The following is a 55,979-nucleotide window of genomic DNA, read 5'->3' as shown; positions in this document are numbered from 1 at the left end:
CAGAGGCTGCGTGGAGAGATCGCTTGCGAGAAGACCCGGGAGAACGAGGACGGGGTGTCCATCGCCGCGCGGCGCAGCGGAAAGCCACGGCCGCAGCAGCATGAAGGCGCCCAGTTCCTGGACGGCACGACCTTCGAGGAATAGCAACGTACGCGAAGGGGGACGCAGCGTCTCAGCGGCAGCCGTCAATTTGGGCCTCCTTGTCGTTCCCGCAGACTCTCACATATCGGTAGGCCGCGGAAGTGTTTCAACCTCCGACGACCGCCGTCCTGAGCTCGGCCGCCGCCTCGACCAGATAGTCGCCTAGGCGTGCAACATCCGGTACGGCGCGGCGATCGGCGGTGAGGCCGAAATTGAGCGCGTCCATGTAGCTCTGCACCGTGATGTTGAGCGCGGCGCCGTGAGCAGGAATGGAAACCGGATGCAGCGCCGTCACCTTCGCGCCAGCGCAGTAGAGCGGCATCGGCGGTCCCGGCACGTTCGAGATGGTGACGTTCATCGGCATCGGCAGCTTGTCGGCGAGGCCGCTGCGGCCATAGACCAGCATCATGAGCTGCAGGAGGATCGGTGCGCCGACGAAGGCGAAGTCCTGCGGAACGGCATCGCGGAACGTGCCGGCGATCTGTTTGGAGTCGGTCGACGACTTCACGATTGCTTTCAGTCGCTCCACGGGATCGGCGATATCGGTCGCGATCTGGCAAAGCATACCGGACACTTGATTGTTTTGCCGCGTGTCGCCGGGTTCGCGCAGGCTGATCGGCACGCCGGCAATCAACGGCTTGTCGGGAAGCTGACCTTTCTCCTGCAGGTAGCGCCGGAGCGCGCCGCTGCAGACCGCCATCACCACGTCGTTGAGCTTGGCGCCGCTCGCCTTTGCAATTGCCTTGGCGTCGGACAGCGAGATGGTGCGCGCGGCATAACTGCGCTCGCGCGTGATCGTCGCGTTGAACGGTGTCTTGGGCGCGGAGAGCGTCGGCAGCTGGCTGGCAAGGTTCTGCAAGGTGCTGAGCGCCTTGGGCGTTTCACCGGGTTTGCCGAGGAAGGCGCTGGTCATCGAGTTCACAATTTCGGGTGCGGCCTGCCAGAGCTTGATTTGCTGGCGCATCATGTTGGTCATGATGTCGGCGATGCCCTTCACCGGATCGACGGCGGTGGGGGATACTGGCGCGCTGGTCGAGGAGGCGGACTTGGGCGCCGCCGGTGCGACGTCGCGTGGCGTGGCGCTGACATCGTAGAGCGCCTTGTTGATCGCCATGCCGGCGCCGCCGTCGATCGCGGCGTGATGGACCTTCGAATAGAGAACGCCCTGGCCGTTCGCCAGACCCGTGATGACGTAGAACTGCCAGAGCGGCCGGCTGCGATCGAGCGTATTGGCGTGCAGCCGGGAGATCACTTCCTCGAGCTGCTCTTCGGTGCCAGGCGCGGGCAGGGCCGTCTCGCGCAGGTGATAGTCGAGGTCGAGCTCCTGCTCGTCGACCCAACCGGGATGGTCGAGGTCGTAGAGCGACGGTGCGAGCCGTTTTGAGAAGATCGGAATGGTGTGCAGCCGGCTTTCGAAGAACTTGCGAAAGTGTTGGTAGAAGCTTCCCTCGAAACCGGGGGGCAGTTCGAAATAGGTGAGCCCCGCCACATGCATGGGCGTTTCCGGCGTCTCCAGGTAGAGGAACGACGCATCGATGCCCGAGAGTTGCTGCGTTTCCATTGGCGTCCTCCCCACGGTCGCCGGTTTTTGATCGTTGGACGATTTGTCCTCCGGCTGGCTTGGCCTAGGCAAGTGGGGATAGGCGGCCCATGTTCCTAAATCGTTGAAAAACATACATATTCTATTTTTATCGCCGCAACGCACAAATTTATGTTGCATCGCACAATGGCGATCCCATATACGCCTCGTCACCGCGTAGCGCACACCAATCAATTGCAGGAATATACCCCATGACTACCAACAATGCCGCGCTCGACACCGTGATCGAGCATGCCAACGAAACCACCAAGGCTGCCGGCGAGCGCGTCCGCGAGTTCGCCCAGATCGGCGTCCGCAAGGCCACCGAGGGCTTCGAGCAGATCAGCAAGGCCGCGCAGACCGCGTCGGAAGAGCTGAACACTCAAGTCACTCAGGCCCGCGACGGCGCCACCAAGGCCGGCCTGAAGCTTCTTGAAGTTGCCAAGGAAGATGCCGATGCCGGCTTCGCCGCCATGCGCGACTTCCTTGCTGCCAAGTCGCCGCTCGAGGCGTTCGACGTCTCGGCCAAGTACTGGCGCGGCCGCATCGAGACCCGCATCGCCCAGGCGCAGGATCTCGGCGCGTTCGTACGCAAGGCCGCCGACGATGCCGTCCGCCCCGTCCAGGAGCGCATCGAGAAATTCGCCAAGGCCGCTGCCTAAGCGACTTCGACTGTCTTCAGAAGAAGGCCCGTCCACCAGGACGGGCCTTTTTCATTGCCTGATTGCTTGGAGCACGAACTCTACGCGCTGCGGCAGGGGCACCAGCGGCAGGGGCACCAGCTCATACCCGAAGTCTCGATAGGCGCCGGTGACGGCTTCGAAAGTACGGACCGCTTCGTCGAAGGTCTGCCGGCGTTCGGCGTCCTGGCCGAAGATCTCCGGCCAGGGCGGCGCCGCGAAGACGCGTCGGTTGTAGCGGAAGCGGTCGGCGGCGGCGGTCACGTGCGGCGGTACCGTGTGCCCGATCAGCCGGTAGTAGCCGGCGATATCGGGGACCCCGCGGTCGAAGAAGATCGGCCCGCGCTGAGCTTGTGCCGAACGGTAGGATTGCAGCTCCCACGAAAGCATCAGCTCTGCAAACAAGACGGGGTCGCGTGCGGGCAGGGCCGGTCCGTCAATAGCCGTCTGGTCCTGGATGATGGCGCGGCCGGCTTCGATCGTGCGGGCAAATCCTGCTTCCGCAAGGGCGTCGATCAGCGTCGTCTTGCCCGATCCGGGGCCGCCTGTGACGACGTGAAAGGGCGCGATGGAGAGGCGTTCTTTTGCGAGCATGCCTATATTGTCTCCAAGGATGGAATGTCGGGAGGTGTGGAATGGATCGGTTCTGGCTCAAGAGTTACCCGCCAGGCGTACCGTCGGATATCGACCCGTCGGTCTATCCCAGCGTCGTGTCGCTGCTCGAGGAGAGCTTCGCCAAGTATCGCGACGCCAAGGCCTATGTCTGCATGGACAAGGCATTGACCTTCGGCGAGGTCGATACGCTGTCGCAGGCGCTCGCGGCCTGGCTGCAGAGCCGCGGGCTGAAGCGCGGCGCCCGGGTCGCGATCATGATGCCCAACGTGCTGCAGTATCCCGTGGCGATCGCTGCGGTGCTGCGAGCCGGGTTCATCGCGGTCAACGTCAATCCGCTCTACACGGCGCCCGAACTGCATCATCAGCTCGTGGATTCCGGCGCGGAGGCGGTGATCGTTCTCGAGAACTTCGCGTCGACGCTCCAGAAAGCAATCGCCGAGACGCCGGTCAAGCATGTCGTCGTCGCTTCTCTCGGCGACCTCATGGGCTTCCTCAAGGGCAGCATCGTCAACTTCGTCGTTCGCAAGGTGCGCAAGCTGATTCCAGCATGGTCGCTGCCGGGGCATTTCAAATTCAACGCCGTGGTTGCCGCCGGCCGCTCGATGCAGCTCGCCCGTCCCGATCTCGGGCCGCAGGATGTGGCGGTCCTGCAGTATACCGGCGGCACGACCGGCGTCGCCAAGGGCGCCACGCTTCTTCATCACACGATCGTGGCGAACCTGCTGGCCTCGGAGGCATGGATGCAGCCGGGACTCAAGCGCAAGAAGCTCGACGGTCAGCTGACCATCGTCTGCGCCTTGCCGCTCTACCACGTCTTCGCGTTCATCACCTGCGGCCTGCTCGGCATGCGCACGGGCGCGCTCAACATCCTGATCCCCAATCCGCGCGACATGAATGCCACGATCAAGGACCTGGCCAAGTACAAGATGAACATCTTCCCCGGCGTCAACACGCTGTTCAACGGGCTGCTCAACCAGCCCGATTTTGCGAAGCTCGACTTCTCGTCGCTCGTGATCACCAACGGCGGCGCAATGGCGATCCAGGAGACCGTTGCCAAGAAGTGGCTCGCGGTCACGGGATGTCCGATCGTCGAGGGCTACGGCCTCAGCGAAACTTCGGCCGGCGTCACCTGCAATCCGACGGACTCAGAGCAGTATACCGGCACGATCGGCCTGCCCCTGCCCAACGTCGAGGTGCGCATTCTCGACGACCACGGCAAGGATGTCCCGCTGGGGGAGGCCGGCGAGATTGCCATCCGCGGCCCGCAGGTCATGCAGGGATACTGGCAGCGCCCCGACGAAACGGCGCTCGTGATGACGCCCGACGGCTTCTTCAAGTCGGGCGACGTAGGGGAAATGGATGCGCGGGGCTACATCAAGATCGTGGATCGCAAGAAGGACATGATCATCGTCTCGGGCTTCAAGATCTACCCCAACGAGGTCGAGGCCGTCGTGGCTGCCCATCCGGGCGTGCTGGAGTGCGCCGTGATCGGCGTGCCCGACAAGAAATCCGGCGAGGCCGTGATGCTGTTTGTGGTGAAGAAAGACCCGACGCTGACCAAGGAAATGCTGGCCGCCTACTGCGCCGAGGAACTGACGGGCTACAAACGGCCAAAATACATAGAATTTCGCAGCGAATTGCCGAAAACCAACGTCGGGAAGATCCTGCGGCGGGAATTGCGGGACACGGTCGTCGAGAAGGCGGCCTGACAGGGCGGCCGGATTGGGGCCGGGAGGCCTTTCGGGACGAACAGGGTTTCCGCTATGATAGACATGGAACAGGTTTCCGAGGGGGATCGATGACTGCGAGACGTTTGATTGCCGCGATGCTCGGTGCGTCGACGCTCGCAGCCTGCGGCGATCCCCTGCCTCAGCCCCTGTACAACGAAGTGACGCCGCCGGCCGCCTTCAGGACCCATCCCGGGGGCGTTCGCATCGACAATGAAGGCTATCAGCTCGATGCCGAGGGCTATCGTATCGACAAGAGCGGCGAGCGCGTCGGTGTGATCGACGTGCCCGCCAAGACGGCGGGTGACGGGTCGAACGCCGTCGCCGGCTATTACATCAGCACCACTGGCCAGGACGCCCCCGGCCGCGTCGCTGCGCCCAGCGAAGGTGCCGGAGCCGGCGTCGGGGCGGGCCCAGGAGCCATGAATCTGCCGACGCCGTCGCAGGTGCCGCAGCAGGCACCGATTACGCCGGCGCCCGGCAACGTGCCGCCGCCCGCCGGCTATCGCTGATCAGGCGTAGATCGGCGCTGCTCTTACTCGATCTTTACGCCGGCCGCCTTGATCACAGGCGCCCATTTGGCCAGCTCATCCTTGATGAACTTTTCCGTGCGCTCCGGAGTCGTATCGAGTGCCGGCACGGCAGCAATCTTTTCCAGAGAATCGGTAAAGGCCTTGTCGGTCATCAGCTTGCGAGTCGCCTGATCGACGACGTCGACGACCTCCTTGGGGGTGTTGGCGGGCCCCAGGATCAGGTTGAAGGTGTAGGCCTCATAACCCGGCACGCCGGCCTCGATCACCGTGGGGATGTCCGGTGCTGCGGGCGCGCGCTTGGCATGGGCGTAGCCCAAGATGCGTACGCGCCCCTGGCGGTGGAACTGCAGGGTCGTGCTGATGGTCTCGAACATCCAGACGACATTGCCCGCCATCATGTCCTGTAGGGCAGGCATGGAACCGCGATAGGGGATGTGCTCCACATTCATGCCGCCGACCGACATCTTGAGGTATTCACCCGCAAGATGGGTGATGCCGCCGGCGCCCGAAGAGCCATAGGAATACTTGCCGGGGTTCTTCTTCATCAACTCGACCAGGCCCATCAGCGTGTCGGGCATCGAAGGATGCGCGACGATGACCAGCGGGTTGACGCAGATCGACGAGATCGGCGTGAAATCCTTGATGGGATCGTAGAGTGGCTTCACGAACGCAGTGGGGTTGATCGCGTGCGTCGAGGAGGGGGCGAAGAGGAAGGTGTAGCCGTCCGGCTTGGCGTTCTTGACCTCGACGGCGCCGATCGATCCGGCCGCCCCGGCCTTGTTCTCGACGACCATGTTCTGGCCGAGCAGGCCCGTCATCTTCTCGGCGACCATGCGGCCGATGATGTCGGTCGGGCCGGCCGGCGGAAACGGTACGATGAGGCGGACCGGGCGATCAGGATACTTGGTCTGAGCGCGTACAATCGACGGAGCGGCCAATGCGGCGGCGCTCGCCACGATGAGTTGACGGCGTTTCATTGTCGGAATCCTCCCAAGCGTTTCTTGTGGCTCTACTTCAGCGTTTCGTCGAACAGTTCGATCATGGCGTTCCACGAACGGCGATCGGTTGCCTCGTGGAAGAAGAAGCCTTTCATGCCGCGCGAATCGGCCTCTGGATTGGTGAAACTGTGGCCGGCGCCGCCATAAAGCTGCAGGCGCCAGTCGATGCCGGCGGCCATCATTTCGCTTTCGAAGGCGGCGCGCTGCGCGGGCGGGATGATCGGATCGTCGGCGCCGATACAGACCAGCACCTTGCCTTTGATGTTCTTCGCGTCCTGTGGCCGCGCCGTCGCAAGGCCAGAGTGGAAGCCCACGATCGCCTTCACATCGGCGCCGCTGCGGGCGACCTCGAGGGCCGTCGTGCCGCCGAAGCAATAGCCAATGGCCGCGAGTTTCGCGGGATCGACTTCCTTCTGCGACTTCAGCACATCGAGGGCGGCGAGCGCGCGGGTGCGGATCCCACTGGGATCGGCCATCCAGGGAGCCAGCCGCGCCATCGTCTGGGTTCTGTCGGCCAACGGCTTGCCGTCGCCGTGATAGTCCATGGCGAAGGCGGCGTAGCCGAGGCCGGCCAGTCGAGCGGCAATCTTCTTCGTGTGGTCGGTGAGGCCCGGCCCTTCGTGGCAGACCAGCACCCCCGCACGACGGCCGGGCTTGCTGTCGTCGACGACATACTGCCCGATCATGCGGACGCCATCGGCACTGTATTCGATGTCCTGCGTGTGCATGTTTGTTGGTTTCCTCTCCAGTTGCCGGCGACACTAGAGCACGTCCCGGCCGGCTGGAAGCAGCGGGTGGGAGGTCGTGCTCTGGATTCTATTGCATCCAGAACAGCTTGGGCTGCTCTGCCGGAGCCGGCTTGACCCGCCAACACGCGCTCGCCACAAGTCGCCTCGCATGGTTTCTCCCGCCTCTCCACCCGTCGTCCGCTTCGCGCCGAGCCCGACCGGGCTGCTGCATGTCGGCAACATCCGGGCTGCATTGTTTAACTGGCTCTATGCCAAGCAGCAGGGCGGGACGTTCATCCTGCGCCTCGACGACACCGATCGCGCCCGCAGCCGCGCGGAGTTCGAGCAGGGGATCGAGCGCGATCTCGCCTGGCTCGGCCTCGACTGGGATCGCAAAGAGAAACAGTCGGATCGCCTGGCGCACTATGATGCTGCGCGTGACCGACTGATCGCGGCCGGCCGGCTCTACCCTTGCTACGAGACGCCGGAGGAACTCGAGTTCAAGCGCAAGCGATTGCTCGCGCAGGGCCGTCCGCCGGTCTACGACCGTGCCGCGCTCAAACTCTCCGACGACGACCGCCGCCGGCTGGAGGGCGAGGGGCGCCGGCCGCATTGGCGGTTCAAGCTCATTGCCGAAGAAGTGCGCTGGGACGACATGGTGCGCGGTGCCCAGCATGTCGACGAAGCAAGCCAGAGCGATCCCGTGCTCGTGCGCGCCGACGGCACCTATCTCTACAGCTTCACCTCGGTGGTCGACGACATCGCCTTTGCCATTACGCATGTGATCCGCGGCGAAGATCACGTCACCAACACCGGCGCGCAGATCCAGATGTTCCAGGCGTTGGAGGCGGCCGTGCCGGTCTTTGCCCATCTGCCGCTGCTGGTCGATGCGGCGGGTGGAGGCTTGAGCAAGCGGACAGGCTCGCTCTCCATCGCCGACCTGCGCGAACGCGGCATCGAGGCGCTGGCCATCTCCGCCCTGCTGGCGCGATTGGGGACCGCCGATGCCGTCGAGCCCGTCGCCTCGCTCGACACGCTCGTGGCGTCGATGGATTTTGCCCGAGTCGGACGCGCATCCGCCCGCTTCTCGGAGGATGAACTCGCGCAGCTCAGCGCGCGCACCTTGCACATGTTGCCCTACGCGACGGTGAAGGAACGGCTGGCCGGCATGGCGTCCGATCTTGGCGAGGCCTTCTGGCTCGCCATTCGCGGAAACATCGCGACCTTGGGCGACGCCAAGGATTGGGCGACGGTCGTGAGCGGCCCCATTTCGCCGGTCCTCGAAGATTCGGCCTTCCTCGCCGAAGCGGCCGCTCTCCTTCCGGCGGACCCGTGGGATGAAACGAGCTGGAAAGCATGGACGAGCGCCGTCACGTCGGCGACAGGCCGCAAGGGCCGTCAGCTCTTCCATCCGCTGCGACTGGCGCTGACGGCGCAGGAGAAAGGCCCGGAGATGGCGAAGCTCCTGCCGCTGATCGGACGCGCCCGGGTCGAGGCGCGGCTCGGTGGTCGCACCGCCTGAGGAAAGCCGTTGCCGCCGGGCGTCAATTGCGCGGCAAGAACCCTTCGTATAGGTTGCCGCCATGTCGCTGTTCTTCCTCCCCGGCGCGTTCAGCGCGCGATGTATCGAGGTCTGAGACCCGCCCGGGTCCGGTCAGCCTTCGTTCGTATGTGAATTCGGGAGCAAGGGGCGATGTCCCTCGTCATCTACAACACGCTGTCGCGCGAGAAGGAACCCTTCGCGCCGCTCGATGCCTCCAATGTCCGGCTCTATGTCTGCGGCCCGACGGTCTACGACTACGTCCATATCGGCAATGCCCGACCGGTCGTCGCCTTCGACGTGCTCTATCGCCTGCTGAAGCGGCGCTATCCGCGCGTCACCTATGTCCGCAACATCACGGACATCGACGACAAGATCATGACCCGGGCGTTGGAGAACAAGGAGCCGATCGAGCAGCTCACCGAGCGCACCGCCGCCGCCTATCAGAGCGACATGGCCCGGCTCGGCGCGCTGCCGCCCGACGTCGAACCGCGCGCGACGCAGTATGTCGGCGAGATGATCGCCCTGATCGAGCGGCTGATCGAGCGCGGGCACGCCTATGCGGCGGAAGGGCATGTCCTGTTCAGCGTGCCGAGCATGGATGACTATGGCCGCCTGTCGCGCCGCTCGCGCGACGAACTGATCGCCGGCGCCCGGGTCGACGTGGCGCCCTACAAGAGAGATCCGGCCGACTTCGTATTGTGGAAGCCCTCGACCGAGGCGCAGGCCGGCTGGGTGAGTCCGTGGGGCCGCGGTCGGCCGGGCTGGCATATCGAATGCTCGGCCATGAGTGCCGCTCATCTCGGCGAGACTTTCGACATCCACGCTGGTGGTCTCGACCTCATCTTCCCGCACCACGAGAACGAGATCGCGCAGAGTCGGTCTGCTTTCGGTCACGCCATCATGGCCAAGTACTGGATGCACAACGGCTTCCTGAACATCTCCGGCGAGAAGATGAGCAAGTCGCTGGGCAACTTCTTCACGGTCCACGAACTGCTCGATCAGTATCCCGGCGAAGCGATCCGCCTGCTGCTGCTGTCGGCGCATTACCGTCAGCCGCTCGACTTCACGCATGAAGGGCTGACGCAGGCCAAGGCGACGCTCGACCGCTGGTACGGCGCGCTGCGCGGCAAAGAACTGAAGTCGGTTCCTGTGTCCGCGAGCGTCGAGGAGGCGTTGGCGGACGATCTCAACACGCCGCAGGCCATCAGCGCCGTTCACCAGTTACGCGATCCGTCGGAGCTGAAGGCCGGTGCCGGAGCGCTCGGCCTGTTGCAGCAGGACGCCGAGGTCTGGTTCCGCTGGATGCCGGCGGCGGCCGCTGGCGGTCCGTCGGATGCGGAGATCGAAGCTGCAATCGCTGCCCGTCAGGCGGCGCGCAAGGCCCGGGACTTCAAGGAGTCCGATCGCATCCGCGACGACCTCAAGGCTAAGGGTGTCATTCTGGAGGACGGGCCGAAGGGTACGACCTGGAAACGCGGCTAAGCCGCGTTCGGCATCTTCCGCTCGGGCCCCAGCTCGTGACACTTGATGGTGACGGATTTGGGCCGGAGGGCGTGCAGGCCCTTTAGGAATGCCGCCATGTGCGGCGTCGCGAAATGATCCTTGAGCGCCTGCTCGTCCTTCCACCACTCGCGCACCCGCATCAGATCGGGTTCGAGCAGGTCGAACGCATAGTCGTAGCCGGCGCAGCCCGGCTCGGCGCGCGAGGCTTCGATCATCGGGCGGGCGAGGGCGCGCACCTGATCGACCTGCGCCGGATCGAAACGGGCGTCGGCGAGCACGATCAGCATCCGGGCCTCCCTCAACGTTTCTCGAAGATGATGCTCTGTACGGCGCGTCCGAAATAGCCCGTTGTATCGGCAAGGCGCGCCGCGGCGATGCCGACGCAGTCGGGTCCGACCCAGGTTTCGGCATCGAGCAGGATCCACTCGCCGACCGGCTCGCGGCCGAGACTCACCGATAGATCGGCGTTGATGAAGGTCCAGTCCTTCATGTCGAAGACCGACGAGGTGCCGTTGCAGAAGTCGGCGGCGATGGCGGCCCGCATCAGTGGCGAGATCGCGGCGTCGGCCACGATCGGCCGGGTCGCGCGATACCAGATCGCCGCCGGGCCGGGGATGCGGAAGCCGCCCTTGGCGACGCGCATTTCGATGCCCTTCAGGAACGGCGTCTCGGTCGCAAAGAAATCCGGAGGTCCGCAGAGGTCGGGCATCGGCAGCGCTATAGCCGGTCCGTTCGCGATGGCCGGCGTCTCGTTGGGCTCGACGCGGATGCGCAGGGCGCTCGCGCGCACCACCTCGGCACCGTCGGCCAGCAGCTTCACCGACACGAGCTGGATCTTGCGGCCTTCGCGGACGATCTCGGTCTCGATCGTGAGGGGCGCGACGGGCACCGGGCGCATGAGATCGACGGTCAGGCGCACGACCCGCATCGGCACAGGCGAAGGAAGACGCTCGACTGCCCAGCAGATGAGTGAAGAGGGGGCAGCGCCGTGCTGCAGCTTGGGGTTCCAGGGCCCGCCGGCAAAGGTGCTGGTCTCGGCCGCGGCACCCTCGACGCGATAGATCGACTCCATGCTGATTAGCTCCGTGCAAACCGGAGCAGGTCGGCATTGAAGCGCTCGCGGTCGGTGATGAACAAGCCGTGGGGCGCGCCTTCATAGGCGTCGAGGCGGCTGCCGGCAATCGCTGCATGCGTGCGACGGGCATTGCTGGCGATCATGGGCAGATCGGCCGTGCCGTAGACGACCAAGGTCGGCACTTTGATCGCCCCGAGGTCGGACCGGAAGTCGGTCTCGGTAAAGGCACGGACGCATTTCACCAGGGCCTGAGGATCGGCTTGATAGGCCATGTCGAGCGCCCAGGTGAGCGTTTCTGGCGGGGCGTCGGGACCGACGAGGCTCGGAGCGCCGGCCGTCAAATATTGCTTTGGATCGGCTTCGAGCACGGCCACGAGCTGGTCGAAGGCTGCCCGGTCCGTGCCTTCGGGGTTGTCGTCGGTCTTGAGCGCAAAGGGCGTGGTCGGCGCCACGAAGACCGTGCGAGCGATGTGCCTGCCGCCGTGCCGCGCGAAGTAACGTGCGATCTCGCCGCTGCCCATCGAATGGCCGACGAGCGTCGCCTCGGTGACGCCGGTACAGGCGAGGATCGCGGCGAGATCGTCGGAAAGTGTGTCGTAGTCGTAGCCGGTCGCGGGTTTTGCCGACCGGCCATGGCCGCGCCGATCGTAGACGATGACGCGATGGCCGTTGGCGACGAGGAAGTCGAGCTGCGGCTGCCAGATTGCGCCGGACAGCGACCAGCCATGGATGAACACGACCGGAGGGCCACTGCCTTCGTCGCGATAGGCGAGGAGGTGGCCGTCGCGGGGTTCGGCGAAAGCGGGGCGGGTCATCGCTGTCTCCTTGGTTACTCGGGTGTAAGTTGCCCGTGCTTCGGAGATGCGTCCGTTTCGGCGTTTTCGCGATGATGTGGGCGGTAATGAGGTTGCGCGAGGCACGGCCTCGACAGGGTGAAGGGCGCTTCCCATATGCTGGGCATGACCGGAGGACGACCGTCATGAAGGCTGTTTGGCAGGGCAAGGTGATCGCCGAAAGCGATCGGACTCTCGAAGTCGATGGCTACCGCTATTTCCCTCGCGAGTCGGTGCGCATGGACCTGCTGCAGATCGCGCCCAGGACGGCGAGCGATCTCAAATGTCCCCATGGCGTCCAATTCTACGATGTTGCCGAAGGCGATCGGCGCAGCTCGCGCGCGGCCTGGTCCTACGAGGCGCCGCAGCAGCGCATGCAGCCGGTCGATCACTGGATCGGCTTCTGGGAAGACGTCAGCGTCACGTCCTAGGCAAAACGGCAAAAGAAAACGGCCGGCAATGCCGGCCGTTTCACATGGGTCCGGAGAGATGGGTCAGCTTGCCGGCGAGATCGCCGTGACCAGGAGCGGCGTCGTCATGCCGATCACGACATCGCCGACCTTGATCTTCTTCAGCATGTCCTGCTTGGCGATCGTGTTCGCGGCGTAGGTGCGCACCGCACCGCCGCGGCCGTCGATCACCGAGACGGAGTTCTTGGCAAGGTCGACGCCGACGACCGTCAGCGTGAAGCGACCGGCCTCGACATCCGTCGCATTGGGCTTGTTGTCCATCTGGTCGCGGCGGGCTTCCTTGGAACCCGGGCCCTTCTGGCGCAGGTTCAGCATGGTGATCACCTCGGTGTAGGTGACGTTGGCCATCGAGTTGTCCTGGATCGCCGCAAGGTTGGTGACGCTGTCCGTCACCGGAAGGATAACGAGCTGGCCGGTCGTCGAGGTGAAGGCGACGGTGCGGCTTTCGGGGTCGACCATCTCGATCTTGACCCGTGCGGTCACGGTGTCGTTGAAGGCCACGCCTTCGCGGGGAACGGGCTTCACCTGGGCCGCCACCTGCCGCTCGGGCAGGCTCATCCCGACCGCCAGAACTGCCGCAAACAAAGAGAAACCCGCGGTCAACTTCATCGAACGGTTCGTCATTGCCGTGCACCTCGCAAAACCTAACGCGCCGGACAATAGCGATCAGAATTGGCGACGCAACCACGAAGGGCGCCTGTTTTCCCAGCAACGCCGGGATTTTCAGCGATCACGGAGTTGTCAACCGAGATGGCTCAGGACCGCCCGGGCGACGGCCTCGGGTTGATCGAGGTAGGCGAGATGGCCGGCCCCGGGGACGGTTTCGACCCGCGTCGCGCCGTTACTTCCCCCACCGATCCCCGCCGCGAATTTCTGTGCATAGCTCGGCGGCAGCAGGGCATCCCGGTCGCCCCACAGAACGAGGGTTGGGGCTGCGATCAGGCCGAGCCGCTTTTCCAGTCGCGTATTGCCGAGCGGCCAGAAGGCGCGCGCGGCGGCTTCGGAGGCCCGGCTCATCTCGATCGGCCATTCGATGGAATTGGCGCCCTCCGGAGGCGTCACGAGAGCGGTCCACTTGCCGCCGTCGGCGCACATCAGGCCCGGCAGCACGTCCCGGCGCTGGGCCCAGGGGTCGGCCGCCGGCTCCTGGGCATCGAACAGGCCGAAGGGGGCGACCAGAACCAGCCGGCCGACATGGGCCGGGAAGATCGCTGCCATTTCGGCCGCGAAGGCGCCGCCCACCGACGCGCCGACTAGGTCGGCTCCGGCGAGACCCGCCTTGTCGATCAGCTGGCGTACCGCCAGCACCCAGTCGAGGTGACTGTCGAGCTCGGTGTGGCCGGTCGCTCCCGGATATCCCGGCAGCGACGGGGCGATCACCGTGCGGGTTTCGGCGAGCCGGTCGAGGAACGGTAGCCAGCGCGGCAGGCCACCCAGGCCTGCCAGGAAGCCGACCTTGGGGCCCTTGCCCTTGGTCCAGACGCGGCAGGGGAAACCGTTGACCTCGACGGTCGTCGTCACAGGCTGGGACACGGGACTACTCCGCGGCGACGGTTTGCGGACGGAAGGCAGGGACGGCGGCGCGCTGGCCCTTGGCCATCGGTTTGGGCCACCATTTGTCTTCCCATTCACCGAACAGGTCCTTGACCTTCGGCATCACCTTCTCGGCGAACAGCCGCGTGTTGTACTTGGTGGTGTCCTTGCTCATGTTGCCGTACTGCAGCAGCAGCATGAGATGGCCGACGTTGAGGCTCTTGGCGACGTGGCGGATTTGCTCCACGACCTCATCGGGCGAGCCGACGATGACGTAGCCGCCATCCACGATGTCCTTCATGTTGGTGGCCTTGAGGCTGAGCTTGCTCGAATAGCTCGCCGTATTGGCCGCCTTGGCCACCATGCTCTCGATGCCGGCGCGCTGCGTGGCCTCCGTCGTGTAGCCGGGCGGCGTTGCGAAGCGGGCATCGACATGCAGGCAGCGGCCGTAAAAGTATTCGGCGGGCTCGGTGTAGAGATCGAGCGCCTGCTGGCGGCTTTCGGCGACGCCCACGAACTGCAGGAAGCCGGCGCGGTAGGGATTACGGTCCTTGCCGAGCTTCTCCATCTCCGTCCAGAAGCCCTGCATCGTGCTGAGCCCGGCCTTGTAGCCGTAGTAGGAGAGGTAGCAGTAGACGTAGTCCATCTCCGCGCACCACCGCCAGGTCTCGACCGAGCCGCCGCCCGGGATCCAGATCGGCGGATGCGGATCGTTCTGGATCGGCCGCGGCCAGATGTTGACGTAGCGCTGCTGGTTGTAGCGGCCCGAGAAGGCGAAGGTGTCCTTTTCGGTCCACGCCTTCTTCACCAGGTCGTGCGCTTCGTAATAGCGCTCGCGCAGCAGGCTGGGGTTCTGGCCATAGGCGTAGCAGGTGTCCATCGGCGAGCCGACCGGGAAGCCGGCGATCAGCCGGCCGCCCGAGATGCAGTCGATCATCGCGAACTCTTCGGCCACGCGCGTCGGCGGATTGTAGAGCGCCAGCGAATTGCCCATGACGCAGAGCGCGGTGTCGGTCGTGCGACGGGCCAGCGACGAGGCGATGAGGTTGGGCGAGGGCATCAGGCCGTAGCCGTTGGAATGATGCTCGTTCACACAGACCGCATCGTAGCCGAGCTCGGCGGCGTATTCGAGCTCGTCCATGAAGTCGTTGTACATGTGATGCGCGCGCTTGGGGTCGAACAGCGAGGAATGGATGTCGACCCAGACGCTCGGGTGCTTCTGATTGAAGTCGTCGGGAAGCTCCGTGTACGGCATCAGGTGGAACCACATGAGCTTCATGGCGCTTTCTCCCTAAACTCAGGCCTTTGAGGTAAACGATCGTTTACCTGGGAGAAGCCTGCCCTGACTCCTGCGCAGGGCGCAATCTGTGATTTCCGCGAGGCGGGCGTAATTTTATTGTTTTTCCCCTGCGTCATTCTTTCGGAATAGTATTTTGTGCGTTGCAATCTCGCGAGCGCAACAATAGCTTTGCCGCATTGCAGGAGGCTTTGCCATGACCGTCGTCGCTTTTGCGGCTCGCCAGCATCCCACGGCCAACCAGCCGAAGAAGGATCTTTACGAGATCGGTGAAATCCCGCCGCTCGGGCACGTGCCGAAGAACATGTATGCGTGGGTAATCCGGCGCGACCGCCACGGTCCGCCCGAGCAGTCCATGCAGCTCGAAGTCGTGCCGACCCACACGATCGGCGAGGACGAGGTGCTGGTTCTCGTGATGGCAGCCGGTGTGAACTACAATGGCGTCTGGGCGGGCCTCGGCCTGCCGATCTCGCCGTTCGACGTGCACAAGCAGCCGTTCCACATCGCGGGCTCCGACGCCTCGGGAATCGTCTGGGCCGTCGGCGCCAAGGTGAAGCGGTGGAAGGTCGGCGACGAGGTCGTCATCCACTGTAACCAGGACGATGGCGACGACGAGGAGTGCAACGGCGGCGATCCGATGTTCTCCACCAGCCAGCGCATCTGGGGCTACGAGACGCCCGACGGTTCGTTTGCGCAGTTCTGCAAGGTGCAGGCCCGCCAGCTCATGAAGCGCGCCCAGCATCTCACCTGGGAAGAGAGTGCCTGCTACACCCTCACGCTCGCCACGGCCTACCGCATGCTGTTCGGCCATCGTCCGCACATCCTGCGTCCCGGCCATAACGTGCTGGTGTGGGGCGCGGCAGGCGGCATCGGCTCCATGGCCGTGCAGCTCATCGCCACCGCAGGCGCCAACGCCATCGGCGTGATCTCCGATCCGTCGAAGAAGGACTTCGTGATGTCGCTCGGCGCACGCGGCGTCATCAACCGCAACGATTTCGACTGCTGGGGCCAGCTGCCCGACGTCGACGATCAGGCGGGCTATGCCGAGTACATGAAGAAGTGCCGCAAGTTCGGTGCGGCGATCTGGGAACATACCGGCAAGGGCAACGACGTCGATTTCGTCTTCGAGCATCCGGGCGAACAGACTTTCCCGGTCTCGTGCTTCATCGTGAAGCGCGGCGGCATGGTGGTCTTCTGCGCCGGCACCACCGGCTACAACCTCACCATGGACGCCCGCTTCGTGTGGATGCGCCAGAAGCGCATCCAGGGCAGCCACTTCGCCAACCTGCTGCAGGCCAGCCAGGCCAACCAGCTGGTGATCGAGCGTCGCATCGATCCCTGCATGAGCGAGGTCTTCGACTGGGCCGACATTCCCAAGGCCCACACCAAGATGTGGAAGAACCAGCACAAGCCCGGAAACATGGCGGTGCTGGTCTCGGCCAAGCGCCCCGGCCTGCGCACCCTCGAAGACGCCATCGACGACTGATCGGCCTTACCAGATGATTCTAGACAATCTCCTCGGCCTCACCGCCGAGGCCGAGAGTGCGGCCGATCGCCATGAGACGGCCGCCCGTGAAGCAGTCCGCAAGCTTGTCGCGCCCAAGGGCAAGGTCGATCCTGCACTGCTCGAACGCGAGCAGTTTGCGGCGCATGGCTTTGCCTGGATCGCGACCTACGTCGCGGCCCTGCGCCAGATGCGGCGTTGGGCCGAGGCAGGGCACGACGGCGAGCTGGAGAAGCTGATCCTTCAATCTGCCTTCGGCGAATATCTCGCCCAGCTCAAGGGCGGCATCGCCATCAGCCAGGTCGAGATCGTACGGCCGGGCGACCTTGGTCTCGATGGCGCGGCGCTCGAAACGCCGGCGGTGGCCAGGCTGATCGCGGCCAACACGCCGGCGGTGCGCGGCCGCATTGCTGAGCTGATCGCCGACGGACTCGAGACCGGCGGCTTCGGCGCGCTGGGCCTCGACGACGAGGCGCTGGAAGAGGTGCGTCGCCAGTTCCGCCGCTTCGTCGATACGGAGGTTGGTCCGCATGCCCATGGCTGGCATCTCCGGGACGAACTGATTCCGATGCCTGTGGTGCAGAAGATGGCCGAGCTGGGCGTGTTCGGCCTCACCGTTCCAGAGGAGTGGGGCGGGCTGGGCATGGGCAAGCTCGCCATGTGCGTCGTCACCGAGGAGCTGTCGCGCGGCTATATCGGCGTCGGTTCGCTGGGCACGCGTTCGGAGATCGCGGCCGAGCTGATCCGCTCCGGCGGCACCGAGGCGCAGAAGAAGAAGTACCTCTCGCGCATCGCCTCGGGCGAGCTGCTGCCGACGGCCGTGTTCACCGAACCGAACACAGGCTCCGATCTCGCCAGCCTGCGCACGCGCGCCGTGCTCGAAGGCGATACCTACAAGATCAACGGCAACAAGACCTGGATTACGCACGCCGCCCGTGCCGACATCATGACCTTGCTGGCGCGCAGCGATGCATCGAAGCCCGGCTACCAGGGCCTCTCGATGTTCCTCGCCGAGAAGCCCCGCGGCGACGATGCCAATCCGTTCCCGGCCAAGGGCATGACCGGCGGCGAGATCAAGGTGCTCGGCTATCGCGGCATGAAGGAATACGAGATCGGCTTCGACGGTTTCGAGGTGCCGGCGGCCAACCTGCTGGGTGAGAAGGAAGGCCACGGCTTCAAGCAGCTCATGGCGACCTTCGAGAGTGCGCGCATCCAGACCGCGGCGCGTGCCGTCGGCGTGGCCCAGAACGCGCTGGAGCTGGGCCTGCGTTACGCACGCGAGCGCGTCCAGTTCGCCAAACCGCTCTATGCCTTCCCGCGCGTCGCCGGCAAGGTCGCCTGGATGGCGGTCGAGACCATGATCGCGCGCCAGCTCACCTACTTCGCCGCGCGCGAGAAGGACTCCGATCGCCGCTGCGATATCGAGGCCGGCATGGCCAAGCTGCTGGCGGCGCGCGTCGCCTGGAGCAACGCCGACAACGCGCTGCAGATCCACGGCGGCAACGGCTACGCGATGGAATATCCCGTGAGCCGCGTCCTGTGCGACGCCCGCATCCTCAACATCTTCGAGGGCGCCGCCGAGATTCAGGCCCAGGTCGTCTGCCGCGGCCTGATCGAAGGCCGGAACTAGCGTCGGCTGCCGCCGGCGAAGCGGTCGGTGGCGCGAATCAACTGATCGAGGATGCCCGGTTCCGAATAGGCGTGGCCGGCACCCTCGATCAGATGGAAGTCGGCCTCGGGCCAGGCCTTGTGCAGGGCGTAGGCGTAGCGCGCCGGGCAGGGCATGTCGTAGCGACCATGGACGATGACGCCGGGAATGCCGCGCAGGCGATCGGCGTCGCGCAGGAGTTGGCCTTCCTCCAGCCAGCAGCCATGGATGAAGTAGTGATTCTCCAGGCGCGCGAAGGCGAGCGCGAAATGATCCTCGCCATGCTCGGACGACAGGGAGGCGTCGGGCAGCAAGGTGACGGTCTCACCTTCCCAGACGCTCCACGCCTTCGCGGCTTCGATCTGCACGGCGCGGTCGGGGCTGGTGAGGCGCTTGCGATAGGCCGCGATCATGTCGCCGCGCTCCGCTTCGGGAATCGGCGCCTGGAACTTCTCCCATTTGTCGGGGAACATTTCCGAGACGCCGAACTGGTAGTACCAGGCGAGCTCGGCCTTGGTGACGGTGTAGATTCCGCGCAGCACCAGCTCGCTGACCCTCTCGCGATGTTTCTGGGCGTAGGCGAGCGCGAGGGTCGATCCCCACGATCCGCCCAGCACCAGCCATTTGTCGAAGCCCGCCAGCTCGCGCAGACGCTCCATGTCGTCGACGAGATGCCAGGTCGTGTTGGCGTCGAGTCCGGCATGCGGCGTCGATTGTCCACAGCCTCGTTGGTCGAACAGGATCACGTCGTACGTCGAGGGATCGAACAAGCGGCGATGATCCGGCGAGATACCACCACCGGGGCCACCATGGAGGAAGACCGCGGGCTTGCCGCCACGCTTGCCGACACGCTCGTAGTAGATCGAGTGGCCGTCGCCGACGTCGAGCATGCCGCTGAGATACGGTTCGATCGGCGGGTAGAGTGAGCGCAAGGAGGTCATGATCGTCCTGTCCGGAAGGGCATTATTTGCTGTGACGAAGCAATTAAAAGCGATTGATCCGCAAGGGAAGCCAGTCATCAATGCTGACGTTGATGTCATTGTTTTTGGAGATTGTATGACGCGGATCGTTGCAGCCGTTGCCGCCCTGTTCCTGGTCACTGGTTGCGTCCAGACGACGAAGCCCGACGCACCGGGCGACGTGCAAAGCGCGTGCTACCAGAACTTCGTGGTCGAAGGGACGCCCGGCATCTCGAACGTGAACTACCGGAGCTGGCGCGAGTTTCCCGGTCTCACCGATCAGCAGCGCGCGCTCAACAATCTCCGCTCCGCAATGATGGCGGAAGGGTTCAGCAATATCGGTGTCGATGCCTCTGCCGGCGCGCTCACCGCGGTCCAGGCTCATTCCATTCCCAGCCGGGCGCCGACGCTTCGCGTTTCGGCGCGGAAGGTCGGTGCCGGCGTCCGCGTCGATGCGGTCTTCATGATTCTGCAAGGTCAGACGTCCGACTCCACCATCGTACGGCGCAACCTGTGCCGGATCGTCGACGCGGCAAACCTCTAGGAGTCGGCAATCGAGATGGCTGGCGTCGCCGCCGTTGTGGCGACGACGCCGGTATCGGTCGCGTTGTCGGCTCAGCGAATCTCTGACGCTTCTGCCCGGCCCGCGAGGCCCGACTTGATGCCGAGCCGGTCGAGCAGCTCGGCGTCGCGGTTGCGCTGCGGGTTCTTGGTCGTGAGCAGGACGTCACCGATGAAGATCGAGTTGGCGCCGGCCAGGAAGCAAAGCGCCTGCAGCTCGTCGGTCATGTACTGACGGCCGGCCGACAGCCGGACGACGCTGGCAGGCATCAGGATGCGGGCGACCGCGACGAGCCGGACCAATGCGATCGGGTCGGGGCGCTCGGCGGTGTCGTTGACCGGCACGCCCTTGACCTCGTTCCACATGTTGATCGGCACGCTTTCCGGCGGGCTGGGCAGGTTGGCCAGCAGCAGGAGCATGCCCAGCCGGTCCTCGACCTGTTCGCCCATGCCGATGATGCCGCCGCAGCAGACCTTGAGGCCGGCGTCGCGGGCGTGGGCCAGCGTGTCGATACGGTCCTGCAAGGTCCGCGTCGTGATGATCTTGTCGTAATATTCCGGCGAGGTGTCGACGTTGTGATTGTAGAAGTCGAGCCCGGCTTCGCGCAGTCGCGCCGCCTGCGCAGGCGTCAGCATGCCGAGCGTGGCGCAGGTTTCCATGCCGAGGCCTTTCACGGCGCCCACGATGTCGCAAACGCGATCGAGATCGCGGTCCTTCGGATTGCGCCAGGCGGCAGCCATGCAGAAGCGGGTCGCGCCGGCGGCCTGCGCACGGCGTGCGGCTTCCACGACAGGCGCCTGGTCCATCAGTCGGGTGGCCTTCACGTCAGTATCAAAGTGGGCGCTCTGCGAGCAGTAGCCGCAATCCTCCGGACAGCCGCCGGTCTTGATGCTGAGCAGGCTGGCGGTCTCGACATGGTTGGGATCGAAGTTGCGGCGATGAACGGTCTGCGCCTGGAACATCAGCTCGGCGAAGGGCAGGGCATAGAGCGCTTCGGCTTCTGCCCGGGTCCAGTCGCGGCGCGACTGGGCCGGGGCATCGGTCGCATCATCCATGCGCGGGGTTACTGCATTCATCGCCGGGACCTCTGACCTAAGCTGAACGAAAAGTCGCCGGCATCCTTATCATGAAGATGGCGATCTCGTGTCGGCGACCTTGATACCCATGACCTTCTTGGGAGGGAAGCGCTTGAAGGTGCCGAGATGGTTGCGCATGCCGAGCTGGAAAGCCTCCACATAGGCGAGCTTGCGCGTCAGGTAATTGTGCTGCTCCTTGGGGTCGAGATAGAGATTGTAGAGCCTCGGATAGGCGAAGCGTTCCAGCACGCCGGTAAAGCCGCCAGTCCCAAAAGCGTCCGTCGAATTGTCGCTCGTCGCCGACAGCACCATCTTGTATTCGCCGCAGCGCAATCCCGAGAAGGTCTGCGACAGCCAGTAGTAGTGGTACTTGCGGCTAGAAAGACCGTCGGGTGCGAGGATGAACGAACTCTGGTCGATGCCGTCGATGTAGCGGTCCGAGGGCAGCAGATCGGACGCACCGGCGAGCGCGAGCGCCGTCGGCAGGATGTCGTTGAAGTCGAACAGGCCATCGCTCTGACGCCCGGCGTCGATCGTGCCCGGCCAGTAGAGCAGGCCGGGGACGCGCACGCCGCCTTCCCAGGTCGAGCCCTTGGCGCAGCGGAACGGCGTGAAGGCGGCATCCGGCCAGGTCTCCATGTGCGGGCCGTTGTCCGAGGAGATGAAGATCAGCGTGTCTTCGAGCTGGCCCGACTCGCGGAGCGCTTCGACCAGCCGGCCCATGATCTCGTCGAGTTCGAGCAAGGTGTCCTTGTAGGGATGCCTGGCCGGTGACTTGCCGAGATATTTCTCGTGCGGGTAGTTGTCGAAGTGCGCGCCGCGCGTGCAGTGGTAGAGCAGCCACGGCTTGTCGGACTTTGCCTGCTTCTTGATGAAGTCGATGGAGTAGCGGCACCACTTCTCGTCGAGTTCGGAGAGGACGGGGATGGTGACTTCCTCGACGTTGGTGGCTTCCTTCCCCTTCGTCGCGTGCACGAAGCAGCGGTTGAAGGGCATGTTCTTGATCCACTCGGTCCGGGCGTCGGAATAGACGATCTCCGGGAAGAAGTGCGGGTCGCGCCATTCCGTGTACATGTCGGAGACGGAGAGGAAGCCATAGAAATCGTCGTAGCCGACATTCTGCGGCTGCGATTCGATGTTCTCGCCGATGTGCCACTTGCCGACCGCCTGGGTCGTGTAGCCGGCCTGGCCGAGCAGCATGGGCAGCGTGACTTCGCCCTGCAGGCCGCCAGGCTCGCCGTACATCGGCGGGCGATGCAGGCCGTGGCGGTTGGGGACGCGGCCGGTATGCAGCGTGGCGCGGGACGGCGAGCAGGACGGTTCGGAGTAGCAGGAGGTGAGCTGCAGGCCGCCGCGCGCGATCTTGTCGAAGTTTGGCGTCGGAGCGCCGACCGCCACGCCGCCGCCATAGCAGCCGAAGTCGCCCCAGCCGACATCGTCCATCAGGTAGATCAGGATGTTGGGCTTCTTCTTGCGCGCCGCGAGCTTGCGTGCTGCGATCTCGATGTCGGCCTTATGCACGAAGCCCGGCTCCAGATGATCGGCCTTGCGCACCGTTGATGTGGCGATGGCATCGAATGTCGGCATGCTTCCTCCGCGTGACTTTGGAGTCACGCTATCGCCCGGCGTGCCAAGGGCAAGACAGAATCGCTTGCGGCAGACGATCGACGGTCTAGCGGGCGACGTCCGTCGCGATGGCCCGGGCGAGGGCATTGAGCGGCGGGCCGTAGCGCCTGCCCGCATCGGCTTCGGTCATCGCCGAGCGCGTGAAGCGCATGGAAATGCAGCCCAACACGCGCGGGCCATTTCGAATGGCGACGGCAATGCCCTGCAGGCGGCCGGGGCGCGGCAACGAGGCAAAGGCGTAACCATCGCGCCGTATCCGCGCGAAGGCCGCGGCGAGGCTTGCATCGCGGCGCGCGCCGAGATCGCGCAGGACGGCACGCCGCTCCTCGTCCGAACAGAAAGCGAGCCAGGCTCGCCCCAGGGCGCCGGTCAGGATCGGGCTGCGGCGCTGCAAGGCCGAACGCTCGAAGGACATCGGACTTTCCGGCGCCGTCGAATAGCGGATGGTGATGGCGCGATGGCTGATCGTGCCGAGGTAGAGCGGCCAGCCATGCTTCTGCGTGAAGCGACGCATGTGCGGGGCGGCGGCATCGACGAAGTGATCTACGAAGCGGATGCCCTGGGCGAGGCCCAGCACGCGGTCGGTGAGCCGATAGCCGAGATGACGCGAAACCTGGGTGACATAGCCCAGCTCGATCAACGTCTTGAGGAGCCGCACGACGGTCGGACGCGGCAGGCCGGTTTCGTCTGCCAAGACGGCAATGGTGCCGTGCGGGCGCCGGCTCAAGGTTTCGAGGACGATAAAGCTGCGCCGCACCGGCTCGATCATGCGGAGACACTATTCCGTAATACGGACTCTGTCGACTTGGTCGCAGAAAAGCCGTGCAGGTCGGGCTAGGCTTACCCCAAGAAGACGAGAGGAATCATGCTCCGAAGACGACACCTTGTCGTGGCAGGCGCCGCTGCAGTCCTCGCCGCGCCGACCATCGTGCGGGCCCAGAAGTTCCCTGCCGGCCGCGTGACCATGGTCGTGCCGTTTCCAGCGGGTGCGGCGACGGATCTCGGCGCGCGTGTCTATGCGGAGCAATTGTCGGCGATCTGGGGGCAGCCCGTGGTGGTCGACAACAAGGGTGGCGGCAACGGCATTCCGGCAGCCGAGTTCGTGGCGCGCGCTAAGCCGGACGGGCTTACAATCTTCGCAACCTCGGCAATGACCCAGGTGGTCAATCCCGCGATCTACGCCAAGCTGCCCTACGATGCGATCGAGAGCTTCGAGGCGGTCACGCGCATGGGCCTGTCGCCGTTCGTGCTGCTGGTCGACAGGAACAGCCCGATCAACACGGTGAAGGAGCTTACGGCGAAGCTCAAGGCCGAACCCGGCAAGCACAATTTCGCCGCGGGCTCGTTGCCGTCGCGCGTGGCCTCGGAACTCTACAAGATGCTGGCCGGCGTCGAGGCGGTCTATGTCGGCTACAAAAGCAACCCGCAGGCCATCCCCGACGTGCAGAGCGGCTTGATCACTTTCATGATGATCGACACGACCAACGCCAAGCTGGCCATCGATCGTGGCGCACTGAAGGGGTTGATGCTGACCGATACGGAACGGTATCCGCCGATTGCCGACGTGCCGACGGCGGCGGAAGCGGGGATGCCCGACATGCTGCTCACCACCTGGTCGGGCTTCTACGTACCGAAGGGTACGCCGCGAGATATCGTGGACAAGATCAATGCCGACATCCGCACCGTCGCCGCCATGCCGGAAACGGTCGCCAAGCTCGACTCCATGGGCTCGGCTCCAAAGCTGATGAGCCCGGACGGGTTCGCGGCGTTCGGGCGCGCCGAGAAGGAGCGCTGGGGCAGCATCATCCGTCGTGCCAACATCAAGGTCGAATAAGGAGACGTCTCATGAGCAGCCTGACTGGCAACAAGGGACCTCGTTACCGTCACATCGCCGACGAATCGGCGCCGTACGAGACCCTTCAGATCGACAAGCTGACGCCCGTCATCGGTGCGGAAGTGGGCGGCATCGACCTGTCGAAGCCGCTGGGCAACCGGCAGATCGACGAGCTGCACCGCGCCCTTGCCGAGAACTGCGTGATCTTCTTCCGCGACCAGCACATCACGCAGGACCAGCATCTCGCTTTCGGACGGCTGTTCGGCGACCTGCACATCCACCCCGCCGCGCCGGCGGAGCCCGGCAAGCCGGAGCTGATGATCATTCGCGCCGACAAGGACTCGCCGCGCGCCAATGGCGAAGGCTGGCACACCGACGTGAGCTGCGATGTCGAGCCGCCGATGGGCAGCATCCTCTACATCAAGCAGTGCCCGCCCAAGGGCGGCGATACGCTGTTCGCCAACATGTACGCCGCCTACGAGGCGTTGTCCGACCGCATGAAGGCCTATCTCGACGGCCTCACGGCGATCCACGATGGCGAGGACGCCTATCGCGGCACGTACGCAAACCTCGGCGTCAAGGACAAGCCGGTCTATCCGCGCGCCGAGCATCCGGTCGTTCGCACCCACCCGGTGACCAACCGCAAGGCGCTCTACGTCAACCGCGGCTTCACCAAGCGTCTGGTCGGCGTGCCGCGCGACGAGAGCGAGGGCATCCTGCGCTACCTCTTCGAGCACATGGAGAATCCGCTCTTCCAGTGCCGCTTCCGGTGGCGCGAGAATTCGATCGCCTTCTGGGACAATCGGTGCGTCCAGCACCGGGCGATGTGGGACTACTGGCCGCATACGCGCAGCGGCAATCGGGTCACGGTGGCGGGCGACAAGCCTTACTGACAATGCCCGGCCGTGATACTGACGGTGCGTGCTCGTAATCTTTGATTGCGATGGCGTGCTGGTCGACAGCGAGCCGATCGCCAATACCTGCTTTGCTCGCGCTCTCCAGCGCGAGGGCCTGAACTGGAGCGTCGAGGAAACGATGCGCCGGTTGATGGGCCGCTCGATGAAATCCTGTGTGGAGATCGTCGAGGGCGAACTCGGGCACGCCCTGCCGTTCGGCTTCATTGATCGGCTGCAGGCCGATACGCTGCAAGCCTTTCACGATGCGCCCCTGCGCGCCGTACCCGGAGTCATCGCGGCGATCGACGTCATCGAAGCGGCTGGCGCGGTGACCTGCGTGGCAAGCTCGGGCGGCTTCGACAAGATGCGCGTGACCTTGGGCATCACCGGCCTGTGGCAGCGCTTCGAGGGGCGCATCTTCAGCTCGGCTGAGGTGCCGCGCGGAAAGCCGTTCCCCGATCTCTTCCTGCATGCGGCCCTGCGCATGAACGTGCAGCCTTTTGCCTGCACCGTGGTGGAGGATTCGCTGCCGGGCATCCAGGCGGCGCACGCCGCGGGCATGCGTGCCGTGGCCTATGTCGGCGCTGCGCATACCGATGCTGCGGCCCTGCAGGCGGCAGGCGGTTATCCGTTCAACGACATGTCGAAGCTGCCGGCTCTGGTCGGGTCATGACCGGAGGCCCGATGACCGGAAACTGGTCGATGGGCAGCGGCCGCCCCGAGAAGGTGATCGTCGTCGGCGCCGGTATGGCCGGGCTCGTGACCGCACGACTGCTTCATGATTCGGGCTTCCGGGTTACGGTGCTCGAGGCGCGCGATCGTACGGGGGGGCGCGTCTGGACCGACAGCCGTATCGGCGCGCCCGTCGATCTCGGTGGCTCGTGGGTCCACGGCGTCGAGGGCAATCCGCTGGCGCTGTGGTGCGACAAGCTCGGTGTCCAGTTGATCGAGTCGCAGGGCGAACGCCTCCTGATCGACAAACGCGCCACGGCGCCGACACGCGAGGGCCAGCGCCGCCGCGCCATCAGGGGACGCCTCGCCTTCAAGGCCGCGATCGAATGGGCCACTTGGAAGAGCAAGGCAATGACCCGCGTGCGCGGGCCGCGTTCGATCTCCGTACGTGATGCCGTGGAGCCGCTGCTCGGCGCATCATGGCTGCCCGAGATCGACCGGCTGGTCGTGGCGACCTTCGTCGAGATGAGCGAGGGCGTGCAGAGCGCGCCGTGGGAAGCCGTGGCGGCGGCAGAATGGTTTCCGACCGAAGGGCTCGACCGTAACGCCCAGCCCAAAGGAGGCTTCCACACGCTGATCGACGATGCCGCGCGCGGGCTTGCGATCCGTCACGGCGTGGCGGCGGAATGCATCGCCTGGACCGGGCAGGGCGTCACGGTCCATCTCCAGGGCGGCGAGCGCCTCGAAGCGGATCGCGCGGTCGTGGCCGTTCCTGTCGGCCTGCTGCGCGCGGGACTACCGGCGCTGGATCCGGTGCCGCCCCAAGCGCAGCGCATTGCGATCGGCCGACTGGGTTATGGCGCCGGCATTCTCGGCAAGATCTACCTGCGCTTCCCGAAGCGTTTCTGGCCGGACCAGCCGAAATGGTTTGGCCGGCTGCCAAATTCGCCGCGCCAGCGCGGCACCTTCAATACCTGGGTGAGCCATCACGAAGAGACGGGCCTGCCGATCCTGCTCAGCTTCGCCAACGGCGATACCGCCATTCGCCTCGATCGCAACGCGTCCGACGGAGATGTCGTGAAGGTCGCGATGGCCTCGTTGCGGGCGATGTTCGGCAACGACATTCCCGAACCCGAAGCCGTGGCCTTTCCGCGCTGGCTGAGCGACCCTTGGTCGCGCGGCGGCTATTCCTATCCCGGCGTCGGCAGCGATCCGGAAGACTGCACGGCACATGCCCGTCCGCTGGGGAGCCGCGTGTTCTTCGCCGGCGAAGCGACCGAACCTGTCGAATACGGCACGGTGCACGCAGCGCTTTGGTCGGGCGAGCAGACGGCCGAAGCGATCTTCCGCGCCGCTACGGGCACGGCAGCCACCCGCGTGGCGCGGCCCTGGGCTGCCGCGCGTACTGGCGCGGGCCGGCACAATGCGGGATAAGCCCCTATGACCCTCGCAAACGTCCTGTTCGTTCTCGTGCTGGTGTCGGCCTTCGCCACGCTCGGCACTTTGTTCGCCGGCCTGATCAGCATGAGCCGCAATCAGGATGGCAGCATCGACGGCAGCCGCCGCAGCAATCGCCTGATGTGGTGGCGCGTGCGCCTGCAGCTCCTGACGATCGTGCTGATCCTGCTGTGGTATCTCGCGAGCCGGAGCTAGGCGATGGCCGTCAACCTCACGCGTATCTACACGCGCGGTGGCGATGCCGGGCAGACGTCGCTGGGCCGCGGCGAGAGGGTCGCCAAGCACGATATTCGCGTCGAGGCCTACGGCACGACCGACGAAGCCAATTCGGTGATAGGTCTTGCGCGCAATGCGATTGCACGCGCCGGCGCAAAAGATCCGCGCTTCGAGGAGGCCGATGCGATGCTCGGCCGCATCCAGAACGATCTGTTCGATCTCGGCGCCGATCTCTGCACGCCCGAGGGCAAGACCAAGCGCGACGAGCAGGCGCTGCGCATCGTGGCATCGCAAGTCGAACGGCTCGAACGCGAGATCGACGCAATGAACGCCGAGCTGCAGCCGCTGAAGTCGTTCATCCTGCCCGGTGGCAGCGAAGCGGCGTCCTGGTTGCATCTGGCGCGGACCGTGGCGCGCCGCGCCGAGCGCTGCATGACGCATCTGGCGGCCGAGCAGCCGATCAACCCCGAGGCGATCAAGTACATCAACCGACTGTCGGATCATCTGTTCGTGCTTGCACGTCGACTGAACGACAACGGCGCAGCAGATGTGCTGTGGGTACCGGGCGGGGCGCGTTAGCCGCTCCAAGCTGTTGAAAGATAGGGCAAAAAGCTTTCACCCTGCGATTTTGTGCAGTGCGCCATAGCCTTGACATGATCGGCTGAACACCCCTACACGAAAACCCCCTCGCCGGGCGTTCGAGCCGGGCGGCAACTCACCGATAGGCGCAACGCGATGAAAGTGCTGGTCGCGGTCAAGCGGGTCATCGACTACAACGTCAAGATCCGCGTCAAGGCCGACAACACGGGTGTCGAGACGGCGAACGTCAAGATGTCCATGAATCCCTTCGACGAGATCGCCGTGGAAGAGGCGATCCGCATGAAGGAGAAGGGCGCGGCGACCGAAGTCATCGCCTTTTCTGCAGGTCCGGCCCAGTGCCAGGAGACGATCCGCACCGCGCTCGCCATGGGCGCCGACCGCGGTATCCTCGTGCAGGCCGATGGCGAGCTGCAGCCGCTGGCCGTCGCCAAGCTGCTGAAAGCCGTGGTCGAGAAGGAACAGCCCGGCCTGGTCATCGTCGGCAAGCAGGCAATCGATGACGACTCCAACCAGACCGGCCAGATGCTGGCTGCGCTGCTCGGCTGGTCGCAGGGCACCTTCGCCAACAAGATCAACGTCGCCGACGGATCGGTCGAGGTGAAGCGCGAGGTCGACGGCGGCCTCGAGAACATCAAGATCAAGATGCCGGCGGTGATCACCACCGACCTGCGCCTGAACGAGCCGCGCTACGCGTCGCTGCCGAACATCATGAAGGCGAAGAAGAAGCCGATCGAGACCCTGGCGCCGGATGCGCTGGGCGTCGACGTCGCGCCGCGCCTCAAGACCCTGAAGGTCGAGGAGCCGCCGAAGCGCAAGGCCGGCATCAAGGTGAAGACCGTTGCCGAGCTGGTCGACAAGCTGAAGAACGAAGCGGGAGTCATCTGACCATGGCCATTCTCGTCGTTGCCGCGCATGACGGCAAAACGGTCCGCGCCAACGTCGCCAACGCGGTGACGGCTGCCGGCCAGATGGGCTCCGACGTTACCGTGCTGGTGGCGGGCTCTGGAGCCGACGAAGCCGCCAAGTCGGCCGCCGCGATCCAGGGCGTCGCCAAGGTGCTGCAGGCGGACGATGCTGCCTATGCTAACTGGCTGGCCGAGGACATTGCGCCGCTGGTCGTGAAGCTTGCGCCGAACTACAGCCACGTCGTGATGGCGGCCGACTCGGTCGGCAAGAACATCGCGCCGCGCGTTGCCGCACTGCTCGACGTCGCGCAGGTCTCGGAGGCGATCCAGGTCGTCTCGCCCGATACCTTCGTGCGCCCGATCTACGCCGGCAACGCCATGGCGACCGTGCAGACCGCCGACAAGGTGAAGGTCGTGACCATCCGTCCGACCAACTTCAAGGCGGCCGCCGCGGGCGGCTCGGCGGCGATCGAGAAGATCGGCGGCGAGGGTGCCAAGGGTCTGTCATCCTATGTCGGTGCCGAGCTCTCAAAGAGCGAGCGGCCCGAGCTCACCAGCGCCAAGATCGTCGTCAGCGGCGGCCGCGGCCTGCAGAGCGGCGAGAACTTCAAGATGCTCGAGACGCTGGCCGACAAGCTCGGCGCCGGCCTCGGCGCCAGCCGCGCCGCCGTCGATGCGGGCTATGTGCCGAACGACTACCAGGTCGGACAGACCGGCAAGGTGGTGGCTCCGGACCTCTACATCGCCATCGGCATCTCCGGCGCGATCCAGCATCTCGCCGGCATGAAGGACAGCAAGACCATCGTGGCGATCAACAAGGACGAGGAAGCGCCGATCTTCCAGGTGGCCGACTACGGCCTCGTGGGTGATCTGTTCCAGATCGTTCCGGAACTGACGGCCGCGGTCGAGAAGAAGTAGTCAGAACCCCGTAGCCAGAACTCCAGGGGGATACCCATCATGATCAAGCGCATCGGCGTTATCGGTGCCGGCCAGATGGGCAGCGGCATCGCCCATGTCTGCGCGCTGAAAGGGTACGACATCCATCTCGCGGATGTCGACCAGGCGCACCTCGACAAGGGCCTCGAGAATATCGGCCGCAACATGGACCGCCAGATCAGCCGCGGCATGATCCGGCCGGAGGACAAGGACGCGGCGCTGAAGCGCATCGTCCCAGTCGTCGACTACAAGGCCTTCGCCGAATGCGACCTGGTGGTCGAGGCGGCGACGGAGAACGAGGCGATCAAGCGCGAGATCTTCAAGAAGGTCTGCGTGGACCTGCCGCCGAACGTGCTGCTGGCGACCAACACCTCGTCGATCTCGGTGACGCGTCTCGCCTCGGTCACCGACCGTCCCGGCAAGTTCATGGGCATGCACTTCATGAACCCCGTGCCGCTGATGGGGCTGGTCGAACTCATCCGCGGCATCGCCACGGAAGAAGAGACCTTCCGCACCGTGCGCGAGGTCGTGGTCCGGCTCGACAAGAAGCCGGTCAATGCCGAGGACTTCCCGGCCTTCATCGTGAACCGCATCCTGCTGCCGATGATCAACGAGGCGGTCTATGCCCTCTACGAGGGCGTCGGCAATGTCGAGGCGATCGACACCGGCATGAAGCTCGGTGCCAACCATCCGATGGGTCCGCTGGAGCTTGCCGACTTCATCGGCCTCGACACCTGCCTGTCGGTGATGCAGGTGCTGCACGAGGGCCTGGCCGACTCGAAGTATCGTCCGTGCCCGCTGCTGGTGAAGTACGTCGAGGCCGGATGGATCGGCCGCAAGGTCAAGCGCGGCTTCTACGACTATTCGGGCGAGCGCCCGGTTCCGACGCGCTGATGCGCGAGGGGGCGGCGTCGATGCGCATCGCCGTCCTCTACTTTGCCCACGAGACGGTGACGTTCCTGCCGAACGACACCACGTTAGCCGACTTCACCTACAAGGGCTCGCCGGCCAGGGGCGAGGCACTCCTGGCGCACGACGCCCGATCCTACATGGGCGGATTCGTGAAGGTGGCGCGCGAGTACGATGATGTCGAACTGGTTGGCATCGAATCGCCGCTGTGGCCGAGGACAGGCACCGGCTCCGGCTGGATCACCGAAGAAGCCTACGAGACCCTGCTCGGCGGGATGATCGCCGACCTCAAGAGGAGCGGGAAGTTCGACGGCGTCTACCTCGCCCTGCACGGCGCCATGGGCGTTCGCGGCGTGGCGCGGCCGGAGGCCGATATCGCCCGCCGCGTCCGCGAGGTCGTCGGCAGCGGCGCTTTCATCGTCGGGACGTTCGATCCGCACGGCAACGAGGACGAGGACTTCCTGCGTCACGCCGACATGGCGTTCACGGTGAAGTATTTCCCGCACTACGACAGTTATCTGCAGGGCGAGCGGGCGGCCCGCATGCTGGTGCGTGCCATTCGCGGCGACTATGCGCCGAAGACCGTGACGGTGAAGGTGCCGATCATCTCGCCGACGGTCCTGCAATGGACCGGCGCGTCGCCGTGGATGGATCTGGTGCAGCGCGCGCTCGTCTGGGAAGCGCGCGAGCCCGACCTCTACGTGAACGTCTTCTTCGGCTTTCCCTTTGCCGACGTGCCGGATGTCGGCATGACGATTCAGGCCATGAGCAACGGCGACGAGGCGCTGGCGCGCAAGGCCGCCGACGATCTGGCGCTGTGGGCCTGGCGTCGCCGCGAGGATCTGCTCGGCTCGACCAAGGTACATACCATTCCCGACGGCGTGCGGCTTGCCAAGGAAGCGATCGAGCGCGGCGAGACGCCGGTCGTCCTGGCCGATCACAGCGATCGCTCCGGCTCGGCGACGTGGCTCCTGAAGGAGATCATCGCGCAGGACCTCTCGGGCGTGCTGATCGCGACCATCGCCGATGCCAAGGTGAGCGATGCGCTCAAAGCGGCCGGCGGCGTGAAGGCAGGCGATCCGTTCGACATGGACGTGGGCGGCCTCGCCGACGAATCGGCCGGCCAGCCGGTGCGCATCAGCGGCACCGTCCTGAATGCCGCCGAAGGATATGGACAGCTCTGGATCGTCGTAGAGTTCGGCCGCGGCAACGTGCTGGTGTTGAGCCGCTATCTCGTTCAGGTGCAGGAACCGTTGTCGCTCGAAGCGCTCGGCCTCGATGTATCTTCCTTCAAGGCCTTCGCCATCAAGTCGCGTGTCCACTTCCGACGCGGCTTCGACGATTCGGGCTTCGCCAAGACCATCCTGCTGGTCGAGCCGGTCGAGCCCTTCCTCGGGACCGTCCGTCTCGACGGCCTGCCATATCGCAACGTCGACCTGAAGAAGTTCTACCCGTACGGCGACGACGTTGCCTTTCCCTGAGGCCGAAGCTTCGATGACCAGTCCGCTTTTCCGTCCCTTTGCTTGCAAGTCGCTGCCGCTGGCCAACCGGCTGGTGATGGCGCCGATGACGCGATCCAAGAGCCCGGAAAGCGTGCCGGGGCCGGATGTGGCGGCCTACTATCGCCGTCGCGCCGAGGGCGGTGTTGGCCTCATCGTTACGGAAGGTACGACCGTGGATCGGCCAGCCGCGACCAACGATGCCAACGTGCCGAACTTCCATGCGCCCGCGAGTCTCGCCGGCTGGCGGCGCGTCGTCGAAGAGGTGCATGCGGGGGGTGGCCGAATCGCGCCGCAGCTCTGGCACCAGGGCATGATGCGCAAGCCGGGCACGGGGCCGCATCCAGAGGCGCCGTCGGATGGTCCGTCGGGTCTTTCAGCGTCGGGCAAGCAGGTCGGCCAGCCGATGAGCGAGGCGGAAATCGCCGACACGATCGACGCCTTCGCCAAGGCCGCAGGCGCGGCCAAGGAGATCGGCTTCGATGCCGTCGAGATCCACGGTGCGCACGGCTACCTGATCGACCAGTTCTTCTGGGAAGGGGCTAACCGGCGCGACGATTCCTGGGGTGGAGACTTCGTCCGGCGTACGCGCTTTGCCGCCGAGATCGTAAAGGCGATCCGCGCCCGGGTCGGCGAGGCCTATCCGATCATCCTGCGCTTCTCCCAGTGGAAGCAGCAGGACTTCGCGGCCCGCCTTGCGCAGACGCCGGACGAGCTGGCGCGCTTCCTCGAACCGCTGGCGGCCGCCGGCACCGACATCTTCCATTGCTCAACCCGTCGCTTCTGGGAGTCCGAGTTCGAGGGCTCGTCGCTGAACCTCGCGGGCTGGACGAAGAAGCTCACCGGCAAGCCCACGATCACGGTGGGCTCGGTCGGCCTCAAGGGCGCGGATTTCGTGCAGACCTTCCGGACGCGCGAAACTTCCGACGTCGGCGAGCTGGGAGAACTCGAGTCGCGGCTGGAGCGCGGCGAGTTCGACCTCGTCGCCGTCGGTCGTGCGTTGCTGGCTGATGCGCAATGGGCAGCTAAGGTACGCGATGGTCGGTTCGTCGAGCTTGCACCGTTTTCCGCTTCGTCATTGGCAACGCTTGCGTAGAATGCCGCCCGCAAAATTAGGGGGCGCGCGAATGAAGAGACTCAACCGACTGACGATGCTGGCGGCGCTCGGCGGCCTGGTGCTGGCGGCCATGCCGTTCGGCGCTGCAGAAGCGCAATGGGTATTCCTGGCGCGCAAGGCGATGGGGCGCATCCACCAGATGACCGAGGGCCAGCAGAACGGCCGGCCGGGCTACGACTTCGCGACGGTCATCCTCGATGCCTCGGCCGACAAGGTATTTTCAACGGCGCTCGAGCTTGCGCGCAAGAACAAGTCGGTGCGCATCCTGATGCACGATGCCCATGCCCGCCGGCTGCAGATCGCCGAGGGCGACCGGACGGCGACGCTGAACGTCGTGCCGTTCAGCGACGACGTCGCGCAGCTCCTGATCGCAGGTCATGCCGGCGCCGGCGAAAGCTCCACCGCCTCGATGGTCGTGCACGCCGTCCTGCGTGTCTGCAAGGAGATGCACAAACATTGCGAAGTGAGTCAGTGAGCCTAGCTTCGCCAGTCGAGGCCGATATCGAGCACGCTGACGCTATGGGTCAGCCAGCCCGCTGAAATGAGGTCGACGCCGCTCGCCGCGATGGCGGGCGCCGTCTGCGGCGTGATGCGGCCGGATGCTTCGGCAATGGCGCGGCCGTCGATCGTGCGGACGGCCTGGGTGAGCTGCTCCGGCGTCATGTTGTCGAGCAGGACCGCATCGACGCCGATCGCCATCGCCTCGTCGAGCTGCGCGAGTGTGTCGACCTCGACTTCGATCTTCACCAGATGGCCGACGCCGTCGCGGGCGGCGCGGATCGCCGGGCCGATGCCGCCGGCAACGGCGACATGGTTGTCCTTGATGAGAACGGCATCGTCGAGACCGAAGCGGTGATTGGAGCCGCCGCCCACGCGCACGGCATATTTCTGCACCGCGCGCATGCCCGGCATTGTCTTGCGCGTGCAGCAGATGCGCGCCTTGTGGCCGCGTACCGCTTCGACCAGGGTGGCCGCCGCGCTCGCCACACCGCTGAGATGGCCCAGGAAGTTCAGGGCCACGCGCTCCGCCGTCAGCATGCCGCGGGCCGGGCCAGCGATCGTGGCAATGCGATCGCCCGGCGCCAGCCTCGTGCCGTCCGGCCGCTCGACCTCGATCTTGATGGCGGGATCGACCAGCCGGAACGCGGTCGCCGCGAGGTCGAGGCCGGCGACGATGCCGGGCTGGCGTGCAACCAGCACCGTTTCGGCCTTTGCCGTCGCGGGCACGATGGCGTCGGTGGTGATGTCGCCCGCACGGCCGAGATCCTCGACCAGAGTGGCGCGGACCAGCGGTTCGATCAGCAAGGCAGGAAGAGAAGGCGTGGTCATCGCGGTTCTCACGCCTCCAGCATGCGCTCGACGGCGCGGCGGGCAGGGGCTGCGACGGCAGGGTCGATGGTCACTTCATGCTGCATCGTCTCCAGCGCCCGCCGGATCTTGGGCAGGGTGATCTGCTTCATGTGGGGGCAGAGATTGCAGGGCCGCACGAAGTCGATGTCGGGATGCTGGACGGCGACGTTGTCGCTCATCGAGCATTCCGTCACCAGCACGACGCGCGTCGGCTTCTCCTTGCCGACATAGTCGATCATCGCGGCGGTCGAGCCGGTGAAGTCGGACACAGCCACGACCTCGGGCGGACATTCGGGATGGGCGAGGACGACGATCCCGGGATGGCCGGCGCGGAGCTGCTGGATGTCGGCGGCGGAGAAGCGTTCGTGCACTTCGCAGTGGCCCGCCCAGGTTACGATCTCGACGCCGGTTTCGGCGGCGATGTTCTGCGCCAGGTATTCGTCGGGCAGCATGATGACCTTCGGCACGCCGAGGCTCTCGACGATCTTTCGGGCGTTGCCCGAGGTGCAGCAGATATCGCTCTCGGCCTTAACCGCGGCCGAGGTGTTCACGTAGGTGACGACGGGAACGCCGGGATAGCGCTGGCGCAGCAGGCGGACGTCGGCGGCGGTGATCGACTCGGCGAGGGAGCAGCCGGCGCCGAGGTCGGGAATCAGGACGCGCTTGGCCGGATTCAGGAGCTTTGCCGTCTCGGCCATGAAGTGCACACCGGCCAGCACGATCACCTTGGCGTCGACCTTCATTGCTTCGCGGGCGAGCGCCAGGCTGTCGCCCACGATGTCGGCGACGCAGTGGAAGATCTCCGGCGTCTGGTAGTTGTGCGCCAGGATGACGGCATCGTGTTCGCGCTTCAGTTCCAGGATGGCGTCGATATCGCCGGCAAAGGCGGGCCATTCGATCGACGGGATCACCGACTTCACGCGGTCGTAAAGCGGAGCCGTGCGGACCATGAGGTCGGGTGCAGAGGACAGGGACATGGGACACCTCTTATGCTCATAACGAGCATTTAATTATTTATACTAGAAATGAGCATAATAGGAGGTCAAGCCCTTCGTTCCGCAGGGAGGGGTGGTCTTCAGATCGGGCGGGAGAGGGGAAGCTTGGTGCCCTGGACCGCCCGCTCGAGAACGACCTCGCGGCGGAAGCGGAACAGTTTGGCCGGCCGCCCACGGGTCTCCGAGGTCGAGGCCCCGGTCGGCTCGACCAGCCCCTGCTGGTCGATCAGCCGGCGGAAGTTCTGCTTGTGCATCGGCCGACCGGCCAGCGCTTCGACGGCGCGCTGGAGCTGCAGGAGGGTGAATGCCGGCGGCATCAGCTCGAAGACGACAGGGCGGTATTTGATCTTGGCCCTGAGCCGCGCGATGCCGGTGGCGAGGATGCGGCGATGGTCGTGGCGCATCGGCATGCCCGGTACGGGCTCGATAGCCTGCACTGCTGTGGCGCGATGTCGTTCCTGCTGGGTTTCCGGGACCAGACCTGCCTCGTAGAGAAGTTCATAGCGCTGCAGGATCAGATCTTCGTTCCAGTTCTCGGCGCCGTCGCCGAAATTGACGTCGATCCGCTGCCGCCGCTCGCGTTGCTGCGCGACGTCGCCTGCTGCATCGGCCCATGCCGACAATTGCGGCAGGATCGTTTGCGCGACCAGCGGCGACGGGCCGGCCCGCCAGTCCTCCCAGGGGAAATAGCGATACCAGCTCCGCCATTCGGGATCGCGGGCGCCCGCCGACAGCCTTTCGCGGGTGAGGCCAAGATAGCTGATCGACACAACGCGGCGACGCCCGTCCGACGCGGGTCTGTTGCGATCGGCGAATGTGTAGAGCTGTTCGACGTAACCCAGCGGATGCTGGGTTTGCCGCTCGACCCAGGCGCGAACGCCGCTCTGCAGGGTCGGATGCTCGGTCGCGAAGGGGCCGGATGGCAGAAGTGCGCCGTCATCCAGGGTCAGCACCAGCGGCTGGTTTCCGGTAAGCGCGACGAGGACCGCGTTCAGCTCGATCGTGACGGCATCGGAGATCGCAGGTGGCGGCGTCATATCAAGCGGCGATGGCCGCCTTCATCAGCTCGATCGACTCCGGCATGTCCCAGTCGGCATCGCCTTCGATGCGGCCAAGCTCGCGGCCGGCGGGATCGACCAGGATCGAGGTCGGCAGCAGGGTGACGTCGAGGCCCTGCATCGCCTTGCGGCCCTTGTCGAAGTAGATGCCGAGCTGGGTAAGCTTCTGCTCCTTGTAGAAGGGCACGACCTTGGACTTGGTCGGCCCGTCGATCGACAGGGGAATGATGACGAACCGATCCTTGGGCAGCGCGGCCTGCAAGCGGTCGAGGCTGGGCATTTCCTTCACGCAGGGCGCACACCAGGTCGCCCAGAAGTTCAGCAACACGGCCTTGCCACGAAATTTACTAAGGCTGACCGGCTTGTCGCCGGCGTCCTGAAACTCGACATTGGCCAGCGGCTTCGGCTTCTTGGCCGGGACAAAGCGCTCCATAGCGCCCCTGGCCAGGTCCGGATTAAGGCCGGCCAGGCTGCGCCGGGCCGTCGCCGGCAGGGCGAGGGCCGCCAGGCCGCCGGCAAGAACCAGCCGTCTGCCGGGGAGGAAATCTCTTTCGGGATATGCCATAAGCCGCGATCCTAAAGCACAAGTGGCGTTAATTCATGGCACGGAAGAACAGGGCTGCGCGAGCGCCGAAGAGTCGCTCCAACACGAAGCGGGCCAACACGATGTGGGGAGGGCGTTACAAGCTCGGCCCGGCGGAGATCATGGAGAAGATCAACGCCTCGATCGGTTTCGACCGGCGGCTCTATGCCCAGGATATCACGGGCTCGATCGCCCACTGTGACATGCTGGTGGCCCAGGGCATCCTGACGGCCAAGGACGGCAGCGCCATCAAGCGCGGCCTCGCCAAGGTGCGCGAGGAGATCGAGTCGGGCCGTTTCAAGTTTTCGACCAAGCTCGAGGATATCCACATGAACGTGGAGGCGCGGCTGGCCGAGCTGATCGGACCGGCCGCCGGACGCCTGCACACGGCGCGCTCGCGCAACGACCAGGTGGCGCTCGACGTGCGGCTGTGGGTCCGCGACGCGATCGACCGGCTGGAGCCGATGCTCGCCGATCTTCAGGCCGCCCTGATCGAGCGCGCCGAAGAGTATGCGGCCACGATCATGCCGGGGTTCACCCACCTGCAGACGGCGCAGCCCATCACCTTCGGGCATCATCTTCTGGCCTATGTCGAGATGTTCGGCCGCGACCGCGGCCGGCTTGCCGACTGCCGCGCGCGGCTGAACGAATCGCCGCTGGGAGCCGCTGCACTTGCCGGTTCGCCGCATCCGATCGATCCGCGCAAGACGGCGAAGGCGCTGGGCTTCGACCGGCCGATGGCCAATTCGCTCGATGCCGTTTCGGATCGCGACTACGTCGTCGAGTTCATCGCCGCCACCTCGCTCACGGCGGTCCATCTCTCGCGCCTTGCCGAGGAGATCGTGATCTGGTGCTCGGCGCCGTTCCGTTTCATCGCTTTGTCGGATGCCTTCACCACCGGCAGCTCGATCATGCCGCAGAAGCGCAATCCCGATGCCGCCGAGCTGACGCGCGCCAAGACAGGCCGCATCCTCGGCTCGTTCGTGGCGATCTGCACGATCCTGAAGGGCCTGCCGCTCACCTATCAGAAGGATATGCAGGAAGATAAGGAGCCGCTGTTCGACGCCGCCGACTCGCTGGAGCTGGGCGTTGCGGCGATGGCCGGCATGATCCGCGACCTCAAGGCCAATCCGCAGCGTATGCGCGCCGTGGCTTCCGCCGACTATTCGGTTGCCACCGATCTTGCCGACTGGCTGGTCCGCAAGGTCGGTCTGCCGTTCCGTCAGGCCCATCACGTGACGGGGACGCTCGTCGGCATCGCGGCCGACAAGGGCGTCGATCTCGACAAGCTGTCGCTCGCCGAGATGCAGGCTGTCGAGCCGAACATCGACCGCAGCGTCTATGGCGTGTTGACGGTCGAGGCGTCGGTCGCCGCGCGCAAGAGCTTGGGCGGCACTTCGCCGGCCAACGTGGCGCGCGCCACCAAGGAGGCGCGCAGCCGGTTTCTCGGACGAGCGTCCAAGAGTGCAAAGGGGCGCGGCCGATGAGCTTCTTCACTTACAAGAATGGCGAGATGCATGCCGAAGGCGTGACGCTCGCTTCGATCGCGGCCCAGGTCGGCTCGCCCTTCTACTGCTACTCGGCCGGCGCCTTGCGGGCTGCCTGGAAGGAGTTCGCCGACGGCATGAAGGGCATGAACGCGAGCATCTGCTACGCCATGAAGGCGAACAGCAATCTCGCGGTCGTCCGCCTCTTCGGCGAGATGGGGGCGGGCGCCGACATCGTGTCGGTGGGCGAGATGCGCCGCGCGCTCGCTGCCGGCATACCGGCCAACCGCATCATCTATTCCGGCGTCGGCAAGAAGCCGTCGGAGCTGATGGCGGCTCTCGAAGCCGGCGTCGGTCAGATCAACGTCGAAAGCTCGGCGGAACTCGAAACCCTGAATGCCGTGGCGGGCCAGCTCGGCGTGAAGGCGGACATCACCATCCGCGTGAACCCCGACGTCGACGCGAAGACGCACGCCAAGATCACGACCGGGCGCAAGGAGAACAAGTTCGGCATCGACATCGACCTGGCGCGCGAGGCTTTCGCCCTGGCAGGGCGGCTGCCCAACCTCAAGGTCGTGGGCGTGGCCATGCATATCGGCTCGCAGCTTACCGAGGTGCAGCCCTATCGCGATGCCATCGTGCGCGTGCGCGAACTGATCACCCAGCTACGGACCGATGGTCACAAGATCGACCGCTTCGACATCGGCGGCGGCCTGGGGATTGTTTACGCCGACGAGACTCCGCCCTCGATCGCCGAATTCATGGCGGTGGTCGCCAAGGAAACCGCAGGGCTGGATTGCGAGTTGACCTTCGAGCCCGGTCGTCGCCTCGTGGGCGAGGCGGGGGTCCTGGTCAGCGAGGTGATCCTGGTGAAGCCGGGCTCCGCGAAAACTTTTGTCATTGTGGACGCAGCGATGAACGATCTCATTCGTCCTACGCTCTACGAGGCCTGGCACGACATCATGCCGGTTCGCCAGCCGCGCCCCGATGCCGCCACGATCCGTTGCGACATTGTCGGTCCGATCTGCGAATCGGGGGATTTCCTGGCACAGAACCGTGATCTGCCGCCGCTGGCAGCTGGCGATCTCATCATGGTACGCTCGGCCGGAGCCTACGGGGCGGTCATGTCGTCGAGCTACAATACTCGGCCGCTGATCCCCGAAGTGATGGTGGACGGCACGCGGTTTGCGGTCGTCAGGCCGCGACCGACGATCGAGGAGATGCTCTCCGCCGAGCGGATCCCGCCCTGGATGGAGAAGATCAAGGCCTAGCGAAAGGAAACGATGGACGCGAGCCAGACCACACCGACCATCAAAGCGCCCGGACTGGGGCGCAAAGTCGGCTTGGCATGGGCTGCGTTGGCCTGGGAAGGCCTGTGGCCGCGGCTTGTGCCGCTGCTTTCCGTCGTCGCCCTGTTCGTCGCGGCCGCCCATCTCGACCTCTTCGCCGGCCTCGACCCGTGGGTCCATACCGGCATTCTCGTCGCTCTGGGCCTGGGCTTTGCCGGCCTCGCCTGGTGGCGCCTCAGGGATTTTGCCTGGCCCGCGCGGGAAGCCGCGATCCGCCGGCTCGAACGCGACAGCGGCGTGCCGCACCGGCCGCTGGTCGCCGTGCAGGACCGTCTGGCCGCAGGCGAAACCGACCCGATGGCGGCCGCGCTCTGGCAGGCGCACCGCCGCCGCGAGGCCGAGCGCCTGGCGGGCCTCAACAACGGCCCGGCGCGTCCGGGCCTCGCCAATCTCGACAAATGGGCGCTGCGTTTCGTGCCGGTCCTGGCGCTGGTGGTGGCGATCGCCGTCGCCGGTGGCTGGCGCAGCGACCGCATGGCCGCCGCGGTCACGCCGGCCTTTCCGCCGCCGCCGCCGGTCGTCGCCAACCTGTGGATTGCACCGCCTGCCTACACCGGCAAGCCGCCCGTCTATCTCGACATGGCCGACAAGGACAAGCTGCTGCGCGTTCCTGTCGGCAGCAAGATCGCGGGTTTCGTCGACGATGTACGCGGTCGCAAGCCGCCGCAGCTCGTCATCGACGGCGGGGGATCGAAGAAGGAATCGACCGACTTCTCCACTGTCGGCAAGGGCAAGTATCAGGTCGATCAGACCATCACCGAGGGCAAGTCGATCACGCTGCAGGCGCGCGGCGACGAGCAGGCGCGCTGGAAACTGCATGTCATTCCCGATCTTCCGCCGACAATCGATTTCTCGCGGCCCATCGGCGTCGACAAGTGGTCGACCAAGGTCGAATACGTCGCCGGTGACGATTTCGGCGTAACCGGCGTTCAGCTCCAGGTCCGCCTGCATGGCAGTGTCCTGGGCGACGATGCGCTGAGTGACGACGCAGAACCGGAAGTCCTGCGCATCGACCTGCCGGTCGCCGGTAGCGCCAAGAAGGTTTCCGACACCTTCGTGCGCGACCTCACCAGCCATCCCTGGGCCGGCCTCAAGGTCACCGTGATGCTGTTCGCCAGCGACGCGCTGGGCCAGAAGGGCCGCAGCTCCGTCGAGACCTTCCTGCTGCCGGAGCGCGTGTTCAACGACCCGACGGCCCGTGCGCTGATCGTATTGCGCAAGGCGCTGACGCGGGATCCCAAGGCGTTCCGCATGGACGTGGCCGACGGCATGCGTCTGATCCAGGTGAAGCCGGAGAGCTATCGCGAGGACCCTGTTGTGCAGCTCGGCCTGCGCATCGGCGCGGCGCGTCTGGTCCAGAACGGTGACAAGCCGACGATCACCGATACCCAGAAGCTCCTATGGGATCTCGCCATGCGCCTGGAAAGCGGGGCGACCTCGGACGCAGAGCGCGCTGTCGAGCAGGCCCGCCAAGAGCTGCGCGACGCCATGCAGCGCCAGGCCGGCGACGAGGAAATCGAGCGCCTGATCCAGCAGCTCTACGACGCGATGGGCCGCTGGCAGCGTGAACTCGCCGAGAAGATGAAGGATCCCGAAGAACGCCGCCGCATGCAGGAGCAGGCGGAGAAGATGGATCCCAACAACACCATCACCGGCGACGACCTGCAGAAGATGCTCGACAAGATTCGCGAGATGGCGAAGAACGGCCAGCGCGAGGAAGCCAAGCGTCTGCTCGAAGAGTTGCGCAAGATGATGGAGAACGCCACCCCGATGATGGCGAACCCCAACGGCCAGCAGCGCCAGCAGCAGGGCCAGCAGGGGCAGGGCAGCCAGCAGGGCCGCGAGATGATGAACCAGCTCGACCGGCTGTCGCGGCGCCAGAACCAGCTTCTGGGCGAGTCCGAGCGCGAAGGCCGCCAGCAACAGCAGCAGGGACAGCGCGGCCAGCAAGGTCAGCAGGGCCAGCAGGGTCAGCAAGGCCAACGCGGTCAGCAGGGGCAGCAGGGCCAGGGCAATCAGCCGGGCGGCAACCAGCGCGGTGACGGCCAGTGGGGCGAGCAGCAGCGTGGGCAGCAGGAAGGCCTGCGCCGGCAGCTCGGCGACTTCATGAACAAGCTCGACGAGAACGGCATGCCGATGCCGGAATCGCTCGGTCGGGCCGAGCGCTCGATGCGCGAGGCCGAAGAGGCGCTGCGCCGTGGCGAGCCGCGCGAGGCCTCGCGCTCGCAGCGCCGGGCACTCGACAATCTCCAGCAGGGCATGGGCGATCTTGCCGAGCAGATGCGCCAGCAACGCGGGCCCGGCAACAATCAGGACATCGCCGAGATCGAGGAACGCGAGCGGCGCGGCGAAGATCGCGATCCGCTCGGCCGTTCCGACGGCAATTATGGCGATGCCGTCGACACCGGCGTCGACAAGGTGCCGCTCGAGCTGGAGCGCCAGCGCAGCCGCGAAATCCTCGACGAACTGCGCCGCCGTGCGGGCGAACAGCAGCGGCCGAAGGACGAACTCGACTACATCGACCGCCTGCTGCGGACCTACTAGCTAGTTGGTCTTCTCGACGACGCCGATATAGGGCAGGCCGCGGAAGCGGTGGGCCCAGTCGAGCCCGTAGCCTACGAGGAACTCGTCGCCGGCCTGGAAGCCGACGAAGTCGGCCTGCAGCTTGGTGCGCCGTTTGGCGGGCTTGTCGAGCAGGGTGCAGATCGACACGCGCTTGGCGCCGCGTTCCAGCAGCAGATCTTTGGCGAAGCTGAGCGTGTATCCCGACTCCAGGATGTCGTCGACCAGGAGGACGTCGCGGCCGCGCACATCGTCGACGATGTCGCGAACCACCTTCACGCTGCCGGTGGTTTCGGTGGCGGTGCCGTAGCTCGACAGAGTGAGGAAATCCATCGACCAGTCGGCGCCGGTGCGGCTGAGCGCCCGGATCAGGTCGGCGGCGAAGACGAAGCTGCCCTTCAGGACGGAGACGACCAGCGTGTCGGGGGCCAGCTTGCCCGCGAGTTCTTTGGCCATCTCGTCGACGCGGTTGGCGATCTCGGCGGCGGAGAAGCGGATGGAAACGGTAGGACGGTCGGGCATAGACGGCTCGCTAGTCGATGGTCGGGACGATGTTGGTCGTGCCGGCGGGGGGATCGTCAAGCGGCAAGCTGAAGCGGGTCCGCCCGCCAGGTGGGATTGGCCCTTCGACCAGCGGCACCGACCGTTGTCCCACCACTTGTTCGCCCGCGCGGAAAGTGAGCTTCAGCGCCTGGGTGGTTCCCGGCTTGGTGCCGCTATTGGCGATTTCGCCGGTCACGACGTAGCGCCCGTCGACGAAATCGATCCGGCTGGCATCGAGATCGATGTGCAGGCGCGCCGCTTTGGGCACTGACCGCGTATCGGCCTTGAGGATCGTCTGCCATGCCGGTGGCAGCCGGCCGCCGATCTCGCCGCGATAGAGATAGGCAACGCCGGCCAGAAGCACGACCAGGCCGATGCCGACGGCAAGCCAGGTCCGCCAGGGGCTCTTCGGAGGCTGCGGCGCCAGTGCCGGCAGGCCTGCGCCGGGCACGGACGGCCGGATCACGATGTCCGGCACCGGAGGAGGCGTCGGTTCAGGCGGCGTGCCTGAACTGTCCGGCGGATGCCCCGGCGGCTCGATCGTCTGAAACCAGCGATGATTGCAGCGGGCGCACTGGACGGTCCGGCCCGTGGGACCGATCGCCTTCGGATCGACGGCGTAACGTGCGCCGCAGCTTGAACAGGAAACGTGCATGATGAGCGGGGAATTCCCCACTAGATGTGCTTGCGGGCGGACATTAGGCCACTAAAACTTGGGTTACAAGCAACACCACTTGCCGACATACATTCCGTCGATGTTTAGCCTCGGGCTGCGCTCCTTCCTGTTCAATGTCGGCTGGTATGCCGGCACCACGATCATTGCGATTGTCGGTGCACCGATCCTTCTGCTGCCGCGACGCTACGTCGTCGCCTGGTCGCTGTTCTGGATCGACTTCTGCCTGGGCTGGCTGCGCCTCACCTGCCGGCTGACGCATCGCGTACGGGGCCTGGAGAACTTGCCAGCGGGGCCGGTCATTCTCGCCTGCAAGCATCAATCCTCGTGGGAGACGCTCGCTTTCTCCCGGATCTTTCCCCAGAGCGCCACGGTGCTGAAACGCGAGCTGCTCTTCATCCCGGTCGTCGGCTGGGCGATGGCGCGCGTCGGCAATATCGCTGTCGAACGCGGCGAAGGCGCGAAGGCGCTGCGTAGCCTCGTGCGGCAGGCGAAGCAGACGTTGGCCGAGGGCCGGTCGATCCTGATCTTCCCCGAAGGCACGCGCGTGGCAATCGGGACGGAGAAGCCCTATCAAGTCGGCACGGCGGCGCTCTATCGTCAGCTCGGCGTCCCTGTCGTGCCGGTCGCCTTGAATTCTGGCGTCTTCTGGGGCCGTCGCAAGTTCATCAAATGGCCCGGCGTCATCGACGTCGAGATTTTGCCGCCCATTCCGCCGGGGCTGAGTCGCGAGACGTTCATGACAACGCTGCGCGAACGCATCGAAACGGCCACCGACCGGCTCGTAAAGGCAGCCCACTAGCAGGAACAAAGAAAGAACAATCTTGTTGATATCGCCTGGGCTGGAGCCTACTTTTTGGCGATGGAATGGGCTCAAGTTTCCCAGCGCATCTGGGACATGAAATACCGCTTTCGCGACCCCGCGGGGCAAGCGGATGCTGATCTCGACGCCACCTGGTGGCGGGTTGCGCGTGCCCTGGCGGCACCTGAGCGCGATCCGGCCCGCTGGGCAGAGCGCTTTCACGACGCGCTGGTGGACTTCAAGTTCCTGCCGGCTGGCCGCGTGATTGCCGGCGCCGGTACCGGCCGCACAGTGACGCTGTTCAATTGCTTCGTCATGGGCGCGATCCCCGACGACATGTCGGGCATCTTCGAAAACCTGCGCGAGGCCGCCCTCACCATGCAGCAGGGCGGCGGCATCGGGCACGATTTCTCGACCTTGCGGCCGCAGGGCGCGCCGGTGAAGGGCGTCGGCGCCGATGCCTCCGGTCCGCTCTCCTTCATGGATGTGTGGGATGCGATGTGCCGCACCATCATGAGCGCCGGCTCGCGTCGCGGCGCTATGATGGCGACCCTGCGGTGCGACCATCCCGACATCGAGGCGTTCGTCGATGCCAAGCGCGATCCCAAGCGCCTGCGCATGTTCAACGTCTCGGTGCTGGTCACCGACGCCTTCATGAAGGCGGTGAAGGACGATGCCGACTGGGACCTCGTGTTCGGCGGCAGGACCTTCAAGACGGTGAAGGCGAAGGCGCTGTGGGAGCGCATCATGCGCGCGACCTACGAGGTCGCCGAGCCCGGTGTGATCTTCATCGATCGCGTGAACCGGCGGAACAACCTGCACTATTGTGAGACCATCCAGGCTACGAATCCCTGCGGCGAGCAGCCGTTGCCGCCTTATGGCGCCTGCCTGCTGGGCTCGATCAACCTCGCGGCGCTGGTAAAGAATCCGTTCAGCGCCGGCGCGCATCTCGATCTCGAGGCGCTGGAGCGACTGGTGCCCGTCGCCGTGCGCATGCTCGACAATGTCATCGACGTGTCGCGCTTCCCGCTACCCCAGCAGGAGAAGGAGGCCAAGGCCAAGCGCCGCATCGGGCTCGGGGTCACCGGGCTTGCCGATGCGCTGATCTTCTGCGGGGTGCGTTATGGCTCACCCGAAGCCGTGCGGCTCACGCGCGAGTGGCTGGGCGCGGTACAGCGCTTCTCCTATCTCGCCTCGGCCGACATTGCGGCAGAGAAGGGCTTCTTCCCGCTCTACGAACGTACGCGCTATCTCTCGGGCGAAACGATCCGTGGCCTGCCGGAAGACGTGCGCACCGCGATTGGCCGCTACGGTATCCGCAATGCGCTGCTGAATTCGATCGCGCCCACCGGCACGATCTCGCTGCTGGCCGATAATGTCTCCTCCGGCATCGAGCCGGTCTTTGCCTTCAGCCATGTACGCCATGTGCTGCAGCCCGATGGCTCCAAGCGCGAGGAAAGCGTCGACGACCATGCCTTTCGCACCTGGCGGGAGTTGCGTGGCAACGAAGCGCCGCCCTCGGATGTCTTCGTCGATGCCCAGACGCTGTCGCCTGCGGACCATCTGGCGATGCAGGCAGCGGCGCAGGACTATGTCGACAGCTCGATCTCCAAGACGATCAACCTGCCGCGCGACATTTCCTTCGAGGCGTTCAAGAACGTCTACGAGGAAGCCTATGCGCAGGGCTGCAAGGGCTGCACGACCTACCGGCCGAACGACGTGACCGGGGCCGTCCTCGAAGTGAAGCCTGCGGTCGAGGCTGCGCCGTCCGCGCTCACGCCACCCGCTCTCGTGCCGGCGCCTGCGCCGTCACGCGATGCCGGCGTCGTCTATATCGCCCAGCCGCTCGACCGGCCGGAGGACCTGCCGGGCCGAACCTACAAGATCAAATGGCCGGGCAGCGATCACGCGATCTACATTACGATCAACGACGTGATGCAGGACGGCCGTCGCCGGCCGTTCGAGATCTTCATCAACTCCAAGAACATGGAGCACTACGCCTGGACGGTGGCGCTGACGCGCATGATCTCGGCGGTGTTCCGGCGCGGCGGCGACGTGTCGTTCGTGGTCGAGGAGCTGAAGGCTGTATTCGATCCGCGCGGCGGGCAGTGGATGGAAGGCCGTTATGTGCCGTCGCTGCTGGCCGCGATCGGCAGCGTAATCGAACGTCATCTCGTGGAGATCGGTTTCCTGGCGCCGGCCGAAACGCCGCGTCTTACCGACACGTTCGAACCGCGCGTGCGCCTGACGGCTGGCGCCCGCGAATCCTCCGGCGGCGAGGGGGCAAGTGCGGTGCCGTCGACCGCGATGGGGCAGTGTCCCAACTGCGGCGCAGCCGCCCTGACGCATCAGGAAGGCTGCGACGTTTGTCTGAACTGCGGCTATTCCCGCTGCGGGTAAGCTCCTTCAGCCCAGTTCGAGCTCGATGCCGGCCGACTTGCTGACGCCGGCCCAGAGCACGGAGAAATCGCCGACAAACCGGGTGTATTCGACAGGAGTCATCGGCTTGTCGCCGGGCAGCAGGACGACATCCTTGAAGCGCTCGACGACTTCCGGCGCCTTGTAGGCCTTCTGCAGTTCGTCGTAGAGACGCGCGACGATCTCCGGCGACATGCCCTTGGGGCCGGAAACGCCAACCCAGGTCGAGGTCGTCAGTTTGGGGAAGCCCTGCTCGGCGAAGGTCGGCGCATCGGGATACATGTCGAGGCGCTTCTCCGAACTCACCGCCAGCAGGCGGACCTTGCCGGAGTTGATGTGCGGTACGTTGGTCGTGATCGGGTCGAACATCGAAGGAATGACGCCGGCCAGCATGTCCTGCAGCGACGGCGCCGAGCCGCGATAGGGCACATGCTTCAACTTGATGCCGGCCAGGCTCGACAGCAGCTCGCCCATCAGGTGCGTGTTGGAGCCGATGCCGGAGCTGCCGAAGGCGATCTGGTCGGGCTTTGCCTTGGCGGCGACGACGTAGTCGGCGAGCGTCTTGAACGGGGCGTCGGCCGGCACGATCAGAACATTCGGTGTGTGGCCGATCAGGGTGACGTGGGTGAAGTCGATCACCACGTTGTAGGGCAGCTTGGGATAAATGCCGGGTGCGATGCCGAGCGGCGAGGCATGCGAGATCACCAGGGTGTAGCCATCTGGCGCGGCCTTTGCGGCGAGATCGGAGCCGATCGTGCCGCCGGCGCCCGGCTTGTTCTCGACCACCACCTGGGTGCCGAGGGCGGCCGAAAGTTTGGGCGCGAGGATGCGCGAAATGGTGTCGGCGGTACCGCCGGGCGGGAAGGTGGCGATCAGCTTGATCGGGGCCTTGGTCGGCCAGCCGGGACTTGCCTTCACGGCGGGTGCGACGAGCGACGGGCCGAGGGCGGCAACCGAGGCGGTCAATACGTTGCGGCGGGTCAGTTTCATGAAGCGCTTCCTTGTTTCCGGCGCGCCGCTGGCCCCGGCGGGGACGAGGTGCGCATTGTCCGGAAGCTCTGCAATCGATATGCCAGCCGTGTGCTTCAGCCCTTGATTTGCCATAAGGATGACCACAAATCCGGCCCAACCCAGGAGACGAGTGGATGATTCGGAGAGCGATGCGGCAGGCAATTTTGGCAGCGGTTGTTATCGGATGTGGTGCCGCAACTGCCTATTCACCGACGGTCCTGGCGCAGCCGCTGCCCAGCTCGCGGGCAGATCTGGCCTATTCCTACGCGCCGCTGGTCAAGCGCGTGTCGCCGGCCGTGGTCAACATCTACACGACGACGAACGCGCGGGTGCAGCGCCGCTTGCCGTTCCCTTTTCCGGGCATGCCGTTCCCGCCGCAGGCAGGCGAGCGCCTGCAGAACTCGCTGGGGTCGGGCGTGCTGGTGAAGCCGGACGGGCTGATCGTGACCAACGCTCATGTCGTGCGCGGCGCCGACGAAATCCGCGTCGTGCTGGCCGACCGGCGGGAGTTCGAGGCCAAGCTCGTCACCCAGGACGAACGCTTCGATCTCGCCCTGCTGCGCATCGAGGGCAGCGACGAGAAGTTCCCCTATCTCGATCTCCGCGACTCCGATTCGATTGAGGTGGGCGATGTCGTGCTGGCGATCGGCAATCCCTTCGGCCTGAACCAGACCGTGACCAGCGGCATCATCTCGGCGGTGGCGCGCAGCGCCGGTGGCGTGAACGACTCCAACTTCTTCCTGCAGACCGACGCCGCCATCAACCCCGGCAACTCGGGCGGCGCGCTGGTCAGCCTCGACGGCCGCCTGATCGGCATCAACACCGCGATCTATTCGCAGTCCGGCGGGTCGGTCGGCATCGGCTTCGCCACGCCGTCGAACATCGTCGAGCGCATGGTCTCCACCGGCACGCAGGGCGGTCGCATCGTGCGGCCCTGGCTTGGCGTCAGCATGCAGCGCGTGACGCCGGACCTTGCAGCGGGGTTCGGCCTGGCACGGCCGGCAGGGCTGATCGTCAAGGAAGTGTTTCCCGACGGGCCGGGCGCGGCCGCGGGCCTGAAGCGCAACGACGTCATCATCGGCATCCGCGAGCAGGTGATCGATGACGAGGCCGGCCTGCGCTTTCGCCTGTCCACGCTGAACACCGACGTGACGGTGCCGGTGAGGGTCATGCGCAGCGGCAAGGAAGTGGTCGTGAACGTCAAGCTTGCCGCGCCGCCGGAGAATCCGCCGCGCGACAAGGCGCAGCTCGACGGCCGCCAGCCGCTGTCCGGCGCCACGGTCGTCAACATGTCGCCGGCGGTGGCGGAGGAGATGGGCCTGGCCGAATGGCGCGCCGGCGTCGTCATCCTCGAGGTGAAGCCCGGCGCCTATGCCGGCCGCTTCGTGCGCCAGGGCGACATGATCCTGGGCATCAACGGTCAGGACGTGAAGAACGTCGACGACCTCAAGAAACGCCTGGGCGGTCAGGTCAGCAGTGTCAGCATCGGCCGCGACGGGATGGTCTCGACCGTCCAGTTCCGCTGACCCATGGCGGAGCGCACCGTGGTAGCCTTCCAGCGTGCCGGCTGAACTCTTCGCCTCACTCGCCCCGACACCGCTGGCCGAACGCTTGCGGCCCAAGGTGTTGGGCGAGATCCTGGGGCAGGATCATCTGCTGGGCCCCGAAGGCCCGCTCGGCCGCATGCTGGCGGTACGCAAGCTCGGCTCGCTGATCCTGTGGGGGCCACCGGGCTGCGGCAAGACCACGATCGCCCGCCTGCTCGCCGAAGCGACCGACCTGCACTTCGAGCCCTTGTCGGCCGTCTTCTCCGGCGTCGCCGACTTGCGGCGCGTCTTCGAGGCCGCCCGCCAGCGTCGCAAGGACGGCAAGGGCACCCTGCTGTTCGTCGACGAGATCCATCGTTTCAATCGGGCGCAGCAGGACGGATTTTTGCCTTATGTCGAGGATGGCACCGTTACGCTGATCGGCGCCACGACAGAGAACCCATCCTTCGAGCTGAACGCGGCACTCCTGTCGCGTTGTCAGGTCCTGGTCCTGCGCCGCCTCGACGACACAGCGTTGGGCACGCTGCTCACGCGCGTCGAGGAGGCGCTGGGGCGTCCTCTGCCGGTCGACGAAACCGGCCGTCAGGCGTTGTTCGCCATGGCCGACGGCGACGGCCGCTACCTGATCGGGATCGCCGAGCAACTGGCACAGCTCAAGGACAAGGGGCCGGTGCCGCCGTCGCGGCTCGCGACGCTGCTGCAGAAGCGGGCGCCGCTCTACGACAAGGCGCAGGAAGCGCACTACAACCTGATCAGCGCGCTGCACAAGTCGTTGCGTGGATCGGATGTCGATGCCGCGCTCTACTGGTTCGCCCGCATGCTCGATGGCGGCGAGGACCCGAAGTACATCGCCCGGCGGCTGGTGCGCTTCGCCGTCGAGGATATCGGCATGGCCGATCCGCAGGCGCTGACGCAGACCCTGGCGGCCTGGGAAACCTACGACCGCCTGGGCTCTCCCGAGGGCGAACTCGCGATCGCCCAGGCCGTGATCTATCTCGGCACCGCGCCGAAATCGAATGCGGGCTATGTCGCCTTCGGCGCCGCCAAGCGCGCCGCCAAGACCCACGGCTCCCTGACGCCGCCCATGCACATTCTCAATGCGCCGACCAAGCTCATGAAGGAGATCGGTTACGGCAAGGGCTACGAGTACGACCACAATGCCGCCGATGGCTTCTCCGGCCAGAACTATTTCCCCGACGGCATGGCGCGCGAGGAGTTCTATCAGCCGGTCGAACGCGGCTTCGAGCGCGAGATCCTGAAGCGCCTCGAATACTGGAAGAAGCTGCGGGAGAAGAAGCGCTAGGGCTTCTTCATCGCCCGGGCGACGCGGCGGTCGCGACCGTAGACGTCATCCCTGAAGACCGGCACGCCATCGGCGTTGGCGGTCACGGTACGATAGGTCACGTAGAGCGTGACCTGCTCGGGGAAGGTGTAGTGCGCCTGCTGGCCCGCTTCGATCACCGCCCGCACCCGGTCCTTGCTGAAGTTGTTCTTGCCGTTGAAGACCTTCTCGACGAAGTCGAGCGGGTTTTGCAGGCGGATGCAGCCGTGGCTAAAGTTGCGGCTGCCTTCGGTGAACAGCCAGCGGCTCGCCGTGTCGTGCATGTAGATGCCGTACTTGTTGGCGAACGGGAAGAAGATGTAGCCCAGGGCGTTCCCGGCGCCGGGTTCCTGGCGGATGCGATAGGGGAAGGCCTTGGGGTGGATCGAGTGCCAGTCCACGCTGTACGGATCGAGCTCGGTATCGTCGCTCCAGTTCGCGAAGATCTTGAAGCCGCTGGCGGCCAGCGCGTTGGGATCGCGGCGCAGCATCGGCAGGTATTCCTCGCCGGAGATCGAGGTCGGTACCGTCCAGTAGGGATTGGTTTGGAAGCCGCGCATGATCGACTGGATCTCGGGCGTCGGATCCTTCGGCGTGCCGACGATGACCAGGCTCTGGAAGGCAAGCTTGCCCTCATTGACGAAGATCATCGAATAGTCGCCGGTATTCACGAACACATAGCGACTACCGAGATCGGCGGGCAGCCAGCGCCGGCGCTCGAGATTGGCGACGATCTGCTCGATACGCTCGTCGATGGTCGTGTTCAGCGACCGGATGGTCTTGGCGCCGATGACGCCGTCGACCGAGAGGCCCTTCATTTCCTGGTACGACTTGATCAGGTCGACCAGCGCATCGTCATAGAGATCGACGACAGCACCGGCGGTGGGTTCGGGAACGGCGAAGTCGAGTTCGACGAGACGCTTGCGCAGCATGCTGACGCGCGGATCAATCATGCCGGGCTTCAATGCCTGGCCGTCGGGGATCGGGGTGAAGCTGACCTTGCCGCGTTTGTCGCGCCATGTCGCCAGAGCCTTCTGCAAGGCCGGGTAGTCCCCCTTGGGCGGCAAGGAGTCGAGATAGGCGGCAAAATCGGTAGCCTCGGCCGCGGCCTTCAGGAGGTCGGCCTTCTCGACCTTGCGCTGGATGATGTCGATATCCTTGTCGACGCGATTGGCGCGGACGCGGCCGGTTGAGACGTCGCTCGCATAGGCGACGAAAGCCGCCGTCAGCAAAGCCTCCGCTGCTGCCTGATCGGCGCCTGGCGCCAGTGCCTTTTCGACCTCGGCGATTCCATACCAGGTGGGATCGAGCCCATGGTCGGAAGCGGAGCGCAGGGCCTTCAGCAGAGCCTCGGAGCGGGCGGTGGCGGCCCCTGATCCGGTCCACAACAGGTCGGTGGCGTAGGTGGAAGAGGTCCCCATCAGGGAGGACACGAGCGCCAGAGAAACGGCGAGAAAGTAGGAGCGAATCACACCGGAGGTATAGCCGCGAACGCTTGATTCGTCTATCGGTCTGCGAAGCCGTGAACCCTCAGAAAGTCAATAAAATCAGCACTTGCGCGTTGCTTTAGAGCCACAGTCCCGCCGCCGGCGCGCGCGCCGCGCGTAACGCAATGCAGTCGCGCCCATGCCTGGAATTCCGGTTCGCTCAACGACAGGCCGAGGGAGGGCACGAAGTGGCGCCCGTCATCCTCGATGAAGTTCCGGCAGCACGACCAGTTCTCGGCGTCCTTGATGTCGAAGACCGGCCCGATCGATTCCCAGCCATGATGGGCGGCGCCATAGACTTTCACCTTGATGCGCTCGTTGCCGGCGGTCCGCATGCGGGAGGCGTACTCCACGGCGAGTTCTGCCGGCGTGTAGTCGTCGCGCGCCGCCAGCATCAGAAACATCGGCCGGCCATGCGTGGTCGGGTCGCGATGCTGCGCCGTGGCGCCAGGACAGATCGCGACATGCAGGTCGAAGAGGTGAGGGAAGCCGTTGCGCCAGTGCTGGCGCACGGCGATGGCGGCATTCAGCGTCGCGACGCCGCCCTTGGAAACGCCCATGATTCCGATTCGCACCGGGTCGATGCGCGGATCGCGGCGCAACAGCGCAAGGGCCGCAAACGCGTCGCCTTCCATCTGGGCGGCAGAGACCAGGGTCTGGTCGGCGACGGTACGCCGCACGCCCCGCCCGGTGAAGCTGTCGATGATCAGCGCCGCGACGCCCGCCTGATTGAGGAGATCGGCGTAGTAGTGCTCGCGGTGACGCTGGACGCCGGCGCTGCTGGTCAGGAGCACCATGCAGGAGGAGGGACCCGCCGCCCGCTCGGGCAGATGGAGGCTTGCGCTCAAGGTCGCGGGCCGGCAGGCCGCGGGATGGTCGAACGTCAGCGTATCGAACGACACCGATTCCATGGACCCTGTTTAGCTTGTCCCTTAGGTTGCGCGCCATGAGCGATCGCCCCGCCGCCGGCAGCACCCGTGTCCAAACCGGGGCCCAGACCCGGGCCCAAGTCCAGCTTCGTACCGTCTCCGGCGATGAAGCGGGGCTGCGCCTCGATCGCTGGTTCCAAAGGCATTTTCCCGAGCTGAGCCACGGCGCGCTGCAGAAGCTCCTGCGCACCGGCCAGGTCCGGATCGACGGCAAGCGTGCCGAGGGCAAGGATCGTGTCGAGCCGGGCCAGTCCATCCGCCTGCCGCCCGGCGTGTCGGCCTCGCCGCTGCCCAAGCCGCGGGCAGCGCGGGCAGCTCCGGCAGTCTCCGATCGCGATGCCGCGGAAATCCAGCGCATGGTGATCCATCGCGACGACCATGTGATCGTCCTCAACAAGCCGCCGGGGCTGGCGGTCCAGGGCGGCAGCGGCACCGAAAAGCATGTCGATGGCATGCTCGATGCGCTGCGTTTCGGCTATGAAGATCGGCCACGCCTCGTCCATCGGCTGGACAAGGATACGAGCGGCCTGCTGCTGATCGCCCGCACCGGGCAGGCGGCCAAGCGGCTGGCCGAGTCGTTCCGCGACCGCGAGACCGAGAAGCTCTACTGGGCGGTCGTCGTCGGCGTGCCGCCGCGTAAGGAAGGCACGATCGACTTGCCGCTCGCCAAGCGACCCGGAGCCCGCGACCGCGAGCTGATGCAAGTCGACGAGGAAAACGGCCAGAAGGCGCTGACTCATTTCCGGGAGATCGACAGGATCGGCAAACGCGCCGCCTTGCTTGCGCTCTGGCCGCGCACCGGCCGTACGCATCAGCTTCGCGTACACTGTGCCGAAATCGGTTGTCCGATCCTGGGCGATCGCAAGTACGGCGGCGAGGAAGCGCTGCTGGCGGCGGTCGCCGATGCGCGGCGTCTCCACCTTCACGCCCGTCGGCTGACGCTGCCGCATCCTTCGGGCAGAGGTGAACTGAGGGCCGAAGCGGAGCTGCCACCTCACTTCCGCCGCACCGTTGAGGCATTGGGCTTCTCTACGGACGGTGTTTGAGCGAGAATCGGGCGGCATGCGGATTCCCTGGAGGCGGCTCGCCTGGATTGTGGCAGCAGCGGTGCCGATCACCGCGGTCGCCGGCGTGATTTGGGCGGCCACGCGCGATCTGTCGCGCTATCAGAGCCGGCTGACCGAGCAGCTTCGAAAAGTGACCGGCCGCGAGCTCGCGGCGCGGGTGCCGCTGAGCATCAAGCTGGGCAGCGAGCCCGCGATGGTCGCTGAAGGCGTGACGCTCTCCAATGCACCCTGGGGATCGCGCCCCGACCTGGCCCGCGTGAGGAAGATGACGCTCTTCCTCGACCCATTCTCGCTGCTTCTGGGCGAAGTGAAGATCGGCCGCATCGTGCTGGAAGGCGCCGACATTCTGGTCGAGCGTAACGAGATCGGCGATGCCAACCTCGAGATGCTGCCGCCGCCCGACGGCTCGGGACCGCATCCGGCCGAGAACCGTTCGCTGCGCCTGCGCACTACGCCGGTGTTCCCATGGATCAACAGCATCGAGGTGAAGGACTCGGTCCTTACGATCTCGGAAGGAGCCGGGCGGCCCCCGGCGGTGATCGAAGTTGCGAGCGCCACCTTCAAGTCGCCGGCGCCCAACCAGACACTGCAGATCGAAGGTCGCTTCTCCGCCCCGCAAGCCGTTCCCCTTGAACTCACGGGCACGGCCGGTTCGTTCGAGGGCTGGATGCGCGGCCTGCCTGGCAATATCGACCTGCAGGGTGGCTTTGGCGGTGGAAAGATCGCCATCAAGGGCGGCGTCGGCGTGAAGGGGACCAGCCTTCAGATCAACGCCGATGGTCCCGATGTCTCGGTTTTAGGTCCTTACGTCCGGCTGCCTGTGCCGGCCGGTGGACCTTATTCGATAAACACCAAGGCCTCGACGCAGCGCAACGGCTTCAAGGTCGAAGTACAGACCCTCAAGGTCGGTTCGAGCGAGATGGTCGGCGAGGCGCTCTTCCGCCACGACCGCAAGGGCACTGCGACCATTGCGGTAAATGCCGATATCAGCCGCCTGGATGTCTCGGAGTTGCGTGCACCGCCCGTCGTTGCCGCACCGCCGGCGGCGACCTCGCCCGTGCAGCAGAGGCTCATTCCATCCACGCCCTTTTCGGCAAGCTGGCTCGGCCGTTCGGCTCTCTCGGT

Annotated in this window: 54 protein-coding genes (2 of these 54 cut by a window edge); 30 read left to right on the top strand and 24 right to left on the bottom strand. The window is 65.5% G+C overall.

Going from position 1 to position 55,979, the window contains the following annotated elements; all coding sequences use genetic code 11:
- A protein-coding gene (locus BN60_RS15280; RefSeq protein ID WP_020696964.1) for an esterase/lipase family protein crosses the window boundary here: on the bottom strand, window positions 1–189 show its start. Its footprint begins 588 nt before the window's first position; the window shows 189 of its 777 coding nt (coding positions 1–189); it begins with the start codon at window positions 187–189; its stop codon lies beyond the left edge, outside the window.
- Between the two features lie 58 nt (window positions 190–247).
- The gene (locus tag BN60_RS15275) at window positions 248–1,702 is read right to left on the bottom strand and encodes a WS/DGAT/MGAT family O-acyltransferase (RefSeq protein ID WP_020696963.1); all 1,455 of its coding nucleotides are present in this window, start codon (window positions 1,700–1,702) and stop codon (window positions 248–250) included.
- Between the two features lie 230 nt (window positions 1,703–1,932).
- Between BN60_RS15275 and BN60_RS15270 the strand changes: the two genes are divergently transcribed.
- Window positions 1,933–2,382, top strand: coding sequence for a phasin family protein (locus BN60_RS15270; protein WP_020696962.1), 450 nt, complete (start codon window positions 1,933–1,935; stop codon window positions 2,380–2,382).
- A gap of 51 nt (window positions 2,383–2,433) precedes the next feature.
- Here the strand turns inward: BN60_RS15270 and BN60_RS15265 are convergent, their stop codons facing one another.
- The gene (locus BN60_RS15265; protein WP_020696961.1) at window positions 2,434–2,994 is read right to left on the bottom strand and encodes an AAA family ATPase; all 561 of its coding nucleotides are present in this window, start codon (window positions 2,992–2,994) and stop codon (window positions 2,434–2,436) included.
- A 41-nt stretch (window positions 2,995–3,035) separates the two neighbouring features.
- Between BN60_RS15265 and BN60_RS15260 the strand changes: the two genes are divergently transcribed.
- Both BN60_RS15260 and BN60_RS15255 read left to right on the top strand, forming a co-directional pair.
- Window positions 3,036–4,724, top strand: a complete 1,689-nt coding sequence (locus tag BN60_RS15260; RefSeq protein WP_020696960.1) for a long-chain-fatty-acid--CoA ligase — start codon at window positions 3,036–3,038, stop codon at window positions 4,722–4,724.
- Between the two features lie 89 nt (window positions 4,725–4,813).
- Entirely contained in the window at window positions 4,814–5,254 is a 441-nt protein-coding gene (locus BN60_RS15255; protein WP_148283434.1) for a hypothetical protein, read from the top strand.
- A 23-nt stretch (window positions 5,255–5,277) separates the two neighbouring features.
- On the opposite strand, the gene BN60_RS15250 is transcribed toward BN60_RS15255, so the two are convergent.
- Together BN60_RS15250 and BN60_RS15245 are read right to left on the bottom strand one after the other, a co-directional pair.
- Window positions 5,278–6,252 (bottom strand): Bug family tripartite tricarboxylate transporter substrate binding protein, encoded by a 975-nt coding sequence (locus BN60_RS15250; RefSeq protein WP_020696958.1) that lies wholly within the window; start codon window positions 6,250–6,252, stop codon window positions 5,278–5,280.
- Between the two features lie 32 nt (window positions 6,253–6,284).
- Window positions 6,285–7,001 (bottom strand): dienelactone hydrolase family protein, encoded by a 717-nt coding sequence (locus BN60_RS15245; RefSeq protein WP_020696957.1) that lies wholly within the window; start codon window positions 6,999–7,001, stop codon window positions 6,285–6,287.
- Window positions 7,002–7,170: 169 nt separating this feature from the next.
- Here BN60_RS15245 and gltX point away from each other — a divergent pair, with 169 nt between their 5' ends.
- Window positions 7,171–8,523: a glutamate--tRNA ligase gene (gene gltX, locus BN60_RS15240; protein WP_020696956.1), complete on the top strand. Its 1,353-nt coding sequence runs from the start codon at window positions 7,171–7,173 to the stop codon at window positions 8,521–8,523.
- A 171-nt stretch (window positions 8,524–8,694) separates the two neighbouring features.
- Window positions 8,695–10,026: a cysteine--tRNA ligase gene (gene cysS / locus BN60_RS15235; protein ID WP_020696955.1), complete on the top strand. Its 1,332-nt coding sequence runs from the start codon at window positions 8,695–8,697 to the stop codon at window positions 10,024–10,026.
- Here cysS and BN60_RS15230 read toward each other — a convergent pair.
- Genes BN60_RS15230 through BN60_RS15220 form a run of 3 tightly spaced genes read right to left on the bottom strand, consistent with a single transcriptional unit; the run spans window position 10,023 to window position 11,937 of the window.
- Window positions 10,023–10,334, bottom strand: coding sequence for a putative quinol monooxygenase (locus tag BN60_RS15230; protein WP_020696954.1), 312 nt, complete (start codon window positions 10,332–10,334; stop codon window positions 10,023–10,025). The two genes, cysS and BN60_RS15230, sit on opposite strands and share 4 nt — an antisense overlap.
- Window positions 10,335–10,345: 11 nt before the next feature.
- Complete coding sequence (locus tag BN60_RS15225) at window positions 10,346–11,119, bottom strand: thioesterase family protein (protein WP_020696953.1); 774 nt, start codon at window positions 11,117–11,119, stop codon at window positions 10,346–10,348.
- A gap of 5 nt (window positions 11,120–11,124) precedes the next feature.
- Entirely contained in the window at window positions 11,125–11,937 is an 813-nt protein-coding gene (locus BN60_RS15220; RefSeq protein ID WP_020696952.1) for an alpha/beta fold hydrolase, read from the bottom strand.
- Between the two features lie 164 nt (window positions 11,938–12,101).
- On the opposite strand from BN60_RS15220, the gene BN60_RS15215 reads away from it, so the two are divergent.
- Complete coding sequence (locus BN60_RS15215) at window positions 12,102–12,386, top strand: DUF427 domain-containing protein (protein ID WP_020696951.1); 285 nt, start codon at window positions 12,102–12,104, stop codon at window positions 12,384–12,386.
- Between the two features lie 63 nt (window positions 12,387–12,449).
- Here the strand turns inward: BN60_RS15215 and BN60_RS15210 are convergent, their stop codons facing one another.
- The 3 genes from BN60_RS15210 to BN60_RS15200 form a co-directional block, all read right to left on the bottom strand.
- Entirely contained in the window at window positions 12,450–13,034 is a 585-nt protein-coding gene (locus tag BN60_RS15210) for a hypothetical protein (protein WP_148283433.1), read from the bottom strand.
- Between the two features lie 132 nt (window positions 13,035–13,166).
- A complete protein-coding gene (locus tag BN60_RS15205; RefSeq protein WP_177324827.1) occupies window positions 13,167–13,958 on the bottom strand; it encodes an alpha/beta fold hydrolase in 792 nt (263 codons plus the stop codon).
- 4 nt (window positions 13,959–13,962) lie between these two features.
- Window positions 13,963–15,237 carry an LLM class flavin-dependent oxidoreductase gene (locus BN60_RS15200; protein WP_020696948.1) on the bottom strand — a complete coding sequence of 425 codons (1,275 nt, stop codon included), beginning with the start codon at window positions 15,235–15,237 and terminating at the stop codon, window positions 13,963–13,965.
- Between the two features lie 214 nt (window positions 15,238–15,451).
- Here BN60_RS15200 and ccrA point away from each other — a divergent pair, with 214 nt between their 5' ends.
- Together ccrA and BN60_RS15190 are read left to right on the top strand one after the other, a co-directional pair.
- Window positions 15,452–16,741, top strand: a complete 1,290-nt coding sequence (gene ccrA, locus BN60_RS15195) for a crotonyl-CoA carboxylase/reductase (protein ID WP_020696947.1) — start codon at window positions 15,452–15,454, stop codon at window positions 16,739–16,741.
- A gap of 13 nt (window positions 16,742–16,754) precedes the next feature.
- Entirely contained in the window at window positions 16,755–18,389 is a 1,635-nt protein-coding gene (locus tag BN60_RS15190; protein WP_020696946.1) for an acyl-CoA dehydrogenase family protein, read from the top strand.
- Here the strand turns inward: BN60_RS15190 and pip are convergent.
- Entirely contained in the window at window positions 18,386–19,348 is a 963-nt protein-coding gene (gene pip / locus BN60_RS15185; RefSeq protein ID WP_020696945.1) for a prolyl aminopeptidase, read from the bottom strand. The genes BN60_RS15190 and pip overlap by 4 nt on opposite strands.
- Between pip and BN60_RS15180 the strand changes: the two genes are divergently transcribed.
- Window positions 19,347–19,910, top strand: a complete 564-nt coding sequence (locus BN60_RS15180) for a M15 family metallopeptidase (RefSeq protein WP_148283432.1) — start codon at window positions 19,347–19,349, stop codon at window positions 19,908–19,910. The genes pip and BN60_RS15180 overlap by 2 nt on opposite strands.
- A gap of 71 nt (window positions 19,911–19,981) precedes the next feature.
- Here the strand turns inward: BN60_RS15180 and bioB are convergent, their stop codons facing one another.
- The 3 genes from bioB to BN60_RS15165 form a co-directional block, all read right to left on the bottom strand.
- On the bottom strand, window positions 19,982–21,004 hold the full coding sequence (gene bioB / locus BN60_RS15175) for a biotin synthase BioB (RefSeq protein ID WP_043283963.1): 1,023 nt from the start codon (window positions 21,002–21,004) through the stop codon (window positions 19,982–19,984).
- A 48-nt stretch (window positions 21,005–21,052) separates the two neighbouring features.
- Complete coding sequence (locus tag BN60_RS15170) at window positions 21,053–22,591, bottom strand: arylsulfatase (protein ID WP_020696942.1); 1,539 nt, start codon at window positions 22,589–22,591, stop codon at window positions 21,053–21,055.
- Between the two features lie 85 nt (window positions 22,592–22,676).
- Window positions 22,677–23,399, bottom strand: a complete 723-nt coding sequence (locus tag BN60_RS15165; RefSeq protein WP_020696941.1) for a helix-turn-helix domain-containing protein — start codon at window positions 23,397–23,399, stop codon at window positions 22,677–22,679.
- A 96-nt stretch (window positions 23,400–23,495) separates the two neighbouring features.
- On the opposite strand from BN60_RS15165, the gene BN60_RS15160 reads away from it, so the two are divergent.
- The 12 genes from BN60_RS15160 (at window position 23,496) to BN60_RS15105 (ending at window position 34,147) form a co-directional block, all read left to right on the top strand.
- Window positions 23,496–24,464 (top strand): Bug family tripartite tricarboxylate transporter substrate binding protein, encoded by a 969-nt coding sequence (locus BN60_RS15160; protein ID WP_043283962.1) that lies wholly within the window; start codon window positions 23,496–23,498, stop codon window positions 24,462–24,464.
- Window positions 24,465–24,475: 11 nt separating this feature from the next.
- The gene (locus BN60_RS15155; RefSeq protein WP_020696939.1) at window positions 24,476–25,357 is read left to right on the top strand and encodes a TauD/TfdA dioxygenase family protein; all 882 of its coding nucleotides are present in this window, start codon (window positions 24,476–24,478) and stop codon (window positions 25,355–25,357) included.
- A gap of 28 nt (window positions 25,358–25,385) precedes the next feature.
- Window positions 25,386–26,033 carry an HAD family hydrolase gene (locus BN60_RS15150; RefSeq protein ID WP_020696938.1) on the top strand — a complete coding sequence of 216 codons (648 nt, stop codon included), beginning with the start codon at window positions 25,386–25,388 and terminating at the stop codon, window positions 26,031–26,033.
- Window positions 26,034–26,044: 11 nt separating this feature from the next.
- Entirely contained in the window at window positions 26,045–27,466 is a 1,422-nt protein-coding gene (locus BN60_RS15145) for a flavin monoamine oxidase family protein (RefSeq protein ID WP_215905911.1), read from the top strand.
- A gap of 6 nt (window positions 27,467–27,472) precedes the next feature.
- Entirely contained in the window at window positions 27,473–27,685 is a 213-nt protein-coding gene (locus BN60_RS15140; protein ID WP_020696936.1) for a twin transmembrane helix small protein, read from the top strand.
- A gap of 3 nt (window positions 27,686–27,688) precedes the next feature.
- Window positions 27,689–28,285 (top strand): cob(I)yrinic acid a,c-diamide adenosyltransferase, encoded by a 597-nt coding sequence (locus BN60_RS15135; protein WP_020696935.1) that lies wholly within the window; start codon window positions 27,689–27,691, stop codon window positions 28,283–28,285.
- Window positions 28,286–28,441: 156 nt separating this feature from the next.
- Entirely contained in the window at window positions 28,442–29,191 is a 750-nt protein-coding gene (locus BN60_RS15130) for an electron transfer flavoprotein subunit beta/FixA family protein (protein WP_020696934.1), read from the top strand.
- A gap of 2 nt (window positions 29,192–29,193) precedes the next feature.
- Window positions 29,194–30,129 (top strand): electron transfer flavoprotein subunit alpha/FixB family protein, encoded by a 936-nt coding sequence (locus tag BN60_RS15125; protein WP_020696933.1) that lies wholly within the window; start codon window positions 29,194–29,196, stop codon window positions 30,127–30,129.
- Window positions 30,130–30,159: 30 nt separating this feature from the next.
- A complete protein-coding gene (locus tag BN60_RS15120; RefSeq protein ID WP_215905972.1) occupies window positions 30,160–31,041 on the top strand; it encodes a 3-hydroxybutyryl-CoA dehydrogenase in 882 nt (293 codons plus the stop codon).
- Between the two features lie 20 nt (window positions 31,042–31,061).
- Window positions 31,062–32,537, top strand: a complete 1,476-nt coding sequence (locus BN60_RS15115) for a M81 family metallopeptidase (RefSeq protein WP_043285734.1) — start codon at window positions 31,062–31,064, stop codon at window positions 32,535–32,537.
- A gap of 13 nt (window positions 32,538–32,550) precedes the next feature.
- Complete coding sequence (locus tag BN60_RS15110; RefSeq protein WP_020696930.1) at window positions 32,551–33,651, top strand: NADH:flavin oxidoreductase; 1,101 nt, start codon at window positions 32,551–32,553, stop codon at window positions 33,649–33,651.
- A 31-nt stretch (window positions 33,652–33,682) separates the two neighbouring features.
- Window positions 33,683–34,147, top strand: coding sequence for a hypothetical protein (locus BN60_RS15105; protein ID WP_020696929.1), 465 nt, complete (start codon window positions 33,683–33,685; stop codon window positions 34,145–34,147).
- Between the two features lie 2 nt (window positions 34,148–34,149).
- Here the strand turns inward: BN60_RS15105 and nadC are convergent, their stop codons facing one another.
- From nadC to BN60_RS15085, 4 genes are all read right to left on the bottom strand, one after another.
- The gene (nadC, locus tag BN60_RS15100; RefSeq protein WP_020696928.1) at window positions 34,150–35,001 is read right to left on the bottom strand and encodes a carboxylating nicotinate-nucleotide diphosphorylase; all 852 of its coding nucleotides are present in this window, start codon (window positions 34,999–35,001) and stop codon (window positions 34,150–34,152) included.
- Window positions 35,002–35,009: 8 nt separating this feature from the next.
- The gene (gene nadA, locus BN60_RS15095) at window positions 35,010–35,999 is read right to left on the bottom strand and encodes a quinolinate synthase NadA (RefSeq protein WP_020696927.1); all 990 of its coding nucleotides are present in this window, start codon (window positions 35,997–35,999) and stop codon (window positions 35,010–35,012) included.
- A 98-nt stretch (window positions 36,000–36,097) separates the two neighbouring features.
- Window positions 36,098–37,054, bottom strand: coding sequence for an NUDIX hydrolase (locus tag BN60_RS15090; RefSeq protein WP_020696926.1), 957 nt, complete (start codon window positions 37,052–37,054; stop codon window positions 36,098–36,100).
- A 1-nt stretch (window position 37,055) separates the two neighbouring features.
- Window positions 37,056–37,640 (bottom strand): TlpA disulfide reductase family protein, encoded by a 585-nt coding sequence (locus BN60_RS15085; protein ID WP_020696925.1) that lies wholly within the window; start codon window positions 37,638–37,640, stop codon window positions 37,056–37,058.
- Window positions 37,641–37,675: 35 nt separating this feature from the next.
- Between BN60_RS15085 and argH the strand changes: the two genes are divergently transcribed.
- From argH to BN60_RS15070, 3 genes are read left to right on the top strand one after another with little or no spacing between them, the layout of a single operon-like run.
- Entirely contained in the window at window positions 37,676–39,145 is a 1,470-nt protein-coding gene (gene argH / locus BN60_RS15080; protein WP_051150135.1) for an argininosuccinate lyase, read from the top strand.
- Window positions 39,142–40,416, top strand: coding sequence for a diaminopimelate decarboxylase (gene lysA / locus BN60_RS15075; RefSeq protein WP_020696923.1), 1,275 nt, complete (start codon window positions 39,142–39,144; stop codon window positions 40,414–40,416). Before argH ends, lysA begins: the two co-directional genes overlap by 4 nt.
- Window positions 40,417–40,428: 12 nt before the next feature.
- Window positions 40,429–43,038, top strand: coding sequence for a TIGR02302 family protein (locus BN60_RS15070; protein WP_020696922.1), 2,610 nt, complete (start codon window positions 40,429–40,431; stop codon window positions 43,036–43,038).
- Here BN60_RS15070 and hpt read toward each other — a convergent pair whose 3' ends face one another.
- Window positions 43,039–43,578, bottom strand: a complete 540-nt coding sequence (hpt, locus tag BN60_RS15065; RefSeq protein WP_020696921.1) for a hypoxanthine phosphoribosyltransferase — start codon at window positions 43,576–43,578, stop codon at window positions 43,039–43,041.
- A gap of 10 nt (window positions 43,579–43,588) precedes the next feature.
- The gene (locus tag BN60_RS28980; RefSeq protein ID WP_020696920.1) at window positions 43,589–44,254 is read right to left on the bottom strand and encodes a zinc-ribbon domain-containing protein; all 666 of its coding nucleotides are present in this window, start codon (window positions 44,252–44,254) and stop codon (window positions 43,589–43,591) included.
- A 100-nt stretch (window positions 44,255–44,354) separates the two neighbouring features.
- Between BN60_RS28980 and BN60_RS15055 the strand changes: the two genes are divergently transcribed.
- Complete coding sequence (locus BN60_RS15055) at window positions 44,355–45,074, top strand: lysophospholipid acyltransferase family protein (protein ID WP_020696919.1); 720 nt, start codon at window positions 44,355–44,357, stop codon at window positions 45,072–45,074.
- Between the two features lie 60 nt (window positions 45,075–45,134).
- Window positions 45,135–47,474: an adenosylcobalamin-dependent ribonucleoside-diphosphate reductase gene (locus tag BN60_RS15050; protein ID WP_020696918.1), complete on the top strand. Its 2,340-nt coding sequence runs from the start codon at window positions 45,135–45,137 to the stop codon at window positions 47,472–47,474.
- A gap of 6 nt (window positions 47,475–47,480) precedes the next feature.
- Here the strand turns inward: BN60_RS15050 and BN60_RS15045 are convergent, their stop codons facing one another.
- Window positions 47,481–48,482, bottom strand: coding sequence for a Bug family tripartite tricarboxylate transporter substrate binding protein (locus BN60_RS15045; protein ID WP_020696917.1), 1,002 nt, complete (start codon window positions 48,480–48,482; stop codon window positions 47,481–47,483).
- A 155-nt stretch (window positions 48,483–48,637) separates the two neighbouring features.
- Here BN60_RS15045 and BN60_RS15040 point away from each other — a divergent pair, with 155 nt between their 5' ends.
- Window positions 48,638–50,029 (top strand): Do family serine endopeptidase, encoded by a 1,392-nt coding sequence (locus tag BN60_RS15040; RefSeq protein ID WP_043283954.1) that lies wholly within the window; start codon window positions 48,638–48,640, stop codon window positions 50,027–50,029.
- Between the two features lie 34 nt (window positions 50,030–50,063).
- Window positions 50,064–51,353 (top strand): replication-associated recombination protein A, encoded by a 1,290-nt coding sequence (locus BN60_RS15035; RefSeq protein WP_020696915.1) that lies wholly within the window; start codon window positions 50,064–50,066, stop codon window positions 51,351–51,353.
- On the opposite strand, the gene BN60_RS15030 is transcribed toward BN60_RS15035, so the two are convergent.
- Both BN60_RS15030 and BN60_RS15025 read right to left on the bottom strand, forming a co-directional pair.
- Window positions 51,350–52,792 (bottom strand): L,D-transpeptidase family protein, encoded by a 1,443-nt coding sequence (locus BN60_RS15030; protein WP_148283431.1) that lies wholly within the window; start codon window positions 52,790–52,792, stop codon window positions 51,350–51,352. The genes BN60_RS15035 and BN60_RS15030 overlap by 4 nt on opposite strands.
- Window positions 52,793–52,875: 83 nt before the next feature.
- Window positions 52,876–53,769, bottom strand: coding sequence for a dienelactone hydrolase family protein (locus BN60_RS15025; protein ID WP_020696913.1), 894 nt, complete (start codon window positions 53,767–53,769; stop codon window positions 52,876–52,878).
- 35 nt (window positions 53,770–53,804) lie between these two features.
- Between BN60_RS15025 and BN60_RS15020 the strand changes: the two genes are divergently transcribed.
- Together BN60_RS15020 and BN60_RS15015 are read left to right on the top strand one after the other, a co-directional pair.
- Window positions 53,805–54,833, top strand: a complete 1,029-nt coding sequence (locus BN60_RS15020) for an RluA family pseudouridine synthase (RefSeq protein WP_020696912.1) — start codon at window positions 53,805–53,807, stop codon at window positions 54,831–54,833.
- 16 nt (window positions 54,834–54,849) lie between these two features.
- Window positions 54,850–55,979 carry the 5' portion of an AsmA family protein gene (locus BN60_RS15015; RefSeq protein WP_020696911.1) on the top strand. Its footprint extends 895 nt past the window's final position, so 1,130 of the gene's 2,025 nt are visible here — the first part of the coding sequence; the start codon lies at window positions 54,850–54,852; its stop codon lies beyond the right edge, outside the window.

This window comes from Reyranella massiliensis 521 (assembly GCF_000312425.1).
Lineage (GTDB): Bacteria > Pseudomonadota > Alphaproteobacteria > Reyranellales > Reyranellaceae > Reyranella > Reyranella massiliensis.
The sequence above is the reverse complement of the archived record's forward strand: the minus strand, read 5'-3'. Positions and strand labels throughout refer to the sequence as shown.

Excerpts from the sequence above, each read along its gene's own strand:
- BN60_RS15070 (WP_020696922.1), top strand. The coding sequence starts at position 40,429 with ATGGACGCGAGCCAGACCACACCGACCATCAAAGCGCCCGGACTGGGG.
- BN60_RS15250 (WP_020696958.1), bottom strand. The coding sequence starts at position 6,252 with ATGAAACGCCGTCAACTCATCGTGGCGAGCGCCGCCGCATTGGCCGCT.
- cysS (WP_020696955.1), top strand. The coding sequence starts at position 8,695 with ATGTCCCTCGTCATCTACAACACGCTGTCGCGCGAGAAGGAACCCTTC.
- BN60_RS15155 (WP_020696939.1), top strand. The coding sequence starts at position 24,476 with ATGAGCAGCCTGACTGGCAACAAGGGACCTCGTTACCGTCACATCGCC.
- BN60_RS15160 (WP_043283962.1), top strand. The coding sequence starts at position 23,496 with ATGCTCCGAAGACGACACCTTGTCGTGGCAGGCGCCGCTGCAGTCCTC.
- BN60_RS15105 (WP_020696929.1), top strand. The coding sequence starts at position 33,683 with ATGAAGAGACTCAACCGACTGACGATGCTGGCGGCGCTCGGCGGCCTG.
- BN60_RS15180 (WP_148283432.1), top strand. The coding sequence starts at position 19,347 with ATGATCGTCCTGTCCGGAAGGGCATTATTTGCTGTGACGAAGCAATTA.
- BN60_RS15140 (WP_020696936.1), top strand. The coding sequence starts at position 27,473 with ATGACCCTCGCAAACGTCCTGTTCGTTCTCGTGCTGGTGTCGGCCTTC.
- BN60_RS15275 (WP_020696963.1), bottom strand. The coding sequence starts at position 1,702 with ATGGAAACGCAGCAACTCTCGGGCATCGATGCGTCGTTCCTCTACCTG.
- BN60_RS15090 (WP_020696926.1), bottom strand. The coding sequence starts at position 37,054 with ATGACGCCGCCACCTGCGATCTCCGATGCCGTCACGATCGAGCTGAAC.
- hpt (WP_020696921.1), bottom strand. The coding sequence starts at position 43,578 with ATGCCCGACCGTCCTACCGTTTCCATCCGCTTCTCCGCCGCCGAGATC.
- BN60_RS15050 (WP_020696918.1), top strand. The coding sequence starts at position 45,135 with ATGGAATGGGCTCAAGTTTCCCAGCGCATCTGGGACATGAAATACCGC.
- BN60_RS15270 (WP_020696962.1), top strand. The coding sequence starts at position 1,933 with ATGACTACCAACAATGCCGCGCTCGACACCGTGATCGAGCATGCCAAC.
- BN60_RS28980 (WP_020696920.1), bottom strand. The coding sequence starts at position 44,254 with ATGCACGTTTCCTGTTCAAGCTGCGGCGCACGTTACGCCGTCGATCCG.
- BN60_RS15265 (WP_020696961.1), bottom strand. The coding sequence starts at position 2,994 with ATGCTCGCAAAAGAACGCCTCTCCATCGCGCCCTTTCACGTCGTCACA.
- BN60_RS15260 (WP_020696960.1), top strand. The coding sequence starts at position 3,036 with ATGGATCGGTTCTGGCTCAAGAGTTACCCGCCAGGCGTACCGTCGGAT.
- ccrA (WP_020696947.1), top strand. The coding sequence starts at position 15,452 with ATGACCGTCGTCGCTTTTGCGGCTCGCCAGCATCCCACGGCCAACCAG.
- lysA (WP_020696923.1), top strand. The coding sequence starts at position 39,142 with ATGAGCTTCTTCACTTACAAGAATGGCGAGATGCATGCCGAAGGCGTG.
- BN60_RS15165 (WP_020696941.1), bottom strand. The coding sequence starts at position 23,399 with ATGATCGAGCCGGTGCGGCGCAGCTTTATCGTCCTCGAAACCTTGAGC.
- BN60_RS15220 (WP_020696952.1), bottom strand. The coding sequence starts at position 11,937 with ATGACCCGCCCCGCTTTCGCCGAACCCCGCGACGGCCACCTCCTCGCC.
- pip (WP_020696945.1), bottom strand. The coding sequence starts at position 19,348 with ATGACCTCCTTGCGCTCACTCTACCCGCCGATCGAACCGTATCTCAGC.
- BN60_RS15145 (WP_215905911.1), top strand. The coding sequence starts at position 26,045 with ATGACCGGAAACTGGTCGATGGGCAGCGGCCGCCCCGAGAAGGTGATC.
- BN60_RS15025 (WP_020696913.1), bottom strand. The coding sequence starts at position 53,769 with ATGGAATCGGTGTCGTTCGATACGCTGACGTTCGACCATCCCGCGGCC.
- BN60_RS15125 (WP_020696933.1), top strand. The coding sequence starts at position 29,194 with ATGGCCATTCTCGTCGTTGCCGCGCATGACGGCAAAACGGTCCGCGCC.
- BN60_RS15200 (WP_020696948.1), bottom strand. The coding sequence starts at position 15,237 with ATGAAGCTCATGTGGTTCCACCTGATGCCGTACACGGAGCTTCCCGAC.
- BN60_RS15230 (WP_020696954.1), bottom strand. The coding sequence starts at position 10,334 with ATGCTGATCGTGCTCGCCGACGCCCGTTTCGATCCGGCGCAGGTCGAT.
- BN60_RS15020 (WP_020696912.1), top strand. The coding sequence starts at position 53,805 with ATGAGCGATCGCCCCGCCGCCGGCAGCACCCGTGTCCAAACCGGGGCC.
- BN60_RS15135 (WP_020696935.1), top strand. The coding sequence starts at position 27,689 with ATGGCCGTCAACCTCACGCGTATCTACACGCGCGGTGGCGATGCCGGG.
- BN60_RS15045 (WP_020696917.1), bottom strand. The coding sequence starts at position 48,482 with ATGAAACTGACCCGCCGCAACGTATTGACCGCCTCGGTTGCCGCCCTC.
- BN60_RS15170 (WP_020696942.1), bottom strand. The coding sequence starts at position 22,591 with ATGCCGACATTCGATGCCATCGCCACATCAACGGTGCGCAAGGCCGAT.
- nadA (WP_020696927.1), bottom strand. The coding sequence starts at position 35,999 with ATGTCCCTGTCCTCTGCACCCGACCTCATGGTCCGCACGGCTCCGCTT.
- BN60_RS15085 (WP_020696925.1), bottom strand. The coding sequence starts at position 37,640 with ATGGCATATCCCGAAAGAGATTTCCTCCCCGGCAGACGGCTGGTTCTT.
- BN60_RS15055 (WP_020696919.1), top strand. The coding sequence starts at position 44,355 with ATGTTTAGCCTCGGGCTGCGCTCCTTCCTGTTCAATGTCGGCTGGTAT.
- BN60_RS15255 (WP_148283434.1), top strand. The coding sequence starts at position 4,814 with ATGACTGCGAGACGTTTGATTGCCGCGATGCTCGGTGCGTCGACGCTC.
- BN60_RS15130 (WP_020696934.1), top strand. The coding sequence starts at position 28,442 with ATGAAAGTGCTGGTCGCGGTCAAGCGGGTCATCGACTACAACGTCAAG.
- BN60_RS15190 (WP_020696946.1), top strand. The coding sequence starts at position 16,755 with ATGATTCTAGACAATCTCCTCGGCCTCACCGCCGAGGCCGAGAGTGCG.
- BN60_RS15040 (WP_043283954.1), top strand. The coding sequence starts at position 48,638 with ATGATTCGGAGAGCGATGCGGCAGGCAATTTTGGCAGCGGTTGTTATC.
- nadC (WP_020696928.1), bottom strand. The coding sequence starts at position 35,001 with ATGACCACGCCTTCTCTTCCTGCCTTGCTGATCGAACCGCTGGTCCGC.
- argH (WP_051150135.1), top strand. The coding sequence starts at position 37,676 with ATGGCACGGAAGAACAGGGCTGCGCGAGCGCCGAAGAGTCGCTCCAAC.
- gltX (WP_020696956.1), top strand. The coding sequence starts at position 7,171 with ATGGTTTCTCCCGCCTCTCCACCCGTCGTCCGCTTCGCGCCGAGCCCG.
- BN60_RS15210 (WP_148283433.1), bottom strand. The coding sequence starts at position 13,034 with ATGAAGTTGACCGCGGGTTTCTCTTTGTTTGCGGCAGTTCTGGCGGTC.
- BN60_RS15110 (WP_020696930.1), top strand. The coding sequence starts at position 32,551 with ATGACCAGTCCGCTTTTCCGTCCCTTTGCTTGCAAGTCGCTGCCGCTG.
- bioB (WP_043283963.1), bottom strand. The coding sequence starts at position 21,004 with ATGAATGCAGTAACCCCGCGCATGGATGATGCGACCGATGCCCCGGCC.
- BN60_RS15225 (WP_020696953.1), bottom strand. The coding sequence starts at position 11,119 with ATGGAGTCGATCTATCGCGTCGAGGGTGCCGCGGCCGAGACCAGCACC.
- BN60_RS15245 (WP_020696957.1), bottom strand. The coding sequence starts at position 7,001 with ATGCACACGCAGGACATCGAATACAGTGCCGATGGCGTCCGCATGATC.
- BN60_RS15030 (WP_148283431.1), bottom strand. The coding sequence starts at position 52,792 with ATGGGGACCTCTTCCACCTACGCCACCGACCTGTTGTGGACCGGATCA.
- BN60_RS15115 (WP_043285734.1), top strand. The coding sequence starts at position 31,062 with ATGCGCATCGCCGTCCTCTACTTTGCCCACGAGACGGTGACGTTCCTG.
- BN60_RS15215 (WP_020696951.1), top strand. The coding sequence starts at position 12,102 with ATGAAGGCTGTTTGGCAGGGCAAGGTGATCGCCGAAAGCGATCGGACT.